Origin of the sequence: Streptomyces sp. NPDC097617 (genome assembly GCF_044761485.1) — a bacterium.
Taxonomy (GTDB): Bacteria; Actinomycetota; Actinomycetes; order Streptomycetales; family Streptomycetaceae; genus Streptomyces.
In genome coordinates this window covers 57672-111762 of record NZ_JBIWCL010000014.1, presented here as the reverse complement: position 1 = coordinate 111762, position 54091 = coordinate 57672, and the positions used below count along the sequence as shown (strand labels likewise).

General features: G+C 71.6%; 60 protein-coding genes (2 of these 60 only partly in view). 23 read left to right on the top strand and 37 right to left on the bottom strand.

What is annotated here, in order from left to right; translation table 11 throughout:
• The 3 genes in view from ACIQZO_RS22610 to ACIQZO_RS22600 are tightly spaced (at most 16 nt apart) and all read right to left on the bottom strand, a layout consistent with a single transcriptional unit that may run on beyond the window.
• Positions 1-509 carry the 5' end (the start) of an urease subunit alpha gene (locus ACIQZO_RS22610; protein WP_403628763.1) on the bottom strand. The gene continues 1213 nt to the left of window position 1, outside the view, so 509 of the gene's 1722 nt are visible here — the first part of the coding sequence; it begins with the start codon at positions 507-509; its stop codon lies beyond the left edge, outside the window.
• On the bottom strand, positions 502-813 hold the full coding sequence (locus tag ACIQZO_RS22605; protein WP_403628760.1) for an urease subunit beta: 312 nt from the start codon (positions 811-813) through the stop codon (positions 502-504). The genes ACIQZO_RS22610 and ACIQZO_RS22605 overlap by 8 nt, the downstream gene beginning before the upstream one ends.
• 16 nt (positions 814-829) lie before the next feature.
• Complete coding sequence (locus ACIQZO_RS22600) at positions 830-1132, bottom strand: urease subunit gamma (RefSeq protein ID WP_030011137.1); 303 nt, start codon at positions 1130-1132, stop codon at positions 830-832.
• 313 nt (positions 1133-1445) lie between these two features.
• Between ACIQZO_RS22600 and ACIQZO_RS22595 the strand changes: the two genes are divergently transcribed.
• Positions 1446-1838, top strand: coding sequence for a VOC family protein (locus ACIQZO_RS22595; RefSeq protein WP_403628758.1), 393 nt, complete (start codon positions 1446-1448; stop codon positions 1836-1838).
• A 68-nt stretch (positions 1839-1906) separates the two neighbouring features.
• On the opposite strand, the gene ACIQZO_RS22590 is transcribed toward ACIQZO_RS22595, so the two are convergent.
• Positions 1907-2356, bottom strand: coding sequence for an ATP-binding protein (locus ACIQZO_RS22590; protein WP_403628756.1), 450 nt, complete (start codon positions 2354-2356; stop codon positions 1907-1909).
• Between the two features lie 196 nt (positions 2357-2552).
• Between ACIQZO_RS22590 and ACIQZO_RS22585 the strand changes: the two genes are divergently transcribed.
• Positions 2553-3437 (top strand): helix-turn-helix domain-containing protein, encoded by an 885-nt coding sequence (locus ACIQZO_RS22585; protein WP_403628753.1) that lies wholly within the window; start codon positions 2553-2555, stop codon positions 3435-3437.
• Between the two features lie 12 nt (positions 3438-3449).
• Positions 3450-3671, top strand: coding sequence for a DUF397 domain-containing protein (locus ACIQZO_RS22580; RefSeq protein ID WP_403628750.1), 222 nt, complete (start codon positions 3450-3452; stop codon positions 3669-3671).
• A gap of 37 nt (positions 3672-3708) precedes the next feature.
• On the opposite strand, the gene ACIQZO_RS22575 is transcribed toward ACIQZO_RS22580, so the two are convergent.
• Positions 3709-4890, bottom strand: coding sequence for an 8-amino-7-oxononanoate synthase (locus tag ACIQZO_RS22575; RefSeq protein WP_403628747.1), 1182 nt, complete (start codon positions 4888-4890; stop codon positions 3709-3711).
• A gap of 157 nt (positions 4891-5047) precedes the next feature.
• Between ACIQZO_RS22575 and bioB the strand changes: the two genes are divergently transcribed.
• Genes bioB through bioD form a run of 3 tightly spaced genes read left to right on the top strand, consistent with a single transcriptional unit; the run spans position 5048 to position 8385 of the window.
• Positions 5048-6301, top strand: a complete 1254-nt coding sequence (gene bioB / locus ACIQZO_RS22570) for a biotin synthase BioB (RefSeq protein WP_403628745.1) — start codon at positions 5048-5050, stop codon at positions 6299-6301.
• On the top strand, positions 6294-7616 hold the full coding sequence (locus tag ACIQZO_RS22565) for an adenosylmethionine--8-amino-7-oxononanoate transaminase (RefSeq protein ID WP_403628742.1): 1323 nt from the start codon (positions 6294-6296) through the stop codon (positions 7614-7616). The genes bioB and ACIQZO_RS22565 overlap by 8 nt, the downstream gene beginning before the upstream one ends.
• 10 nt (positions 7617-7626) lie before the next feature.
• On the top strand, positions 7627-8385 hold the full coding sequence (bioD, locus tag ACIQZO_RS22560; protein ID WP_403629030.1) for a dethiobiotin synthase: 759 nt from the start codon (positions 7627-7629) through the stop codon (positions 8383-8385).
• Between the two features lie 31 nt (positions 8386-8416).
• Here the strand turns inward: bioD and ACIQZO_RS22555 are convergent, their stop codons facing one another.
• The gene (locus ACIQZO_RS22555) at positions 8417-8905 is read right to left on the bottom strand and encodes a GNAT family N-acetyltransferase (protein ID WP_403628740.1); all 489 of its coding nucleotides are present in this window, start codon (positions 8903-8905) and stop codon (positions 8417-8419) included.
• 206 nt (positions 8906-9111) lie between these two features.
• On the opposite strand from ACIQZO_RS22555, the gene ACIQZO_RS22550 reads away from it, so the two are divergent.
• From ACIQZO_RS22550 to ACIQZO_RS22540, 3 genes are all read left to right on the top strand, one after another.
• Entirely contained in the window at positions 9112-10446 is a 1335-nt protein-coding gene (locus ACIQZO_RS22550) for a hemolysin family protein (protein ID WP_403628737.1), read from the top strand.
• On the top strand, positions 10443-11468 hold the full coding sequence (locus ACIQZO_RS22545; RefSeq protein ID WP_403628735.1) for a hemolysin family protein: 1026 nt from the start codon (positions 10443-10445) through the stop codon (positions 11466-11468). Before ACIQZO_RS22550 ends, ACIQZO_RS22545 begins: the two co-directional genes overlap by 4 nt.
• Positions 11469-11533: 65 nt before the next feature.
• Entirely contained in the window at positions 11534-12316 is a 783-nt protein-coding gene (locus tag ACIQZO_RS22540; RefSeq protein ID WP_403629028.1) for an SGNH/GDSL hydrolase family protein, read from the top strand.
• 147 nt (positions 12317-12463) lie between these two features.
• Here ACIQZO_RS22540 and xerC read toward each other — a convergent pair whose 3' ends face one another.
• The 19 genes from xerC to ACIQZO_RS22445 all read right to left on the bottom strand — a co-directional run bounded on the left by xerC (position 12464) and on the right by ACIQZO_RS22445 (position 27029).
• Positions 12464-13654, bottom strand: coding sequence for a tyrosine recombinase XerC (xerC, locus tag ACIQZO_RS22535; protein WP_403628733.1), 1191 nt, complete (start codon positions 13652-13654; stop codon positions 12464-12466).
• Positions 13655-13748: 94 nt separating this feature from the next.
• Positions 13749-14042 carry an HNH endonuclease gene (locus tag ACIQZO_RS22530; protein ID WP_403628730.1) on the bottom strand — a complete coding sequence of 98 codons (294 nt, stop codon included), beginning with the start codon at positions 14040-14042 and terminating at the stop codon, positions 13749-13751.
• A 25-nt stretch (positions 14043-14067) separates the two neighbouring features.
• A complete protein-coding gene (locus tag ACIQZO_RS22525; protein ID WP_403629025.1) occupies positions 14068-15717 on the bottom strand; it encodes a terminase in 1650 nt (549 codons plus the stop codon).
• On the bottom strand, positions 15698-16180 hold the full coding sequence (locus ACIQZO_RS22520) for a hypothetical protein (RefSeq protein WP_403628728.1): 483 nt from the start codon (positions 16178-16180) through the stop codon (positions 15698-15700). Before ACIQZO_RS22520 ends, ACIQZO_RS22525 begins: the two co-directional genes overlap by 20 nt.
• Positions 16181-16438: 258 nt before the next feature.
• Positions 16439-17269, bottom strand: a complete 831-nt coding sequence (locus ACIQZO_RS22515; protein ID WP_403628725.1) for a hypothetical protein — start codon at positions 17267-17269, stop codon at positions 16439-16441.
• On the bottom strand, positions 17269-17844 hold the full coding sequence (locus tag ACIQZO_RS22510) for a hypothetical protein (protein ID WP_403628722.1): 576 nt from the start codon (positions 17842-17844) through the stop codon (positions 17269-17271). The genes ACIQZO_RS22515 and ACIQZO_RS22510 overlap by 1 nt, the downstream gene beginning before the upstream one ends.
• Positions 17841-18041 carry a hypothetical protein gene (locus tag ACIQZO_RS22505; protein WP_403628719.1) on the bottom strand — a complete coding sequence of 67 codons (201 nt, stop codon included), beginning with the start codon at positions 18039-18041 and terminating at the stop codon, positions 17841-17843. The genes ACIQZO_RS22510 and ACIQZO_RS22505 overlap by 4 nt, the downstream gene beginning before the upstream one ends.
• Entirely contained in the window at positions 18038-20353 is a 2316-nt protein-coding gene (locus ACIQZO_RS22500; protein ID WP_403628716.1) for a DUF3987 domain-containing protein, read from the bottom strand. The genes ACIQZO_RS22505 and ACIQZO_RS22500 overlap by 4 nt, the downstream gene beginning before the upstream one ends.
• A gap of 298 nt (positions 20354-20651) precedes the next feature.
• A complete protein-coding gene (locus ACIQZO_RS22495; protein WP_403628712.1) occupies positions 20652-20885 on the bottom strand; it encodes a helix-turn-helix transcriptional regulator in 234 nt (77 codons plus the stop codon).
• The gene (locus tag ACIQZO_RS22490; protein WP_403628710.1) at positions 20882-21082 is read right to left on the bottom strand and encodes a helix-turn-helix domain-containing protein; all 201 of its coding nucleotides are present in this window, start codon (positions 21080-21082) and stop codon (positions 20882-20884) included. Before ACIQZO_RS22490 ends, ACIQZO_RS22495 begins: the two co-directional genes overlap by 4 nt.
• Before the next feature lie 898 nt (positions 21083-21980).
• Positions 21981-24110 (bottom strand): cell division protein FtsK, encoded by a 2130-nt coding sequence (locus ACIQZO_RS22485; protein ID WP_403628707.1) that lies wholly within the window; start codon positions 24108-24110, stop codon positions 21981-21983.
• 58 nt (positions 24111-24168) lie between these two features.
• Positions 24169-24342, bottom strand: coding sequence for a DUF6257 family protein (locus ACIQZO_RS22480; protein ID WP_403628705.1), 174 nt, complete (start codon positions 24340-24342; stop codon positions 24169-24171).
• Positions 24342-25265, bottom strand: coding sequence for a hypothetical protein (locus ACIQZO_RS22475; RefSeq protein WP_403628702.1), 924 nt, complete (start codon positions 25263-25265; stop codon positions 24342-24344). Before ACIQZO_RS22475 ends, ACIQZO_RS22480 begins: the two co-directional genes overlap by 1 nt.
• Entirely contained in the window at positions 25262-25546 is a 285-nt protein-coding gene (locus ACIQZO_RS22470; protein WP_403628700.1) for a hypothetical protein, read from the bottom strand. Before ACIQZO_RS22470 ends, ACIQZO_RS22475 begins: the two co-directional genes overlap by 4 nt.
• On the bottom strand, positions 25543-25737 hold the full coding sequence (locus ACIQZO_RS22465) for a hypothetical protein (RefSeq protein WP_403628697.1): 195 nt from the start codon (positions 25735-25737) through the stop codon (positions 25543-25545). Before ACIQZO_RS22465 ends, ACIQZO_RS22470 begins: the two co-directional genes overlap by 4 nt.
• The gene (locus ACIQZO_RS22460) at positions 25734-25913 is read right to left on the bottom strand and encodes a hypothetical protein (protein WP_403628694.1); all 180 of its coding nucleotides are present in this window, start codon (positions 25911-25913) and stop codon (positions 25734-25736) included. Before ACIQZO_RS22460 ends, ACIQZO_RS22465 begins: the two co-directional genes overlap by 4 nt.
• Positions 25913-26287: a DUF6907 domain-containing protein gene (locus tag ACIQZO_RS22455; RefSeq protein ID WP_403628692.1), complete on the bottom strand. Its 375-nt coding sequence runs from the start codon at positions 26285-26287 to the stop codon at positions 25913-25915. The genes ACIQZO_RS22460 and ACIQZO_RS22455 overlap by 1 nt, the downstream gene beginning before the upstream one ends.
• Positions 26284-26799, bottom strand: coding sequence for a DUF6907 domain-containing protein (locus ACIQZO_RS22450; protein ID WP_403628689.1), 516 nt, complete (start codon positions 26797-26799; stop codon positions 26284-26286). The genes ACIQZO_RS22455 and ACIQZO_RS22450 overlap by 4 nt, the downstream gene beginning before the upstream one ends.
• Complete coding sequence (locus ACIQZO_RS22445) at positions 26796-27029, bottom strand: helix-turn-helix domain-containing protein (RefSeq protein WP_403628686.1); 234 nt, start codon at positions 27027-27029, stop codon at positions 26796-26798. Before ACIQZO_RS22445 ends, ACIQZO_RS22450 begins: the two co-directional genes overlap by 4 nt.
• A gap of 192 nt (positions 27030-27221) precedes the next feature.
• On the opposite strand from ACIQZO_RS22445, the gene ACIQZO_RS22440 reads away from it, so the two are divergent.
• The 3 genes from ACIQZO_RS22440 to mug all read left to right on the top strand — a co-directional run bounded on the left by ACIQZO_RS22440 (position 27222) and on the right by mug (position 30152).
• Positions 27222-27959: a GntR family transcriptional regulator gene (locus tag ACIQZO_RS22440; RefSeq protein WP_403628683.1), complete on the top strand. Its 738-nt coding sequence runs from the start codon at positions 27222-27224 to the stop codon at positions 27957-27959.
• Positions 27960-28176: 217 nt separating this feature from the next.
• The gene (purB, locus tag ACIQZO_RS22435) at positions 28177-29610 is read left to right on the top strand and encodes an adenylosuccinate lyase (protein ID WP_403628681.1); all 1434 of its coding nucleotides are present in this window, start codon (positions 28177-28179) and stop codon (positions 29608-29610) included.
• Positions 29607-30152 carry a G/U mismatch-specific DNA glycosylase gene (gene mug / locus ACIQZO_RS22430; protein WP_403629023.1) on the top strand — a complete coding sequence of 182 codons (546 nt, stop codon included), beginning with the start codon at positions 29607-29609 and terminating at the stop codon, positions 30150-30152. The genes purB and mug overlap by 4 nt, the downstream gene beginning before the upstream one ends.
• On the opposite strand, the gene ACIQZO_RS22425 is transcribed toward mug, so the two are convergent.
• The 3 genes from ACIQZO_RS22425 to ACIQZO_RS22415 are packed head-to-tail and all read right to left on the bottom strand — an operon-like array spanning position 30149 to position 32325.
• Complete coding sequence (locus tag ACIQZO_RS22425) at positions 30149-30586, bottom strand: hypothetical protein (protein ID WP_403628679.1); 438 nt, start codon at positions 30584-30586, stop codon at positions 30149-30151. The genes mug and ACIQZO_RS22425 overlap by 4 nt on opposite strands.
• Before the next feature lie 40 nt (positions 30587-30626).
• On the bottom strand, positions 30627-31376 hold the full coding sequence (locus tag ACIQZO_RS22420; protein ID WP_403628676.1) for an ABC transporter permease: 750 nt from the start codon (positions 31374-31376) through the stop codon (positions 30627-30629).
• 37 nt (positions 31377-31413) lie between these two features.
• Positions 31414-32325 (bottom strand): ABC transporter ATP-binding protein, encoded by a 912-nt coding sequence (locus ACIQZO_RS22415; RefSeq protein ID WP_403628673.1) that lies wholly within the window; start codon positions 32323-32325, stop codon positions 31414-31416.
• Positions 32326-32433: 108 nt separating this feature from the next.
• Between ACIQZO_RS22415 and ACIQZO_RS22410 the strand changes: the two genes are divergently transcribed.
• From ACIQZO_RS22410 to ACIQZO_RS22400, 3 genes are all read left to right on the top strand, one after another.
• Positions 32434-33606, top strand: coding sequence for a sensor histidine kinase (locus ACIQZO_RS22410; protein ID WP_403628671.1), 1173 nt, complete (start codon positions 32434-32436; stop codon positions 33604-33606).
• A 4-nt stretch (positions 33607-33610) separates the two neighbouring features.
• The gene (locus ACIQZO_RS22405; RefSeq protein WP_403628668.1) at positions 33611-34261 is read left to right on the top strand and encodes a response regulator; all 651 of its coding nucleotides are present in this window, start codon (positions 33611-33613) and stop codon (positions 34259-34261) included.
• 110 nt (positions 34262-34371) lie between these two features.
• Positions 34372-35526 carry an ROK family transcriptional regulator gene (locus ACIQZO_RS22400; RefSeq protein WP_403628665.1) on the top strand — a complete coding sequence of 385 codons (1155 nt, stop codon included), beginning with the start codon at positions 34372-34374 and terminating at the stop codon, positions 35524-35526.
• Positions 35527-35674: 148 nt separating this feature from the next.
• Here ACIQZO_RS22400 and ACIQZO_RS22395 read toward each other — a convergent pair whose 3' ends face one another.
• A complete protein-coding gene (locus ACIQZO_RS22395; RefSeq protein WP_403628663.1) occupies positions 35675-36445 on the bottom strand; it encodes a GntR family transcriptional regulator in 771 nt (256 codons plus the stop codon).
• 286 nt (positions 36446-36731) lie between these two features.
• Here ACIQZO_RS22395 and ACIQZO_RS22390 point away from each other — a divergent pair, with 286 nt between their 5' ends.
• The 4 genes from ACIQZO_RS22390 (at position 36732) to ACIQZO_RS22375 (ending at position 43000) form a co-directional block, all read left to right on the top strand.
• The gene (locus ACIQZO_RS22390; protein ID WP_403628660.1) at positions 36732-37583 is read left to right on the top strand and encodes an alpha/beta fold hydrolase; all 852 of its coding nucleotides are present in this window, start codon (positions 36732-36734) and stop codon (positions 37581-37583) included.
• 239 nt (positions 37584-37822) lie between these two features.
• Complete coding sequence (locus ACIQZO_RS22385) at positions 37823-39391, top strand: alkaline phosphatase D family protein (RefSeq protein ID WP_403628658.1); 1569 nt, start codon at positions 37823-37825, stop codon at positions 39389-39391.
• 129 nt (positions 39392-39520) lie between these two features.
• On the top strand, positions 39521-41002 hold the full coding sequence (locus ACIQZO_RS22380) for a GNAT family N-acetyltransferase (protein ID WP_403628655.1): 1482 nt from the start codon (positions 39521-39523) through the stop codon (positions 41000-41002).
• Between the two features lie 294 nt (positions 41003-41296).
• Positions 41297-43000, top strand: a complete 1704-nt coding sequence (locus ACIQZO_RS22375) for a DUF885 domain-containing protein (protein WP_403628652.1) — start codon at positions 41297-41299, stop codon at positions 42998-43000.
• Positions 43001-43089: 89 nt separating this feature from the next.
• On the opposite strand, the gene ACIQZO_RS22370 is transcribed toward ACIQZO_RS22375, so the two are convergent.
• Positions 43090-43605 (bottom strand): rhodanese-like domain-containing protein, encoded by a 516-nt coding sequence (locus tag ACIQZO_RS22370; RefSeq protein ID WP_403628650.1) that lies wholly within the window; start codon positions 43603-43605, stop codon positions 43090-43092.
• A gap of 94 nt (positions 43606-43699) precedes the next feature.
• On the opposite strand from ACIQZO_RS22370, the gene ACIQZO_RS22365 reads away from it, so the two are divergent.
• The gene (locus ACIQZO_RS22365) at positions 43700-44146 is read left to right on the top strand and encodes an Lrp/AsnC family transcriptional regulator (RefSeq protein WP_403628647.1); all 447 of its coding nucleotides are present in this window, start codon (positions 43700-43702) and stop codon (positions 44144-44146) included.
• On the opposite strand, the gene ACIQZO_RS22360 is transcribed toward ACIQZO_RS22365, so the two are convergent.
• From ACIQZO_RS22360 to ACIQZO_RS22350, 3 genes are all read right to left on the bottom strand, one after another.
• Entirely contained in the window at positions 44136-47147 is a 3012-nt protein-coding gene (locus tag ACIQZO_RS22360; protein ID WP_403628644.1) for an AAA family ATPase, read from the bottom strand. The two genes, ACIQZO_RS22365 and ACIQZO_RS22360, sit on opposite strands and share 11 nt — an antisense overlap.
• Positions 47144-48313 (bottom strand): exonuclease SbcCD subunit D, encoded by a 1170-nt coding sequence (locus ACIQZO_RS22355; protein WP_403628641.1) that lies wholly within the window; start codon positions 48311-48313, stop codon positions 47144-47146. The genes ACIQZO_RS22360 and ACIQZO_RS22355 overlap by 4 nt, the downstream gene beginning before the upstream one ends.
• Before the next feature lie 85 nt (positions 48314-48398).
• Positions 48399-49025, bottom strand: coding sequence for a YigZ family protein (locus tag ACIQZO_RS22350; protein ID WP_403628639.1), 627 nt, complete (start codon positions 49023-49025; stop codon positions 48399-48401).
• 438 nt (positions 49026-49463) lie between these two features.
• Between ACIQZO_RS22350 and ACIQZO_RS22345 the strand changes: the two genes are divergently transcribed.
• Entirely contained in the window at positions 49464-49868 is a 405-nt protein-coding gene (locus ACIQZO_RS22345) for a CoA-binding protein (protein ID WP_403628637.1), read from the top strand.
• On the opposite strand, the gene ACIQZO_RS22340 is transcribed toward ACIQZO_RS22345, so the two are convergent.
• The gene (locus tag ACIQZO_RS22340; protein WP_403629021.1) at positions 49865-50473 is read right to left on the bottom strand and encodes a helix-turn-helix domain-containing protein; all 609 of its coding nucleotides are present in this window, start codon (positions 50471-50473) and stop codon (positions 49865-49867) included. The genes ACIQZO_RS22345 and ACIQZO_RS22340 overlap by 4 nt on opposite strands.
• Positions 50474-50579: 106 nt before the next feature.
• Here ACIQZO_RS22340 and ACIQZO_RS22335 point away from each other — a divergent pair, with 106 nt between their 5' ends.
• Positions 50580-51446 (top strand): EamA family transporter, encoded by an 867-nt coding sequence (locus ACIQZO_RS22335; RefSeq protein WP_403628635.1) that lies wholly within the window; start codon positions 50580-50582, stop codon positions 51444-51446.
• A gap of 15 nt (positions 51447-51461) precedes the next feature.
• Here the strand turns inward: ACIQZO_RS22335 and ACIQZO_RS22330 are convergent, their stop codons facing one another.
• On the bottom strand, positions 51462-52208 hold the full coding sequence (locus ACIQZO_RS22330) for an acyltransferase (RefSeq protein WP_403628632.1): 747 nt from the start codon (positions 52206-52208) through the stop codon (positions 51462-51464).
• A gap of 144 nt (positions 52209-52352) precedes the next feature.
• Between ACIQZO_RS22330 and ACIQZO_RS22325 the strand changes: the two genes are divergently transcribed.
• Complete coding sequence (locus ACIQZO_RS22325) at positions 52353-52898, top strand: gamma carbonic anhydrase family protein (RefSeq protein WP_403628630.1); 546 nt, start codon at positions 52353-52355, stop codon at positions 52896-52898.
• Between the two features lie 137 nt (positions 52899-53035).
• On the opposite strand, the gene ACIQZO_RS22320 is transcribed toward ACIQZO_RS22325, so the two are convergent.
• Together ACIQZO_RS22320 and ACIQZO_RS22315 are read right to left on the bottom strand one after the other, a co-directional pair.
• A complete protein-coding gene (locus tag ACIQZO_RS22320) occupies positions 53036-53707 on the bottom strand; it encodes a DedA family protein (RefSeq protein WP_403628627.1) in 672 nt (223 codons plus the stop codon).
• Between the two features lie 58 nt (positions 53708-53765).
• A protein-coding gene (locus tag ACIQZO_RS22315; RefSeq protein WP_403628624.1) for a beta-glucosidase crosses the window boundary here: on the bottom strand, positions 53766-54091 show its 3' portion. 2185 nt of this gene lie beyond the right edge of the window; the window shows 326 of its 2511 coding nt (coding positions 2186-2511); its start codon lies off the right edge, out of view — the gene reads right to left on this strand; its stop codon occupies positions 53766-53768.

Genomic DNA, 54091 nt, shown 5'->3' with positions numbered 1-54091 from the left:
TCGGCCGGTCCGGTACCACCGCCGACCAGGGTGGTGATCCCGGATGCGAGCGCCTCCTCGATGACGGTCGGGGAGATGAAGTGCACGTGGGCGTCGATGGCGCCGGCGGTGACGATCTTCCCGTTGCCGGCGATGATCTCGGTCTCGGGACCGATGACGAGTGCGGGGTCGACCCCGTCCATGATGTCCGGGTTGCCCGCCTTGCCGATGCCGCAGATCCGGCCGTCCCGGATGCCGAGGTCGGCCTTGACGATGCCCCAGTGGTCGAGGACGACCACCCCGGTGATCACGGTGTCCGGGGCGCCCTCGGCCCGGGTGGTGCGGGCCTGCCCCATGGACTCGCGGATCACCTTGCCGCCGCCGAAGACCGCCTCGTCGCCGGCCCGACCGGGGCCGCCGCTGAGGTCCCGCTCGATCTCGACGAAGAGGTCGGTGTCGGCGAGCCTTATCCGGTCACCGGCCGTCGGCCCGAAGAGGTCGGCGTACACCTGCCGGGAGAGCTCAGCCATCGAGCGGCCCTCCGGTCTCGCCGCGCAGCCCGGGAACGACGCGCAGTCCGCCCAGCGGTACGAGTTCCACCGCGACCGGGATGCCCGGCTCGAAGCGGACGGCCGTGCCGGCGGCGATGTTGAGCCGCAGCCCGCGGGCCGCGGGGCGGTCGAAGTCGAGGCCGGGGTTGGCCTCGGCGAAGTGGTAGTGGGAGCCGACCTGGACCGGCCGATCGGCGGCGTTGAGCACGGTGAGGCGGGTGACGGGACGGCCCTCATTGAGGGGTACCGGGCCGTCCCCGTAGGCGATTTCGCCGGGGATCATGCGGGGGTACTCCGTTTCAGACGATCGGGTCGTGGACCGTGACGAGCTTGGTGCCGTCCGGGAAGGTCGCTTCGACCTGGACGTCGTGGATCATCTCGGGGATCCCCTCCATGACCTCCTCGCGGGTCAGGACGGTACGGCCCGAGGCCATCAGCTCGGCCACCGTCCGGCCGTCGCGGGCGCCCTCCAGGAGGTGCGATGTGATCAGCGCGATCGCCTCCGGATGGTTGAGGCGCACCCCGCGCGCCCTCCGCTTCTCGGCCACGTCGGCGGCCACGTGGATGAGCAGTCTCTCCTGCTCGTGCGGTGTCAGTTGCACGCGTATCACCAAGTCTCCTGGACAAGATCAACAAGGGGCGGGGCGACCCTACCGGCCTTCAACACTTTGTTGACCTGCGCATATCCGAACCAAGCGAGTCTTGCCCGGGGCCGGGAAAGACTTTCCGCCCCGACCACCGCCGCTTTACCGGATCATGGGTGATCATTGGCGGTCGAACGTGGCCGCCACGCTAAGCCCCCCGCTTTTCCGCTGCGTTAACCCACGTTTCGGGCAGGTACCCGGTTCGACTCCGGGGCCCCGCGCGCCCGATTCCGTATACGGCTCCGCGAACGGAGCCCCATCGAGGAGACAGATGTTCGTCAACCCCGTCCGGCACATCACCTTCGACGCCCTGGACCCCTACCGGATCGCCGAGTTCTGGTCCGCGGTGACCGGCTACACCTTCCACCCCGACGACGTCGAGGGGGACGACGAGGTCCTGCTGGAGCCCGGGCAGCCCGGCGTGCCCGGCCTGCTGTTCATCCGGGTCCCGGACACCAAGTCCGTCAAGAACCGCGTCCACTTGGACATCCAGCCGCCGAGCGGAACCCGGGAGGAGACGGTCGAGCGCCTGATCGGGCTCGGCGCCAAGCTCGTGGACGACCGCCGCGACGCGGACGGTGTCGCGGGCTGGGTCGTACTCGCCGACCCCGAGGGCAACGAGCTGTGCATCGAGCGCAGCGCGGGCGAACGCGGCCTCGTCTAGTTCGTCTCTGTCGGATCTTGTCGGCCAGGCCGGATCCGACGGGGACGACCCGGGTCGTCCCCGGCAGGTCAGCAGCCGAAGACGCTTCGCGCCGGAGCGCCGACGCTCCAGGGCAGGGCGATCCACACCGTCTTGCCGCCGTCGTCGGTCGGGGTGACCGAGAGCCGGCCGCCCGCCTCCACCGTCAGCCAGCGGATGATGACCATGCCCCGGCCGTTGTCCTGCTGGACAGCGGCCGGGAGTCGCTTGGGCCAGCGGGGGTGACTGTCGGTCACACCGACGCGCAGCCACTCCTGGCGCTCGAGCCGGATATCGACAGTGAAGGTCGGCGACTGGCCGAAGGTGTGCTGTACGGCGTTGGTGGCGAGTTCCGAGACGATCAGCCGAACGCTGTCGGCGGTGTCGGCGTCATCGGGAAGTCCCCATTCGCTCAGCACCTCCGCGACATAACGTCGGGCAGTGGCGACCGAGGCGGGATCGCTCGGCAGAGTGACGGATGCTTCCTGGTGATCTGCCATGGCGACCGTCCCTTTCCCACCGGGGCGAAAAGCCCCGGATCTGCGCTGGACGCCAGAGTGCCACCCATCGTGCCGTCACATCTGCCTTTCCCCCAAGATATGCATATATCTGTCGCTCGATGCGGTGAACTCTGCTACGGAAGAGCGTATTTGGACGGCAGACTGGTGCGAGCTGTGCCGGTGGAAGGAGGCGGGTGTGCAGCACGGTCCCGCGGTACGCCGACGCAAACTCGGCGAGGAACTGCGTGCTCTGCGCGACCGGTCCGGACTCACCAGTGGTGAGGCGGCCCGGATCGTGGGATGGCACCAGTCGAAAATCAGCCGCATCGAGACAGGCCGCAGTGGGGTCAAACCAGAGGATATCCGGCTGCTCCTCGACGCTTACGGGGAGATCGTCAGCCCGCAGCTGCGTGCCCTGCTGGAGGCGCTGTCGGCCTCGGCGACCGGCCCCGGTCCGGCGGGCGATACCGGCCGCGGCCGCCAGTGGTGGCACGACTACCGGGGGCTGCTGCCGCAGGAGTACCGGGACTTCATCAGCCTGGAGGCGGGGGCCCGGTCGGCCCGTACGGTGGAGCTTTCCGTGGTGCCGGGACTGCTGCAGACCCCCGGATACGCACGGGCCGTGACCCGGGCCGCGCTGGGCGGGCTGCCGGAGCCGAAGGTGGACGCGCTGGTCGACGTACGGCTGACCCGGCAGTCGGTGCTGCGGGCCGATCCCCCGCTGGAGCTGAGCGCCGTACTGGACGAGGCGGTGCTGCGCCGGCAGATCGGCGGGCCGGGGGTGATGGCCGAGCAGTTGCGGCACCTGGTGGAGGTGTCCCGGCTGCCTCAAGTGCGCCTGCAAGTACTGCCGTTCAGCGTCGGAGGGCATCTCGGCCTGACCGGACCGTTCGTTATTTTTTCGTTTCCGGACATCTCTGATCTGGATGTGGTGGTACTCGACCATTTGACGAGTAGCCTCTATCTGGAGCGGAAGGAAGACCTTGAGGCGTACGGCGCCGCGTTCCGCACCATCCAGGCGCACGCCCTCCCGCCCCAGGACTCGTCGGATCTCATCAGCTCACTCGCTGACGACGTGTAAGGAGGCACCCCCGTGTCCGCAACCCCCTTATCCAGCAGCGGACTTCTGATCAGTGCGCGGTGGCGGCGGAGCAGCCGCAGTACCGGAATGAACAACTGCGTGGAAACGGCCGCTCTTCGCGGCGGCCTGCTGGCCGTCCGTGACTCCAAGCGGACGGACGGCCCGGCCGTGCTCTTCACCGGGCCGGCCTGGGACGGCTTCCTCGCCTCCGTACAGCTCGACACGCAGGCGTAGCCCGCCCGCAGAAGCCCAGGACCCGGGCCGAAAGGCCCTACAGGCTCTGGCCGTCCGCGGCTCCGGCGGGCGCGGTCGCCAGGATCGTCGCGACCGCCCGATCGATCTCGTCCCCCGTGAGATCGGCGCGGGCGGTCAGCCGCAGCCGCGAGATGCCGTCCGGCACCGACGGCGGGCGGAAGCACCCCACGGACAGACCCGCCTCGCGGCAGTCTGCGGCCCAGCGCAGTGCCGCCGACGCCGACGGGGCCCGTACCGACACCACGGCCGCGTCCGGCCGGGCCGCGGTCAGGCCGGACGCGGTGAGTCGCCCGTACAGCTGGGCGGCCACCTCGCGGGCGCGGCCCGCGCGCTCCGGTTCCCGCTGGAGCAGGCGCAGGCTCGCCAGCGCCGCGCCTGCGGCGGCCGGGGCCAGCCCGGTGTCGAAGATGAAGGTGCGCGCGGTGTTGACCAGGTGCCTGATCACCCTGGCCGGGCCGAGCACGGCTCCGCCCTGGCTGCCCAGGGACTTCGAGAGAGTCAGGGTGGCGACCACGTCCGGCGCGCCCGCGAGCCCGGCTGCGTGCAGTGCGCCGCGGCCGCCCTCCCCCAGCACGCCCAGCCCGTGGGCGTCGTCGACGACCAGGGCGGCGCCCTCGTCCCGGCAGGCGGCGGCGTACCCGGCGAGCGGCGCGGCGTCCCCGTCCACGGAGAACACCGAGTCGCTGACGAGCAGCGCGCGGCCCTCGTGCGCGGCGAGCGTCTTGCGTGCGGCGTCCGGGTCGGCGTGCGGGACCACCGAGGTCTCGGCGCGCGACAGGCGGCAGCCGTCGACGATCGAGGCGTGGTTGCCCGCGTCGGAGACGACCAGGGTGCCCCGGCCGCTGAGCGCGGTGACGGCGGCGAGGTTGGCCGCGTACCCGGAGGACAGGACGAGCCCGGCCTCGAAACCGCAGAAGGCGGCGAGCTCCCGCTCCAGCTCCGTGTGGAGCTCGGTCGTACCCGTCACCAGACGCGAACCGGTGGCTCCGGCGCCCCAGCGCTCGGCAGCCTCCTGCGCGCCCCTGACGGTCTCGGGGTGCCGCGACAGGCCGAGGTAGTCGTTGCTCGCGAGGTCCAGCAGCGGCGAGACCGACGGCCGGGGGCGCAGCGTACGCACGAGGCCGGCCTCCGCCCGTGCGCGCTCCGCGTCATCGATCCACGCGAAGACGTCCGCCGGGTCGGGAGTGAGCTCGGGCATCGGCACGTCCTCGTGTTTTGTCGGCAGTCCACAGACCTGCCCCGACCCTAGCTCCCGCGACTGTTGCGTCAGGTGTGGTGATACACACACACCCATCCGGCCATGTTGTCCGATCTCTCCTTGGCCGGGAGCGGGGATGTGGTCCAGGATCGGGTGCATGGACCTGCTGAACACCCTGGTGGACAAGGGGCTGCGGCGAGAGCTGCCGACCCGCGAAGAAGCGCTCGCCGTTCTGGCGACTTCTGACGACGAACTGCTCGACGTGGTGGCTGCGGCCGGCAAGGTGCGCCGCCAGTGGTTCGGGCGTCGGGTCAAGCTGAACTACCTGGTCAACCTGAAGTCGGGCCTGTGCCCCGAGGACTGCTCCTACTGCTCCCAGCGCCTGGGGTCGACGGCCGGGATCCTCAAGTACACGTGGCTGAAGCCGGAGGAGGCCTCCCAGGCCGCCGCGGCCGGTGTCGCGGGCGGCGCGAAGCGGGTCTGCCTGGTGGCGAGCGGCCGCGGGCCGACGGACCGGGACGTGGATCGCGTCGGCAGGACGATCGCGGCGATCAAGGAGCAGAACGAGGACGTCGAGGTCTGCGCGTGTCTCGGCCTGCTCTCGGACGGCCAGGCGGAGCGGCTGCGGGACGCGGGCGCGGACGCCTACAACCACAACCTCAACACCTCCGAGGCCACGTACGGCCAGATCACCAAGACCCACACCTACGCGGACCGCGTCGACACGGTGCAGAAGGCGCACGGCGCCGGTCTGTCCGCGTGCTCCGGTCTGATCGCGGGCATGGGCGAGAGCGACGAGGACCTGGTCGACGTGGTCTTCTCGCTGCGCGAGCTGGACGCGGACTCGGTGCCGGTCAACTTCCTGATCCCGTTCGAGGGAACCCCGCTGGCCAAGGAGTGGAACCTCACCCCTCAGCGCTGCCTGCGGATCCTGGCAATGGCGCGCTTCGTCTGCCCCGACGTCGAGGTCCGCCTCGCGGGCGGGCGCGAGGTGCACCTGCGCTCGATGCAGCCGCTGGCCCTGCACGTGGTCAACTCGATCTTCCTCGGCGACTACCTGACCAGTGAGGGCCAGGCCGGTCAGGCTGACCTCGACATGATCGCGGACGCCGGTTTCGAGGTGGAGGGCGCCGGTACGTCGACCCTTCCCGCGCACCGCTCCGAGGTCGCGGCCGCCGCCACCGGCGGGGGCTGCGGTTCGAACGGCGGCGCCTCCCTGTGCGGTTCGGGCGCGCCCGCCGAGGGCGACGCCCAGGCCGCGGGCTGCGGCACGGCCTGCGGCGGCTGCTCCGGCCACGCTCCGGCGGCGGAGACTCCCGCACCGGTCCAGGCCGAGGCCGGCGGGGTCCGGCCGGAGCTGGTGGCGGTACGCCGCCGCGGCGCGGGGACGGACATCGCCCCCAATGCCTGATCGGCTCAACCGCTCGTCGGCCGGCGCGGAACTGCTCGCGCTGGACCGGCAGCACGTCTGGCACCCGTACGGCCCGATGCCCGGGCGGCAGGAGCCGCTGGTCATCGCCTCCGCCTCGGGTGTGCGGCTGCGGCTCGCCGACCCGTCCCAGGGGCACGGCCACACGGAGCTGGTGGACGGCATGTCCTCCTGGTGGTCGGCGATCCACGGCTACAACCACCCGGTGCTCAACGAGGCCGCGACCGCTCAGCTCGGTCTGATGTCGCACGTCATGTTCGGCGGGCTCACCCATGAGCCCGCCGTCCGGCTCGCCGCGAAGCTCGTGGAGATCACCCCGCCGGGGCTGGAGCACGTCTTCCTCTCCGACTCGGGCTCGGTGTCCGTCGAGGTCGCGGTCAAGATGTGCCTGCAGTACTGGCGTTCGCTGGGACGGACCGGCAAGACCCGGCTGCTGACCTGGCGCGGCGGATACCACGGGGACACCTGGCAGCCGATGTCCGTCTGCGACCCCGACGGCGGCATGCACGAGCTGTGGCAGGGTCACCTGCCCCGGCAGGTCTTCGCGGACGCGCCGCCCGGCGATTTCCACACCCCGGTCGACCCGGCGTACGCCGACCACCTGCGCTCCATGATCGCCGCGCACGCGGACGAGCTGGCCGCGGTCATCGTGGAGCCGGTGGTGCAGGGTGCGGGCGGCATGCGCTTCCACCACCCCGACCACCTGCGGGTGCTGCGCGAACTGTGCGACGAGTACGGGGTCCTGCTGATCCTGGACGAGATCGCGACGGGCTTCGGCCGTACGGGCGCGCTGTTCGCGGCCGACCACGCGGGGATCACGCCGGACGTGATGTGCCTGGGCAAGGCGCTGACAGGCGGCTACCTCACGCTGGCGGCCACCCTGTGCACGGAGCGGGTGGCGAACGGCATCTCCCGCGGCGAGGTCCCGGTGCTGGCGCACGGACCGACCTTCATGGGCAACCCGCTGGCCACGGCCGTGGCCCTGGCCTCCGTCGAGCTGCTGCTCGGCCAGGACTGGGCGACGGAGGTCAAGCGTATCGAGGCGGGGCTGCGGACGGGCCTGGCCGCCGCGGCCGACATCCCCGGGGTGAAGGACGTACGCGTCCTGGGCGCGATCGGCGTGGTGCAGCTCGACCACGAGGTCGACGTGGCCGCCGCCACCCGGGCGGCTGTGCGCGAGGGCGTGTGGCTGCGGCCGTTCCGGGACCTGATCTATGTGATGCCGCCGTTCGTGACCGGCGACGAGGACGTGAACCGCATCTGCCGCGCCGTGTGCGCGGCGGCGCAGGAAGGCTGAGATGGCTGAGATGCCCGTGCTGATGGTGACCGGGACGGGCACCGAGATCGGCAAGACGGTGGTCACGTCGGCGATCGCGGCGGCCGCGGTGGCGGCAGGCCGCTCGGTCGCGGTGCTCAAGCCGGCGCAGACGGGTGTCGGCCCGCTGGAGCCGGGGGACGCCGCGGAGGCCGTCCGGCTGGCCGGGCCCTCCGTCACGGCGCTGGAACTGGCCCGCTACCCGGAGCCCTTGGCCCCGGACACGGCGGCCCGCCGCTCGGGGCTGGCGACCCTCTCCCCGGCGCAGATCGCGGAGGCCGCGCGGAGGCTGTCGCTGGACCACGACCTGGTGCTGGTGGAGGGCGCGGGCGGGCTGCTCGTCCGCTTCGACGAGGCGGGCAACACGCTGGCCGACGCGGCCCGCCTCCTGGGCGCGCCGACGCTGATCGTCGCCCCGGCGGGCCTCGGCACGCTCAACTCCACCACCCTGACGGCGCAGGCCCTGCGGGCCCGCGACCTCACCCCGCTGGGCGTGGTGGTCGGTAGCTGGCCGCAGAACCCGGACCTGGCGGCCCGCTGCAATCTCGCGGACCTCACGAAGTCCTCCGGCCTGCCGCTGCTGGGCGCGGTCCCTGAGGGCTCGGGCACCCTCACGCCGGACCGCTTCCGGGCATCGGCCCCGTCCTGGCTGGCCCCGCCCCTGTCGGGCACGTGGTCGGCCCGGTCCTTCCTCACCACCTGGCCCCCACCCCCCTTCACCCCGGCCGACGCCAGCCCCGCCGGCGTTTGAGGCGTGGGGTCCGGGGCGGAGTCCCGCTCCTTCAGCCACTCCACCGGCCGAGGCGCGGGGCACGGTCCCGGCCGAGCACCGAGGCGCGGCCCGGCGGCTGTCCGAGCGGCTTGACCCACCGCGTCCACTGCTCCTGCGGCCGGTACCCCACCGCGCCCCACACCCGGTGCGCCCGCTCGTTCCGGTCGAGCACCATCGCGTCCCCGCGCCGCCCGCCGAGCTCCACGAAGCGCTCCTCGGCGGCGGCCAGCAGGGCGGCCCCGATGCCCTGCCTGCGGTGCCCGGGGTGCACGGCCAGCCGGTAGAGGTGACAGCGCCACCCGTCGAAGCCCGCGATCACCGTGCCGACGAGCTCGCCGTCGCACCGGGCGAGCAGCAGCGCCCGCGGGTCCCGCTCGTGCAGTCGCTCGACCCCGGCGAGATCGTCGCTGATACTCGTTCCCTCCGCGGCGGCCTTCCAGAAGTCCAGAACAGCGGCCAGGTCGGCGGCCGACGCGGGGCCGATATGAAGATCAGTCATCTCCGGATCCCATCATCCGGCCGCGCTCCCCCAAAAGAATGATCTGTTCCCTTTGCTCGTCCTTTACCATGTGGTGAAAGGTCCTCCTTGAGTGAAAGGTGTGAGCGTCCGCCCATGGGCGAGCCTCCCAGTCCCCGACATACCCGTTCGCGACATCGCGCGGTCCCCCGCTTCCTGGCCGATCATGGGACGGAGGTGATCGACCGATGACCGAAGTGCTCCTGCTGCTCGTGGCACTGCTGCTCTGCCTCATCTGCGGAGTCTTCGTCGCGGCCGAGTTCTCACTGACGACCGTCGAGCGCAGCGAACTCGAACGAGCCGTCGAGCGCGGCGAGCGCGGCGCCGACAGCGCCCTGGCCGCCGTCCGCACCCTGACGTTCCAGCTCTCCGGCGCCCAGCTCGGCATCACCGTCACCGGCCTGGTCATCGGCATGATCTCCAAGCCGTCGATCTCCGCCCTGCTCCAGGGCCCCTTCGAAGCCCTGGGCCTGTCGGCCGCCACCGCGTCCTCCGCCGCCCTGATCCTCGGCACCGTCCTGTCGACCGTCGTCCTGATGGTCGTCGGCGAGCTGGTGCCCAAGAACTGGGCGATCTCCTCCCCGCTCGCCCTCGCCAAGCGCGTGGCGACCATGCAGCGGGTCTTCAGCCGGGTTTTCAGGCCCCTGATCAGCCACCTCAACACCACCGCGAACCACATGGTGCGCCGCCTCGGCATGGAACCGGCCGAGGAACTGGCCTCCGCGCGCACCCCGCAGGAGCTGGTCGCCCTCGCGCGCCACTCCGCGAAGGCGGGCGCGCTGGAGAAGGACACGGCCGAGCTGTTCGTCCGGACGCTGAACCTCGCCGACCTGACCGCGGAGAACGTGATGACCCCGCGCGTCCAGGTCACCGCGCTCGACGTGCAGACCACCGCGGAGGACGTGGCGAACGCGACGCTGGCCACCGGCCTGTCCCGCTTCCCGGTCTACCGCGGCAGCCTCGACACCGTCGTCGGCACCGTCCACATCAAGGACGTACTGGCCCTGCCGGCTGCGGAACGCCGCCGCCGTCCCGTGTCGCAGCTGCTGCGCGAGCCCCTGCTCGTACCGGAGTCCCTCACCGTCGACCGGCTGCTGGACCGGCTGTCGGGCAAGCAGACGATGGCCGTGGTCATCGACGAGTACGGCGGCACGGCCGGAGTGGCCACGCTGGAGGACATCGTCGAGGAGGTCGTCGGCGAGGTCCGCGACGAGCACGATCCGCACGAGACCCCGGACCTCGCCACGGCCGGTACGGACGAGTCGGGGCGCCTGCTGTACTCCGCCGACGGCGCGGCGCGCACCGACCAGCTCCAGCGGATCGGCCTGCGCGTGCCGGACGGTCCGTACGAGACCCTGGCCGGTCTGATAGCGACCGAGCTGGGCCGGATCCCCGAGGTCGGCGACCGCATGGAACTGAACGGCTGGCGCCTGGACGTGGTGGACGCCGTCGGGCGCCGGGCCTCGCGCGTGCTGCTGCACGCCCCGGCCGGGACCGCCGAGGGGACGGAGGAGGGCCGATGACCGTCGTCCAGCTGCTGATCGGCCTGGCGACCCTGGTCGTCAACGCCTTCTTCGTCGGCGCGGAGTTCGCGCTGATCTCGGTCCGGCGCAGCCAGATCGAGCCGTACGCCGAGCAGGGCGACCGGCGGGGCCACGCCGTCCTGTGGGGCCTGGAGCACCTGTCGGCCCTGATGGCGGCGGCCCAGTTGGGCATCACGCTGTGCACCCTGGTGCTGGGTGTGGTGGCCGAACCGGCCATCGCGCATCTGCTGACCCCGCTGTTCGACCTCGTCGGCGTACCGGCCGGGCTCACCCACGTGATCTCCTTCGTGGTGGCGCTGACGCTGGCGACGTACCTGCACATGCTCTTCGGCGAGATGGTGCCGAAGAACGTCGCGCTGGCCGAGCCCGTGCGCACCGCGCTCCTGCTGGGGCCGCCGCTGGTGACCCTCACCCGGGCGCTGCGACCGATGATCTTCGCGATCAACGCCTTCGCCAACGCCCTGCTGCGCCTGCTGCGGGTGGAGGTCAAGGAGGAGGTCGCGGCGACCTTCACGGACGACGAGCTGGCCCGGATGGTCAAGGACTCCAGCGACGCGGGGCTCCTCGACTACCGGGCGAGCGAGCGCCTGCACGACGCCCTGGAACTGGGGCGTCGGCCCGTGACCGATGTCGTGCTGCCTGCGGACCGGGTGGTCACCGCCCGCGAGGGCATCAGCGCCGCCGGGCTGGAGCGGCTGTCGGGCGAGTCCGGGTACTCCCGGTTCCCGGTGGTGGACGCGCAGCACAAGATCCTGGGCTACCTGCACGTGAAGGACGCCCTGGACGTGGACGACGAGGACCGGGACGAGTCCTTCCCGGTGTCGGCGCTGCGGCCGATCGCCCAGGTACGGGCGGAGACCCCGCTGGACGACGTGCTGACCGCCATGCGGCGCAGCCGTACGCACCTGGCGGCGGTCCTCGGGACGGACGGCGCCATGACGGGCCTGGTGACGATGGAGGACGTACTGCGGGAGCTGTTCGGCAGGCCCGCCTCGGCATGATCCTTCGGGGCGTGCAGTCCCCGGCCCTGCGGGGCCGGGTACCGCGCGGTAACATCTTCTCCGCCATGGAGATGAATGCCTCTTACACCAGTTTCGTCGCGGTCGGCGACTCCTTCACCGAGGGAATGTCCGACCTGCTCCCAGACGGCTCCTACCGCGGCTGGGCCGATCTGCTGGCCGTCCGCCTCGCGGCGCGCGAGCCGGGCTTCCGCTACGCGAACCTCGCGGTCCGCGGCAAGCTGATCGGGCAGATCGCCGAGGACCAGGCCCCGGTGGCGGCGGCGATGGGCGCCGACGTGGTGACCCTGGTGGGCGGGCTGAACGACGCCCTGCGCCCGAAGGTGGACATGGGCCGGGTCCGCGACCACCTTGAGTCGGCCGTGGAACTCCTCGCCCCCTCCTGCAAGCGCCTCGTCCTGATGCGCTCCCCCGGGCGCAACGGTCCGGTGATGGAACGCTTCCGGCCGCGCATGGAGGAGCTCTTCGACACCATCGAGGAGCTCGCCGCACGGCACGGCGCCGTGGTGGTGGACCTGTACGGGGCCCCCGCGCTCGCGGACCCCCGGATGTGGGACGTCGACCGGCTGCACCTGACCGCCGAGGGGCACCGCCGGGTGGCTGAGGCCGTCTGGCAGGCACTGGGCCTGCCCGCGGAACTGGACTGGCGCACCGAACTGCCGGCCGAGGCTCCCCCCGGCTGGAGCGTGCGCCGGGCCCAGGACCTGAGCTTCGCCCGGCAGCACCTGCTCCCCTGGATCGGCCGCCGCCTGACGGGCCGCTCCTCCGGCGACGGCCGCCCGGCCAAGCGCCCCGACCTGCTGCCGTACGGGGACACCCCGCTCTCGTAGCAAGGCACAATCCCGGGCGGTGGCCCTACCTGCGTAAACACACAGCGGTGGCCCAAGTAGAATCCCTCCACTGTTCTACAGGGAGCCAGGTTCTCGCAGGTCAGGATCATTTCAGCGGCGACGTGAGAGATCGTTTCTCACAATCTCTCACACGAGCTCTTTTTGATCTCCGCCGTGGAAGACGTCGAGAGCTGCGGCGGCGCCCCTCATGTCCTCGGCTTCGATGGACACGTACTTGCGCTTGGTGAAGGCCGCGTTCGTGTGGCCGGCCCACGCCGCGAGGATGACGTCGGGCACGCCACTGAGGGCCAGCGCCTTCAGGACTGAGTGCCGCGCGTCGTACAGCCGCACCCGGCGAAGCTTCAGGTCCACCATCATCTGGTAGGCGTACTCCCGTAGCTGCCGCGTGTTCAGCGGGATGCCCAGCTCGTTCACGGCGACGTATCCCGCCTCGGTGTACGCCTCGCCCGCACGCTCCTTCTCCCGGGCCTGCTGCAGGCGCAGGGCACGCAGCGCTTCCCAAGGCCCGCGGGGCAGGGGAAGTACCCGCTCGCCGGATGCCGTCTTGGTGTCCTTCTCCAGCACGCGATGGTTGCCGATCATCGTGCGCGTCTGGTTGATGGACAGCAGACCGTCCTCGAGGTCTACGTCGATCCATCGCGCGCCGCACACTTCGGCCGGCCGAAGCCCCATCAGGGACAGCAGCAACGGCGCGAACAGGCGGTCCTCATGGATGCCGCGGATGAACGTCTGCACCTCGGCGACGGTCCACGGCTTGACCTGCTGACGCTCCCGCTTGTCCGTCTTCTTGTCGGCGAGCGAGGGCCGGACCTCGGCGGCCACGTTGACGGCTACCAGCTTTCGGACGACAGCACGGGACAGCGCACCCCGCAGCCGGGTCAGGACCCCCTCAACCGTGGACACCATCAGGCGCGTGCCCTTCTCCCCGCCCCTGCGGCGGCCGGCAGCCACCAGCTCGTCAACGAAGTCGCGCACGTCGTCCTCGGTGAGCTCCTGGAGGCGGATGTGCCCAAGCTGGTCGTAGACGTGCACCAAGGCCAGGCGGTACGTGCGGATCGTCGTCTCCTCGACGTCGCGCCGCTTGTACTCCAGCCACTGATCCAGCCACTCACCCAGCGAGATCTTGTTGGGGACGATGAGCGTGCCTGCCGCGCGGCCAGCCTGGATACGGGCCCGCTCCGCCAGGACTTCCTTCTGAGTGCTCCTGGTGATGGTGAGCTGAATCCGCTTGCCAGTCTCGTCGCGGCCAGCGTCGACGACCGTCCGCCACCGCACGGTGCCGTTCTGCAATGTGATCTTCTTGATGGGGTCCGGCATGCCGTGCTCCTTGGTCGTGAGCCACCCGAGCGGGCGCAGCTGCTCATGTGCGGGTGGTGGGTTGGACGTACATATGGGGCGGGCTCGGGTTGCGCTACAGCAGCCCGGGGTGGGCCTCGGGTGGCCGCCGGCGGCCGGGCTTCGGGGCGGCAGCGCGGGCTGCGGCGGCCTCGGCGGACGTCTTCACCCGGTGGCACGGCGCACAGACGCCCTGCAGGGCCTCCAGCTGGTGATCGTCGGTCATCGCCTCTATGTGGTCGGCGATCGTGCTCGGCCGTACTCCGCAGATCCGGCACAGGACGTCCCGGGCGAGCACCTGCGCCCGGATCTTCCGCCAGTCCTTCGGCAGGCGGCTCACCCGCGAGGACGTTCCCCAGTTGTGGGCCATGACGGCCCTCCCTTCACGTGGTTGGTCAGCGCAGGACGATGACGCGGCCCTTGCCGGGCAGTCCCGCCCTGGCCTTCTCCTTGCCGAGCCCCTTGGCCACGGCGTCGACCCGGCACTGCCAGGCGAGGACTGCGGCGACTGCGGCGTCGATCTTCCGTGGCGAGTCGGGGTGTTCCTTGGCTATCTGCGCCCCGACACGGGACTGCCGACGCCTCGAGTTGAGGACATGCCGCGTCAGCACGCTGGACCCGTCATGGGTGAGCTCGTTCTCGACGACCGACCCCCGGAACTTCTCCAGCGCCCGGACGATCAGATGGGCACGGCCGCCTGTCATCCACCATTCGATGGGATGCTGCGCCGTCGACTTCACCTTCAGCCGACGCCCGTGCTTGGCCTCCCACGCCGCTACGTGGGACTCCCACTTCGCGGGGTCGGCGTACATGCCCACCACCCGGTACCGCTTGAACGCGTCCTCGACCGTGGCCAGAACCTCGACCACGGGCACGTGCCAGTTCTCGCCCGCAAGCCCGTCCGGCTGTTCCCAGCATCCGATCAGGAACAGGTGGCCGTCCGAGACACGGCAGCCGACGAGGGCCGTGGCGTCCGTCACGCCGCGGGAACGGCTGCGGGATCCGTCGAAGCCCAGAACCACCGCCTCCTTGTCGCCGACCACCTTGTCGATGCCCGCGACTGCGGCCCACTCCGGCTGGGAAATCCAGGAGTCGGAGGCGTGGGTGATCTGGCCGAGGTAGAAGCGGCGGGCGTCCTGAGGGTCGGTGTCCGGGTCCCAGACTTCGGCCGCGATCCGCTCGAGGTTCACCCAGCCGCCGGCCTGCACTGCGGAGTCTCCGTAGGCGTGGCGCAGGCCTGCCATTAGAGAGTCCCGGTCGGCCATGTCTGTCTCCGGCGGCGCCTCCCGGTGGTCGTACAGCAGGCCCTCGTCGCGGGCGCGGCCCTCCCGGATCCGCTTGAAGTACTCGGCCGACGACTCCGCGACGGACCCGCCACCCGGGATATAGGCGTTCGGGGACTCCACGGACACGCCGCCGGTCTTGCCCAGGTTGCGCCGGAGCGTCGCGGCGAGCTTCACGCCGCCGTTCGACGGCCGCCACTCCTCCGTCTGGTCCAGGACGCACCAGACGGGCCGGTTGCCCTCCCGGGACGTGGCCGCCGACGTCACGAACTCGATGCGGCCCTTGGGGAGGTTCACGAACGTCTCGAGCGGCTCGATGCCCGGATACTCGTCCAGCGCCGGCCCTTCCCGCAGCATCTCCAGCAGCGGAGCCCACGCGTTCTTCGTCTGGTCCTCGGAGACGGCGGCCAGCTGGAGCCACGGCGTGCGCAGGGAGGCCCACGGACGGCCCGCCGGCTCCCCGTTGGCGTCCCAGCCGTCCGGGACGACGTCGGCCAGAGCCTCGGCGCACGTGAGGGCCGCCAGCAGAGGCGACTTGCCCCACCCCTTCGGCCGGGACAGGACCGCCCGCCGGTACCGGCGCTCACCCGTCCGCGGGTCAACTGCGTACAGGTTCAGGACGAACTGGGCCTGCTCGCGCGTCAGTCGGAACGGCACGTACTCGGAGCGGTCCGGGGCGGCCAGGTAGGTGTGCATCCAGTTGATGACCTGGTACCCCAGGGTGGGCAGCTCGCCCGCATATCTAGGCCCCCGCCACGGCATCCGCTCCACCCCCCGGCAGCACCTTCAGGTCGCCGAACTGCTCCTCGGCCGAGGAGCCGGCTGGCCGCTTGCTGTCGGCCTCGTCGGCCTGGGCGAACTGCATGCGGAGCCTCGCCCGGTCCTCGGGCGTCGCGCCGAACTTGGCCACCCGCAGGCGCAGCTCGGCGCCGGCCGTCGACTCCCCGTTCCAGTGCCGGGCGTGCACCAGGGCCGTGTCACGCAGGAACGACCAGTCGGTCGAGGTGAAGTGCTCGGCCTGCGGGGACGCCTTCCACATCTCCCACCACTCCAGGGTCGCCGCGGGCCACGGCACCTCGACCATCTCGTCGCCCTGGCGGGCGCGCAGCGGCGGCAGTTCGGGCGCCTCGGCCTGCTCGAACCGCAGGACTGCCTGTTGATGCCCGTCCTTGCGGTGGCCGGCGCGGCGCCGGGGGTCCTTCGGGGCGGGTCCACGACCAGCCATGGCGCTCCTCCTAGCTCAAGATCCAAAAGCCCCAGACGTGGGGCCACAGACGGCATGAACACGACTCCGATCCGGATAACCCCAGGTGGGGTGTATCCCCCCAGGTCAGAGGCGTGATCAATTGGGTGCCCCGGGCGGACCGTGTGGCCCGTCCGGGGCTGCGGCGCTGGTGCGGCTCGAGGTAGCCGGCTCCGCACCATCGGTTCGACGCTCGTCGAGAGATCACGATGTCGATGCCATTGACGCCGAGTTCATGGGTCACGCGCTGAGCACCTGCGTGACGTAGGTCGCGGCGGACCGAGGGGAGAGGGCCGACCGGTGGGCGTGGCCGGCGTCCCGCCACAGCGCTACCTGGGCGCTGCGTTCCCTGACTTCGCCGGGCGTTGCGAGGCTGAGCGTGAGCTGGTTCTGGCGCACGAGGTACACCCAGCGCGCGACGGGCTGCTGCCGTAGGTCTCGCCAGTCGTGCAGCACGGGCGCCATGTTCTGCCAGTCGCCATCCATGACGGCCTGCACGGTGGGCTGAGGGAAGTGGGCGACAGCGAACAGGGCGTTGTCCCTGCCTCCGTCGCCTCCCGCGACGCTCACGATGTCGGCTCGATCGTTGATGAGCTGTTCCAGCTGAGCTGCTGCTCCCTCGGCCTTGGTGTACGCGGCCGAGTGGACGGGGTTGTTCCAGTCCAGCCGTGACGCCTCGATGAGGGAGGGGTCGGCGGGCAGCTTGGCCGCGGCCTTGGCAACGACAGCCACCAGGGTGGTGAACTCCGTGACCAGGCCGGCGATCCACTTGGGCACGGCGTCTCTCGTGGCGGTGATGAAGCGCTGGTCGGCTTCCTCAGTGAACAGGTCGGCGGCCCGCCGGGTGACGTCGGCGAGGCGGAGCGCTTCGGCGTGCTGCTGAATGACGGCGGCGGCTTCGGCGGCGGTGGCGGGCAGAGCCGGACGCTCGGGGTCGGGGGTGCGGCCAGCGTCGAATACCGCGGCCTGCAGGCGCTTCGCCTCGTACACGTCCTCGGGGACGGGCAGCTTGCGCCGCTCGGCGGCACGGATGGCCCTGTCCGCGTCGGCGGTGGTGGCTGAGTTGAACATCAGGCTGCCTCCATGTCCTCGTCGGCCAGGGCGTGGGCCTGGGCGTCGGACAGCCGGTCGAGGCCGCCGGGCTTGGGCAGGAGGAACTGCATGGCGTGCTTGGTCTCCCAGAAGTCGTCTCCGGTGCCGGGCAGGCCGTTCCACTCCTGGGCGGCTTCGCCGAAGCCGGGGGTGTTGGCGGCGTGCTGGTCGACGACGTCGGTCCAGCCCCAGCCGTTGGCGTGGGCGGCGACGGCCTGGGCGAGGGTGTGGTCGCCGTCGCGGTTGGCGCGGGCGAGGGTCTCGGCTGCGATGCGCGGGTTGTCGATGGCTGCGGCCCGGTCGGCGGCGTCTCGGCGGGCGAGGACGGTGCCGGGGTCGGCGTTGCTGGTGCTGCCGAACATCTTCCGGTCGAGCTGCTCGCGTCGGCTGGCAAGGTCGGCGAGTTCTGCCTGGCGGACGTGCTCGAGCTGCTGGGAGGCCTGCGACCATGCCTTCGCGGCGAGGACCTGGCGGGCGTGGTCGCTGTAGGCGCGGTTGCTCTGGATGCGGTCGAGCTGCTGCTGGTAGCGCTCGCGGATCTGCTCGGCGTTCATGAGAGGTTCCCTTCGGTGGCTTCGGGGTGGGGCTGATAGTTGGGGCAGACGGGGGCGTGGGCGTCGGTGCAGGGGCTGCGGTAGTCGGTGTGGAGGCGGGCGCCGCAGCCGGTGGAACACAGCCGGTACCGGCCGCGGCGGACGGCAGTGCCGCAGGCCTCGCAGAGGAGTGGCACCCGCCGCCGTGGCCGACTCATGGCTTTTCCTTCGGGCTTGCGATGTACGGGTGAACGTCGAACCGCGGGGACGGCTTACGACCCCGCCGGCCGTTCTCCGGAGGCGGGATCAGGGCGAGCCAGCCGTATTCCTCGAGCTGCAGCAGGACGTCGTTCATGACGTCCATCTCCGTGGCCCACTCGCGGCCCTTCAAGGCCTGCCAGGCGTCACGGGCAGAGAAGGCGTCCCCGGGGCTGCTGCGGCCCCGGAGCCACCCGACGACGTCCCTGAGGGGCTTGACGGCGCCTTCCCGGTTCTTGCCCATGAGGTCAAACACGGCGCGGGCGTGCGCGATGAAGTACGGGGTCATGGCGAGGACGTCCGTGATGCGCTGGTGGTCGATCTCGCGGGCCCCGGGGTCCTCGTAGAGGGTGAGGCAGGCCGCGACCCGGATGAGCTGACCGCGCAGCTTGCCCGCCCAGTCGGCGAGGTCGTGCAGGTCCCCGCCGGGCTTCCGCCGCTTGGCGAACGCGTTATAGAACTCCCCGAACGCCTTCCGGGCCGGTTCCGTCAGCTCGATCGTCAGCACGTCGGGGCAGGCCCAGACGCGCTTAATGAGGTCACGGATCCGGTGGTCGTAGGCGCTGGCCAGGTGCGCGGGCACGGGCGGGGAGTCGAAGGTGTCCTCGTCCGTGGGCGCGGGCTTGGCGTACAGGAAGCGACCCAGGAGTCCGGACTGCCTAAACTCGGGGTTCTGCTTCTCCAGTCCGGAGATGATGCCGGGCTGCACGATCAGCCCCAGGGCCAGGAACGTGTGAGACATCCGCGAGGACGCCCGGCCGGTCCGGTCGATGGTGTACGGGCCGCCCGTGTACGCCTCGAGCAACAGGTCAGTGTTGGCCTTTCCGTTGTTGCCGTACAGGCCTGCCGCGACCTTGAACAGTCCGCCCTCAGAAGCCAGGGAGCCGATTCGGCCGCCCTGCTCGTACATGCGCTTGGCGAGCGCTTCGAGGGTGATGTCGCGGACCAGGAGCCGGGGCAGCTCCGGGGCGTCGCCCAGCTCGAGGAGCTTCACGCGGGCTGCCTCGGCGTCCGCCTCAGCCGACAGCCGCTTGTCACTGTCGGAGTTGGCGGCGTTCTGCTCGGCCTTCGTCATGCGGGCCGTGGTGATGCGGATCTCCTGGGCGGTCGCCTCGACGTCGGGGCGGGCCGCGTCCATCAGCTCCTCCTCGATCTCCCGGAGCGGGTTGGCGGCGGCGTTCAGGGCGGGGGTCTTCTTCTCCGAGGAGTCCGCCAGGGCCGCCAGGTACAGAGCCGTCGACTCCTGCCAATCGGACTTCACCTGCACTCGCCGCCGGCCACCGGTCGCCGTGGAGATGGTCGCCAGCGCGGCGAACGCCACCAGGTCGACGGGCACCTGAAGGGACTCGGCAGCCGCGGTGACGAACTCCCCGAGACTCCCCAGCGAGGCGATGGGGAACGGCGGTACCGGGGCCGCCGCCAGAGAGACCGGCTCATCCCAACCGCCATCGAGGATCTGCGTCCCAGAAATCCCAGAACTCGGATCCGGTCCCGCTCCTTGGGACGGCACCGCCATTGTGGGATTTGTGGGATGCGAATCTGGGGTGAGCAGATCCGGGTAGCCGAGCCCCGCCGCAAGGTGATCCGTGATGTCCTTACCTCGCGCCGGCTCCAGCACCCGGACCGGGATCCCGGCCTCCTGTACCGAGGCCACGACGGCCGCGGCGTGCTTGGCGCCCGGCTCGTCGCGATCACGGATGACGATGACCTCAGAGGCGCCGGCCAAGGCGCGGGTGTAGTCGGCGGTCCACTTCCCCGCTCCTCCCACGTTGCAGGTGGCGGTGGCACCGGTGGCCCGAAGGTTGTCGACGTCCTTCTCGCCCTCGACGACGAACACCGGACTGCCGGTCTTCACCGCCTCGAGGACTTCGGGGAGCCGGTAGAGCACCCGGCGGATGCCGGACACCCCGGCCGTGCCGTCGGGCCGGTACTGCCGGAACGTCTTGCGCTCCCCGTCGTAGCCCGGCTCGATACGCCGCACGACGTACAGCACCTGGCCGTGTTCGTCGACGTAGGGGTACTCGGCGACGACCTGGGGGCGCTCCCGCTTCTGCAGGGGCTCGTCGAACAGGTCCGCCATGGTCAAACCCAGGGCACTGACGACGTCCTCGGTCGCACAGCCGGCGTGGCAGTTGATGACCACGCCCTTGGCGCCGTTCGTGACCGACAGGGACGGGGCCCGGTCCTCGTGCGCCACGCACTGCCAGGCATTACCGCGGCCCTTGCTGCCGCGGAACTCCAGCGCCTCGATGACGCGTCCGTATGCGCTCATACGGCCACCGCCGGTGCCCGCAGAACGACGACGTAGACCGTGCTGCAGGGGCCCGTCTTGAGGACGGAGCGCACGAGAGGGAGTGGCACCCGGTGGAGGTGAGGATGGCCGCAGCCGGGGCACCGTTCGACCTTGACCTGCCGGTGCCACATCCCCGAACGGGACCTGTACGTGTCCACCCGACCCGCTACACGTGGGGCCTGGTCCTGTGAGAGGCTGGTGATAGTCGACCCGCCAGCCGCGGAGACTTTCGGATCCCGAGTACGTGCCCCGTACTCGGGATCCTGTGCGTTATGGGTCATGAGGCTTCTCGTTCCTCCCCGGACAGCAGGCGGATGAGGTCTGCGGTGATGACGACGTGCCGGCTGCCGAAGGGAATGGTCTTGACGGGGGACTGTCCCGCTTTGATCCGCTCGTGCAGGTGGCTCTTGCTGCAGCCGAGGGCTTCGGCTGCCTGGGGGATGCCGATGGTGGCGGGCCAGCTGCGGATGACGGCGAGGGTGGGCCGGCTCTTCGAGACGAGCTTGTTCACGCCGCGGCTCCGTTGTGCTCGGCATCCCACTGGTCGAGGCAGTCGGGGTCGTAGAGCCAGTTCTGCCCGCGCTTGACGGCGCCGGGGATGTACCCGCTGTAGCGCCAGCGTCGGACGGTGGCCGGTGCAACGCGGTAGCGGCGGGCCACTTCCGCGGTCGTCAGGTACTTATCGATGCGTCCCTGCAGGGCATTCATGGGTCCCTCTCTGGGGTGTCGATGACTGATTGGAACATCACGACACCCTCTGTTGTACATGGCCTGTCGTGATTGGTCAATCAGGGTGTCGCGATGGCGCATCCGCGTTGACTAGCGTCGGAATCGGGCATACCGTCGGGCTGTGATTACCGACGAGGACCTTCCTGCGCCGTGGCGAGTTGTCGCCTCTCCCATCGATCAGGAGCGGGCAGCTGCGCTTGACGCGACGGCTGGACTGCCGACTGGGGCCGACGATCTGGCCCTGGTCTCCTGGGACTTGCTCGAGAACGCCGAGACATCCCGGCGCGTCATGCTGCGGATGGGTAGTGGCGAATCGGGAGTCGAGATCACGGGCGTGTACGTTCCCGGTCCTGGTTCAGTCGGCATTGGGGAGTTGCGGAGTATCCCGCTCGCGGCCATCGAGGCGGCTGTCCGATCCCGTACCGCTCAGGCCACCGCCCGGGTCAGTGCCGCCCTGATGGCCGGTCCCGACGAGGACGGTCCGCTCGGGAATCCGACCGGGCCCAACGACACTCGCTTCTACGGCCGTCTCGCTCTGCGGTACCTCCGCCTAGCCGGCATCTCACACCGGCCAGCTACCGACTTGGCGAAGGAGGAGGGTGTCACGCCTCGTACCGCCCAACGGTGGATCTCCCGCGCTCGAGAGCTCGGGCTTCTCCCGCCTGGGAGGCCGGGGCGAGCCTCCTAATCCCCCCTTCCAGGGGCCCTGCGGCTACTAGCTGCAGGGCCCCTTTACCGTCGCTACCTTGCAGGTCAGGGGCCTCTACCTGCCCCGCTACCGGGGTAAAGAGGTCCCGCTACTTTGGGGCCCTTCGGGGACCGGCCCGGACCTGCGTTACACAGGCCCGGATCGGGGCCCAAGTAGCGCCCCTCCCCGCTACCCGGTGAAGGGGACGGCGCCCTCGATGTCGCGGCGTTGGTAGCCGGCGCCGTTCACGCCTTCGATCTTCACTTGCTTGCTGGTGCGCTTCACGCCTGCCTGGTCGAGCTCCTTGGCGAGGCGGTCGGCGTCGTAGTCGCCGTAGTTGTCCTCGTCGAGGTTGGCCAGCCGGTCGAGGAGATCCCTCGTGTACATGCGGGGGCTGTGCTTCATGACCTCGAGGACGTCGGAGATGATCGCGGGTACGCGCAGGCCCTGCTCTTCGGCCCCGGTGACGAGGTCGCCCGCGGCGTCGCCGGTGAGCTGGCCGATCTCCTTGCGCATCGTCCGGCCCTTGGCGCACATGGTGTTGAACTCGGCGGTGGTCAGCAGGTCGTTCTTGACGGTGGCGAACGACGCCGGGCCGGTCACCAGGACGACGACACCCATGTGGTCCTCCGACAGGACTGACGCGTCCGCGCCCATGCTGGCCTTGCCCTTGCCGAGGACCATGTCCGACGAGGTCTGGTCGGTGACCTGGGTGCACGCCCGAATGGTGATGATCTCTCGCAGCTTGGTCGGTACCGATTCGGCGTCGGGGCGCTGGCTGGCGTAGTTGGAGATGAACCCGGCGGCCGGGCCGCGGCGGGCGATGCGCGCCATGTCGTCGATGACGGCCTTGCGTTCCTTCTCGTCGCCGATCGCGATGAACGCTTCCTGCAGCTCATCCACGGTGAAGAAGATGAACGGCATCTTGTACTTCTCGACGATGTACGGGGTGAGCTTGCCCTCCGGGCAGACGGAGGTGGGGAGTTCCCGCAGGATCGCGAAGCGGCGTTCCATCTCCGCCAGGAGCTCCTGCAGCATCGCCTTGAAAGCCTCGATGGCGTCGTCCTCGGCGCCGAGGATCAGGCGGTGGGCGACCTGCCGCATCTGGATCCAGTCCTGCCCGCCCTTGAAGTCGGCGAGGTAGTGCCGCACCCACGGGTCGAGCAGGCCGGCCGCCGTCAGCAGGCGTTGGGTGAATGTCTTGCCGCGGCGGGGCAGGCCCCCGAAGAACATCGACTGCCACACCACCGGTACGGCAACCCGGTTGCCGCGGGCGTCCTGCCCGAACGGGATCGCATCCCAGACGGAGAACCGGTCGAGCTTGACCAGCGGCGACGGTGTCGGGTCGGCCAGGTACGGGTCGTCGTCGGCAACCCACATCGACACCCGCGACGCGTTGCCGCCCTGCGCCGCCCGGACGCGGGACATGACCACCTGGATTTCGTCTACGCCGAGCTCGGCGGCGAGGGTGGTCCGCTTGGCGAGGACGTCCGCAGCAGTCTTCCCGCCGCCCTTCGGCAGGTCGAAGACCACCGCCCAGCCGCGGCCGTCACGGACCGGGCCCATGACGCAGGCGACTTTCGGTCCGTCCTCGTCGCCCTTGCCGCTTTTCAGGAGGCCGGCGGCGCGCAGGGCGTCGTTCAACTGCTGGGCGCTCATGTCGACGCGCAGCGGCGGGGTGCCGTGGTCGAGGAGCTGTGTCTTGCCGCCGCGGCCGAGGTAGGCGAGGGGGGTGACGACGGCGCCGGTCATGCCGGTGAGCAGCAGCGGCGGCGCCAGGTAGAAGCCGATGGCCGCTGCGGCGACACCGACGGCGGCGGCGCCGAAGCGCCAACGCCGGGTCTGCGTGCGTGCGGCGTGAGCCATCTGCAGCCGGACCGCCAGGTCGACGTCCTCGGGCTTCAGCTTGGCCTGCGCCTTCAGGGCCTTGACGGCGGCCGTGTGGTCCTGCGCGGACAGGGTCGGCCACAGCCCGACGGTGGCCCGGTAGAAGCCACGAGAGGCCAGCCACACGGTCTTCACCGCGTACTTGGGGACGCGGATGCCGTGGAAGCGGGTGTGCCACCAGCACAGCCGGCCGAGCGCCGAGGCGTTGGCCTTGAGCAGGGCCGGAGTGCGGGCCCATGCGGGCAGGACGGGCACGTCGGGGACGGTCAGCCAGTCCGCGAGCGGGTTGTCGTCCCGGTCGACCGCCTCGACGGCGGCGGGGGCTTCTTCGGGGATCGCCGGAAAAGCCTGGTCGGGGGCGACGGTGTACTGCGGCTTGAGCAGGTTGACGATGGTGTGGCCGTTGACCGGCCCGACGATGGTGTCAGCCATGATGCTGTCTCCTTCTCGTGCAAGGGGGCGGCCGGTTGCCCGGCCGCCCCGTGGCCGGCTACTTCTTGCGCTGCTGCTCCTCGCGCTTACGGGCGCCCTCGATGACCTTCTCGACCTTCCGTTCCAAGTCGCCCTGGTAGACGGTCTGAGAGGCGATGCCCCGCTTGAGCATCCGGCCGGTCAGCCACGCGATCTTGGCCACCTCGCCTGCGGTGAACTTCGGATCGGCCATTACCGGTACCCCGCCCCGTCGAGCTTGTTCCGTTCCCGCCGGATGGTGGCCTCGACGGACGTCTGCTTCGCGTCGGGAACCCTGGCGAGGATCGCCTCGAGGGCCTCCTGCTTCGACGCTCCGGCGGTCAACTCGACGCGGGCCAGGTGGGCGATGTTCGGGGTCTGCTCGACCGGTTCGCGAACCGTGTTCGCCCTGTTCAGAGGGGCCGGAGAACCGTGCATAATATCCACGGTTTCGCCATGTTCGCGGACCTGTTCGGCCGTGATCTTCGCGGCAGCGGGAAGGTGATCAAGCCCTGCAATCTCGTTCAGGTCCCGCTCGGCGGCCAGTAGCTCGAGGCGTGCAGCGACTTCCGCTTTCGCGGCCTGCCGCCTCGCCCCGGCGATGGCGAGCTTGGCGCCGGCCTTCGACATCTCCGCCGCGACCCACGCGGCGTCGCCCGGGTTGAGCTCCTTCTCGATGTGCTTGAACACGGCCAGCCACAAGCACTTGGAGACGACCGACACGGCGGCACCGACCGCGGCCATCGGCCAGCTGCCCGCCTGCCAGCCGTGCAGGAAGATGGCGGCCGCGGCGACGAGGACGAGGAGCCATCCGACCTTGCGGGGGAACTGCCGCTTGTCCGGGTCGAACCGTGCCAGGTACTCCAGCACCAGCACGGCCAGCCATGCGATGTCGAAGACTGCACCGGCCGCGTACCCGACACCGCCGCCGAGCAGCTGCCCGATGGACACCGTCGACCACACGATCGCCACCAGCGTGAGCGCCAGGACCAGACCGGACACGCCGACCAGGGCGACGGCATCCTTGTCGCGGGGCAGCTTGGGCGTGCGGACCGTGTACGGCTCCGGCACCAGGTGGGTGGTGCCGTCGATGGTCCGGTCGACCATGCGGGTACGGACCTCTTCGAGGAACTTCATCGGGCGTCTCCGTTCGTGTCGCGGTCGCCGTGCTCCCAGATCCAGGACTCGCCCATGTGGGCGTCGGTCGGGTCGTCGGTGTGGCTGGCCCGGTGCTGGTCGGCGAGCGTGTGAAGGAAGTTGACGGTTTCGGGGGCGGTGTTCCGGAAGCGGATCGACCACGGGCAGGCCGGGCAGTCCAGGAGCTGCTCCGGCCGGCGGCGGGCCCACAGCTCGGGGACGAGGTGCCACAGCGCGGCGGCCAGGACGAGGACCGCGATCACGTTGAGTGCGGCGTTCATTCGGTGGCTCCTTCGGCTACGCGCACCACACGGTGAGCGGCCAGGTTGGCGCCGTGCCGGTCGTGGGCACGGTTCGCGACGATCAGGGCGGCCATCAGGGCCGGAACCTCGGGGAGGGGCCGGGCCGACCGGCCGAGGGAACGCAGCGCCGCGTTCTCCGTCGGCCGGCGGATCGGCCAGTGCGAGCTCACTGCTCCGTCAGTTCGTCGATGACCCGCAGCAGGGCCTCGACGGTGTACTCGAGGGCGCCGATGGTCCGGCAGAGGTCCACATCGGTGGCAGCCCCGATGCTCATGGCCTTCGATGCGGCCAGGGCCTCACGGGCCATCGCGATGTCGAAGTCGCGGCTGATCCTGTCCTCGGCCATCACAGCTCCTCCTGCAGGGACTGCAGGCGGGCCCTCAGCGGCAGCAGCGTGTACAGGGCGTGCGCGGTGAGCGTGGCCGCCAGGTCGCCGAGGCCGGCGGGGCCGAACTCGTAGTGCTCGCCCTCGATCTCGACCGCCACCCACACCCCGCGGTGACTGTGCTCCGAATACGGGTACTGCGACAGGAACGCCGTCAGCAGGGTCACGTCGCCGATCCCGGGGATGTGCAGGGTGGCGGGCTGCTCGACGCCCTGGTGGTGGATGTCCGACCGGTGGATGTCATCCCGGTGGGCGATGGCACACCAGGACGGCTCGGGCACCTCGACGACCCCGTGGTCGGTGGTCCGCACCGAAACGATCCGCGGGGCGCTCACAGCTCCACCCGGCCCTGCGCACGGAGGACGGTCAGCTGGGCGTGGACGTCACGGAACTTCGCAAGCTGGGCCTCGAGCGTCAGGATCACCGACGCCAGGCCGTCCGGGTCGAGACCCTCCATGAAGTGGTCATCGACGATCTCGACCTGGGCGTGCGGGACCCGCTCGGCCATGTGCCGCGAGAAGGGGATCTGCCGGATGAACGCCCCCAGCACCCGGAATTCCTCGACGTTGCGGCCGTCGTTGACCGGCAGGTACACGTTGCGGCCGTCGGTCTGGCACCAGACGTCGTGCGGGTGGGTCGGCGTCTCCCGGTCGTCCTCGTGGTCGTTCGTGCAGCCCGGCATGCAGGTGACTTCCTGCAGCTTGCCGGTCGTCCGGTCGATGAACGACCACGTGCGGCCGGCGGCGGGGAGGGTCTCGCGGGTGGCGGCCGTCGGCTGCGTCGGGACCGCGGCCAGCTTCGGCTCCGGCCGGAACATGCGAGGCAGGTCAGCAGGGATCGCGTTCACAGCGCCACCCCCAGGGCCTCGGCCGGGATGCCGCGCTCGTCTGCGTAGGCCTTGAGGGCGGAACGGGGGATGCGGTACGTGCCACGGCCGGCGCCGACCCGGTACGAGCCGATCAGGCCCGTCCGGACGGCGACGTACACGGTGGAGGTGTCGACGCCCAGGGCGACGGCAACGTCCTTGACTTTGAGGGCCGCTGCGCCAGGGCGCACGGGGGTAGAGTTCTCCTGCATCGGTTTCTCCAGATTCCAGATGCGTGGCCCTGACGGGCTCGGTGTTGGTAGCACCGAGACACCCCCGTCGGGGCCTTAGTCATGTCTGACTTGTCCCGCCCTGTCGTTCTGTCGGGCGTGCCACTAAGGTGTCTTAAGAGGCTCTGTCATGTCAAGAGGCTTCGTAAGGTGTCTTAAGAAGGGAGAGTTTGGATGGTTGGGGAAGGTAAGCGGCTACCGGTCTACCGGGAGGCGGCCAACGAGATCATCGAGCGCATCAAGAGCGGCGAGCTGCAGCCTGGCGGAGCTGCTCCGTCTGCACGCCAGCTCGTGGAAAGCACTGGAATGAGCAGCGCGACGGCGGCGCGGGTTCTCGGTGTGCTTCGCGACGAGGGGTGGATCGACACTGTCCCCGGGCGCGGCAGCTTCGTAAGGACGCCCGCCCCGCTGACAAGAGGAGCGGACCGACTGTCCATGCTCCGCGGCGGTGGGACCGGATTGGCCGATGGCGAGCGTGTCGAGATCCTGCTCGGCGTCACTGCGCCGGCCGAACAGGAGATCGCCGATGCCCTCGGCTTGAACGTGGGTGACCTGGTCGCCGTGCGCCGTCGGCGCTACGTCGACACCGCGGGGGTCTCTGCGGTGTCCTCCACGTGGATCGCGGGCGCCCTGGCACGCGAGCTGCCCGAGTTCACGCGGGCCGAGCCCCTCCCCACAATGACGTTCGGGCTCATCGAGGAGCGGACCGGCCGCCGGGCCACTCGACGCCGCGACGCAGTGTCCGTCCGCGCAGTGCCACAAAACATCGCCTCACTCCTCGGCGTGCAGGCCGGCCGCGACGTCCTCGTGGTGACCAACCGGTACTGGGACCAGCACGGCGAACCCACCGAGTACGCCATCGACTATCACGCCCCTGGCCGCGAGCTCATGTCTGAGTACGATCTCGACTGACGATGAGGTGGGGATGAGCGCAGCGCAGCACCACCCCTACGCAAAGAAGGCCCCGCCGGAAACCCGGCGGGGCCTTCGTCCTTTGCTACGACAGACGTCTCACACACGTCTCACAAACCCACGCGCTCACCGCTCCGTGATGGCCCCGTGACCTGCATTTTCCTGCAAGCCATGGACATGTGCGGTCCTCCATGGACGGGGGGTAAACTCCCTCCACGTGACTGCCAAGCCCCGCATCCCCAATGTCCTGGCCGGCCGCTACGCCTCCGCGGAGCTCGCCGTCCTGTGGTCCCCCGAGTACAAGGTGACGCTGGAGCGGCGGCTGTGGCTCGCCGTGCTGCGCGCCCAGAAGGACCTCGGTATCGAGGTCCCGGACGAGGCCCTCGCCGACTACGAGCGCGTCCTCGAGACCGTCGACCTCGCCTCCATCGCCGAGCGCGAGAAGGTCACCCGGCACGACGTGAAGGCCCGCATCGAGGAGTTCAACGCCCTCGCCGGTCACGAGCACGTCCACAAGGGCATGACCTCCCGCGACCTGACCGAGAACGTCGAGCAGCTGCAGATCCGGCTCTCGCTCGAACTCGCCCGGGACCGCACGGTCGCCGTCCTCGCCCGCCTCGGCAAGCTGGCCGGCGAGCACGCCGAGCTGGTCATGGCCGGCCGCTCCCACAACGTGGCCGCGCAGGCGACCACCCTGGGCAAGCGCTTCGCGACCGCGGCCGACGAGCTGCTCGTGGCCTACGCCCGCCTCGAGGACCTGCTGGGCCGCTACCCGCTGCGCGGCATCAAGGGCCCCGTCGGCACCGCCCAGGACATGCTCGACCTGCTCGGCGGCGACGCCGCCAAGCTCGCCGACCTGGAGCAGCGGATCGCCACGCACCTCGGCTTTGCCCAGGCCTTCACCTCGGTCGGCCAGGTCTACCCGCGCTCGCTCGACTATGACGTGGTCACCGCGCTGGTACAGCTGGCCGCCGCCCCGTCCTCGATCGCCAAGACGATCCGCCTGATGGCGGGCCACGAGCTGGTGACCGAGGGCTTCAAGCCCGGTCAGGTCGGCTCCTCCGCGATGCCGCACAAGATGAACACCCGCTCCTGCGAGCGCGTGAACGGCCTGATGGTCATCCTGCGCGGCTACGCCTCGATGACCGGCGAACTGGCCGGCGACCAGTGGAACGAGGGCGACGTCTCCTGCTCCGTGGTGCGCCGCGTGGCACTGCCGGACGCCTTCTTCGCCTTCGACGGCCTGCTGGAGACCTTCCTGACGGTTCTCGACGAGTTCGGCGCCTTCCCGGCGGTCGTCGCCCGCGAGCTGGACCGCTACCTGCCCTTCCTCGCGACCACCAAGGTCCTGATGGGCGCGGTGCGGGCCGGCGTGGGCCGCGAGGCCGCCCACGAGGTCATCAAGGAGCACGCGGTGGCCTCCGCCCTCGCCATGCGCGAGCAGGGCGCCGAGCGCAACGAGCTGCTCGACAAGCTGGCCGCCGACGAGCGGATGCCCCTGGACCGTGCCCAGCTCGACGCGCTGATGGCCGACAGGCTGTCCTTCACCGGCGCCGCGGGCGACCAGGTCGCGGTGGTGGTCTCCCGTATCGCGGCGATCGCCAAGGAGCACCCGGAGGCCGCAGGGTACGCGCCGGGGTCGATCCTCTGACCCCCGACGAGCTGAACGCCGCCCGCGACCGCGTCCTCCCGGACGTGGTCGCGGGCGGTCTGCGTGTGCTCTTCTGCGGTATCAACCCCGGACTCCTCTCCGCCGCGACGGGCCACCACTTCGCACGCCCCGGCAACCGGTTCTGGCCGGTCCTGCACCTCTCGGGCTTCACCCCGCGCCGGCTGGCCCCGGCGGAGCAGGAGGAGCTGCTGACCTACCGTCTCGGCATCACCAACGTCGTGGCCCGGGCCACGGCCCGCGCCGACGAGCTGAGCGCCGAGGAGTTCCGCGAGGGGGGCCGCATCCTGACGGCCAAGGTGGAGCTCCTGCGCCCCCAGTGGCTGGCGGTGGTCGGCGTGACCGCCTACCGCACCGCCTTCGGCGAGCCGAAGGCGAAGATCGGCCCCCAGGAGCGGACCATCGGCTCCACCCGCATCTGGGCCCTCCCCAACCCGAGCGGTCTCAACGCGCACTGGACCGCCGAGTCCATGGCCCAGGAGTACGCCCACCTGCGCACGGCCGCCGAGGCTTCCGAAGGCTAGGGCGGGTCGGTGACGGTGACCCCTGCCATCAGCAGGTAGGGGTCCTCGGAGTCCCACTGCGCCACATAGGCCACCAGCCACTGGTCCCCGACCCGCCACAGGTGCACGTGGTCGGTGCTGTTTCCCATCTCCCCCCATGGCTGCGGTATCTCCTCCCCGTCGAACCGGCGGTCCCTCAGCGTGCCCAGAGCGAAGACCTGCGGTTCGCCCCACCGGTCGGTCGCGGCCTGGGCGAGCGCCCCGTACTCGGCGCCCATCTGGTCGGCCGCCTCGATCCGGCCGGTGCCGTCGTCGTCCCAGAAGTCCTGTGTCCTGGCGAGCTGGACCAGGTGGAATCCCGGGCCGCTGCTGTTTCCTCCGGTCCGGACCGGCTCGGGCGGGAACTCCTTAGCCCTGAGCCGGTCGATCGTGTCGAGGTGCTCTGCCGTGGTCATACCGTCAGTATCCCGAGGGCCACTGACAACTGGCCCGGCGTCACGCGTCCCTGCGGCGCACCGCCAGCCAGCCTCCCAGCACCGCGGCTCCCGCCCACAGCGCCAGTACTCCCAGCCCGGCCCGCGGGCCGAGGTCGCCGTACGACTGACTGCGCATCATCGCCTGTCCGGCCCGGTCGGGCATGAACCGTCCGACCCCGCTGGCCGCCGAGCCGACGATGAAGGACACCATGACGACAAAGGGTATGAGGATGCTCAGGACTGCCACCCCCCTGCGCAGTACCGCCGTGAGTCCGGCCGCGAACAGCGTCATCAGCGTCAGGTAGAGCCCGCAGCCGACGACGGCCCGCACGGTGCCGGGGTCACCCAGTTCGAGGGCGTACTGCCCCATGAAGGCCTGGCCGGCCACGAAGGTCAGCAGTCCGGCCAACTGGCCGACGACGAGGGCGAGCGCGCCCAGCATCGAGATCTTGGACAGGTAGAAGCGGGTGCGGTCGGGCACGGCGGTGAGGCTGGTGCGCAGGGCTCCGTTGTGGAACTCGGCGGAGAAAGCGGTCGCGCCGAAGGCGATGGCCGCTATCTGGCCGAAGTTGAGTCCGTAGAAGGACGCGAGGAGCGGATCCTCCCCCATGCTTCCCTCCTCGGCCCGGCCCAGCGCCGCGGCCGTCAGCGCCTGGATGCCCACCGTGGCGATGAGGATGGATATCAGCGACCAGAAGGTGCCCCGGAGGGACCGGATCTTGATCCATTCCGAGTGCAGTACGGCGGTTGCGGGCAGAGCGGCGCTCATGGCGAAGCCTCCAGAGAGTGCGGGAGCGGGTGTGCGGTCAGTGGGTTGCGGTGAACTGCGCGTGATCGGCGGTGAGGTCGAGGTAGGCCTGCTCGAGTGAGGCACGCTCGTCGCAGAGTTCCAGCAGGGGAACCCCTTCACGGGCGGCCAGGCCGCCGAGCCGCTCGGCCTGTATGCCCTCGACGGTCCATCGCCCGCCGTCGGAGGTCACCAGCTCGAAGCCGTCGCGGGCCAGGGCGGCCCGCAGCCGGACCGGGTCGGAGGTGCGCAGGCGCACCCTCGGGGTGCTGCGGGCGTCGATGAACTCCTCCATCGAGGTGTCGGCCAGCAGCCGGCCGTTGCCGAGAACCACCAGGTGGTCGGCCAGCGCCGAGGTCTCCGACATCAGGTGGCTGGAGACCAGGACGGCGCGTCCTTCCGCGGCGAGGGAGCGCATCAGCTCTCGGATCCAGATGATGCCCTCGGGATCGAGGCCGTTGGTGGGCTCGTCCAGCAGGAGCACTCCTGGGTCGCCCAGCAGCGCGGCGGCGATGCCGAGGCGCTGGCGCATGCCGAGCGAGAAGGACTTGATCCGCTTCCTGGCGACGGAGGCTATGCCGGCCTGCTCCAGTACCTCGTCCACCCGGCTCAGGGGCACACGGCCGGCCGCGGCCAGGAGACGCAGATGGTCACGGGCGGTGCGCCCGCCGTGCGCCGCCTGGGCGTCCAGGAGGGCGCCGACCCGGTGCAGCGGGTCCGGGAGGTCCACGTAGTGCCGGCCGCCGATGGTGGCCGTGCCGGATGTGGGCCGGTCCAGGCCCAGGAGCAGGCGCATCGTGGTGGACTTCCCCGCGCCGTTGGGGCCCAGGAATCCGGTGACCCGCCCGGGCAGGACATCGAAGGTGAGGCCGTCCACCGCACGGTGGGTGCCGTATCGCTTGGTGAGTTCTCGGATCTCGATGCTGTTCATGGCTCAAGATTCGCCGCCGGCCCCACCCCCCTCCCTCCCCCATGCGAGGGTGCCGTCTCCCCCGCATGGGGGAGACGGCCCTGACCGGGTCACTGCCACCATGGAGTCATGTACAGACTGCTGCGGGCCCCGTTTCAACCAGTGACCTATTCACGCTGGTTGCATCTCTGCGTGCCTCTGCTGCTGCTGGCCATATGGATGTTCATCGTGCCCGAGTGGCCGTGGGGGCCCATGCTGCTCATCCTGCCCTTCGGACTGGTGCCCTGGGTGCGGCTGGCGGAGGGACTTCAGGCGCAGTTCCTGCTCACCCCGTACGACCGCGACCCCTCCGACAGCGCGATAAGCCTGGCTCCGTCGGCGCATTGGGGGGACCGCTGGCGCACGGTGCTGTGGCTGGAGACTCGGATGGTCACCGCTGTCGGTGCGGTCGGCGCCTCCGTCTGTCTGCCCACGATCGCCGTGGAGCTCATCGCGATCGCGGTCGGGCATCCGATGCGCGCCGACTTCCTTCCGTTCGTGCCCGCACGCTGGGCCGCCGCTCTGCTCGTCCCCGTGCCGCTGGTGCTCCTCATCGTCGTCGTGTCCCTGCTCGGCGAGTTGATCACCGCGGTCGCCACCCGCCTGCTCAGCCCGTCGGCGGCCGAGCGGCTGACCGCGCTGGAGGCGCGCACGGAGCAGCTGTTGGAACGCACCCGGATCGCGCGGGAGCTGCACGACTCCATCGGGCACGCGCTCACCGTCGCCGTCGTGCAGGCGGGCGCGGCGCGCGCCACGGGGGACCCCGTCTTCACGGAGCGGGCCCTGCGCGCGATCGAGGAGACCGGCCGCGCCGCGCTGGAGGATCTGGAGCGGGTGCTGGGGGTCCTGCGGGAGTCCGGACCGTCGCCGTCGCAATGGCCGACGCTCGCGGAGGCCGACCGGCTGCTGGAGTCGGCCCGGGCTTCGGGCTCCGCCGTCGACGCGCAACTGACGGGTGCCCTGGAGAAGTTGCCGGCATCGGTCACCCGGGAGGGGTACCGGATCCTGCAGGAGTCGCTGACCAACGTGCTGCGGCACTGCGGCCCGGTGCCGGTGCGCGTGCGGGTGGAGCTGACCGCGGCCGGGCTGGACCTGGAGGTGACCAATCCGCTGCCGGATCGGCCCGGGGTCACGCTCGGCGGCGGCAGCGGACTGCGTGGGATCCGTGAGCGTGCCGCGCTGCTCGGCGGGGAGGCCGAAACCGGTCTGTACGAAGGGGGTTGGAGGGTGCGCGCCCGGCTGCCGCTGGAGCGAATACGCTGACCGGATGCCGGTTACCGTACTGCTCGTCGACGACGAACCCCTGGTGCGCGCGGGTCTGCGCGCCGTCCTGGACGCCCAGCCCGACATCGAAGTGGTGGGTGAGGCGGCCGACGGCGCCTCCGTGATCCCGCTCGTCCGGCAGTTGCGGCCGGACGTGGTCGCCATGGACGTGCGGATGCCGCTCCTCGACGGGATCGAGGCGACCCGCGCGGTGCTGCGGACCGTGGACTCCCCACCGAAAATCCTCGTGGTGACCACCTTCGAGAACGACGAGTACGTCTACCAGGCACTGCGGGCGGGAGCGGACGGCTTCCTGCTGAAGCGAGCCCGGCCTTCGGAGATCGTGCACGCGGTACGGCTGGTGGCGGAGGGCGAGACGCTGCTCTTCCCGGCGGCCGTACGGGCCCTGGCCGCGGAGTACGGGAACCGGCAGGCCCGGGCGACGCTGGAGCGGGCCGCCCTGACCGAGCGGGAAGAGGCCGTTCTGCGGCTGATGGCGCGCGGACTCACCAACGTGGAAATCGCCGCCGAACTGATCATCGGCACGGAGACGGTCAAGTCCCACGTCAGCGCCATCCTGGCGAAGCTGGGGGCGCGGGACCGGACACAGGCGGTGATCACGGCGTACGAGTCGGGCTTCGTCTCGCCCGCCTGATCCCCTCCGGGGGAAGGGCTGCTTCCGGCCGATGGGGGGCTGCTTCTCGCCGACACAGCGGGCGGGCAGTACGATCCGGCTGACAGGCTCGCCAGCTGGGAGGACACACGTTGGGGCAGCTGACCGGCGGGGACCCCTCTCTGCTCCGGCGCATCAATTCCGCCGTGGTGCTGCGCGCACTGCGGACGGCCGGATCGCCGACCCTCACCGACCTCACGCGGCTGACCGGGCTCTCCCGGCCGACCGTCGAGGGCGTGGTGGAGGGGCTGATCGCGACCGGGCTCGTCGTCGAGGCGGACGCGGAGGAGGGCGCGCGGCGCCAAGGCCGCCCTGCGAGGCGCTTCCGCTTCCGGACCGAGGCGGGGCATCTGCTCGGCATCGAGATCGGCTCGCACCGGATCGCGGTGCTGCTGTCCGGGCTGGACGGCCGTGTCATCGGGGCCGGTACCAAGGACGTCGCGGAGAGCGCGTCGGCCGATGAGCGGCTGGAGCGGGTGCGGGCGGCCGTCGCCGATCTGCTGCGCCGTGCCGGGGTGCCGCGGGACTCGCTGCGGGCGGTCGGGGTCGGCAGCCCCGGGATCGTGGAGGCGGACGGCACGGTCCGCCTCGGCACCGCGCTGCCCGGCTGGACCGGCCTGCCGCTCGGGGAACGGCTGCGGCGCTCGTTCCGCTGCCCCGTCCAGGTGGAGAACGACGCCAATGCGGCGGCGGTCGCCGAGCACTGGAAGGGCGCCGCTCGGGACACCGGCGACATGGTGTTCGTGATGGCGGGGCTCAGCCCCGGCGCGGGCTCCCTGATCGGCGGCCGGCTGCACCGTGGCTTCGGCGGCGCGGCCGGCGAGATCGGCGCCCTGCACCTGCTGGGCCGCGAGGCCACGCCCGAGCGCCTGCTGTCGACGACCGGTGAGCCCCTGCATCCGCTGGACGAGCCTGCCGTCGCCGAGGTCTTCGCCATGGCCCAACGGGGCGACGAGCGGGCGGTGGCCGCCGTGGAGCGGTTCCTGCAGCGGCTGGTGCACGACGTGGCGGCTCTGGTCCTGGCGATGGATCCGGAGCTGGTGGTCGTGGGCGGCTGGGCGGCCGGCCTGGACGGGGTGCTGGAGCCGCTCCGCCAGGAGCTGGAGCGCTACTGCCTGCGCCCGCCGCGGGTGGCCCAGTCCATGCTCGGCGAGGCCGCGGTGGCAACCGGCGCCCTCCGCCTCGCGCTGGACCATGTCGAGGAGGAGCTCTTCGCGGTGGAGAAGACGGTCACCGCCCGCCGCTGACCGCATCCCGCGCACCCGGCGCACCCCGTACGACGCGGAACGGCCCGGCCCCCACAGCAACGGGGGCCGGGCCGTTTCGCGTCGTCAGGACGCGACGTCGTCAGGACGCGACGTCGTCAGGACGCGACGTCGTCAGGACGCGACGTCGTCAGGACGCGACGCGCGGCTCGTGGGTGATCTCGACGTTGCCCGAGTCGCCGAAGGTGAGGCGGCAGGTGTCCGCGCGGTAGGTGGCCACCGAGACGGCCGCAGTGCCCGCGGCGGTGAAGTAGCGCGTGGTGACCAGGAGCACCGGGGCGCCGGGCAGGCGGTCCAGTTCCCTGGCGTCGTCGGCACGGGCGGAGCCGAGCTCCACGGAGCGGTCCTGGCCGTCGAGTACCAGCCGCTGCAGCTCGCGCAGGACGGCGCGGGCACGGGCCGGGCCGGCCGGGGCCTCGATGGCGGGCAGTCCCGGCACCGAGGCGGCCGGGACGTAGAGCAGCTCGGCGGCGACGGCCTGGCCGTGCGTGGCCCGGGTCCGGCGCACCGTGTGCACCGGCTGGTCGGCGGCGAAGGCGCCACCGGTGCCGAGGAGTTTGAGCACGGCGGGCGTCGGCAGCGTCTCGGCCGCGTCCAGCGGCTCCCAGCCGTCGACGCTCTCGCCGGGCCAGCTGTGCTGCGCACTGCCGACGGCCACGCCGACGCGCGGCGGGGCGACGGTGGTGCCGACGCCACGGCGACGCTGCAGCCGGCCTTCGAGTTCCAGCTGCTCCAGCGCCTGGCGCAGGGTCGCGCGGGCGACGCCGAAGCGGGCCGCGAGATCACGCTCGTTGGGCAGCACCTCGCCGACGGCGAAGTCCTGGTCGAGCGCCTCGCTGAGGACGGTCTTGAGGTGCCAGTACTTCGGCTCCGGCGCCGTTTCGAGCTGCGTGGTCCCCACCCTGACTCCTCCTGCCATCGCTGCACTCGCCGTGTGTTTCAGCGGCAGTTCCGCGCCTTTGTTTATTAAAGGTTCCTGCACTATCCCTGCGACGATAGGACGGCACACCCCCTTGGTCAAGACCAATGCTCATACCTTTGCCGGGCAGAACGGGCATACGTATCAAGCCGTTCATAGGATGTTCCCGTCGGTACAGAAGGCTTGTAGTCAAGGGCTACCGGACGGTAATCATGGCGGTAGGCATTACTGACATCCTGTCTCGCACGCGCCAACGACGAGGAGCAGCATGACCGCCACGGTCTCCTTCACGATCGATTCGCCGCTCGGCCCCCGCACCTCCACCGTCGCCTACGAGCGCAAGGGCACGGGCGAACCGCTCCTCCTGCTGCACGGCATCGGCCACCACCGCCAGGCCTGGCACCCGGTCATCGACATCCTGGCCGCCGAGCACGACGTGATCGCCGTGGACCTGCCCGGCTTTGGCGCCTCCGAGCCCCTGCCCAAGGGCGTTCCGTACTCCCTCGGGACCGTGGCTCCGGCCCTCGGGGCGCTCTGCACGGCGCTCGGCGTCGAACGCCCGCACGTCGCGGGCAATTCGCTCGGCGGCCTGCTCGCCCTCGAAATGGGCCGGAGCAACCTCGTCCGCTCCATCACCGCACTCTCCCCCGCCGGGTTCTGGACCGAGGGCGAGCGCCGCTACGCCTTCGCCGCGCTCCTCGCCATGCGCGCCGGCGCCAAGGCGCTCCCCCTCCCCGCCGTGCGGAGGCTCTCGCGCACGGCCGCCGGCCGCGCCGCACTCACCGGCACCATCTACGCCCGCCCGTCCCGCCGCCCGGCCGAGGCGGTCGTCGCCGAGACCCTCGCCCTGCGCGACGCCACCGGATTCGAGGACACCCTGGCCGCGGGTGGGTCCGTACGGTTCACCGACGACGTGCCCGGTCTGCCGGTCACCATCGCCTGGGGCACCCGCGACCGGCTGCTGCTGCGCCGCCAGGGCGTCCGCGCCAAGCAGACCGTCCCCGGCGCTCGCCTGATCCGGCTCCCCGGCTGCGGTCACGTCCCGATGAACGACGATCCGGCACTCGTCTCCCGGGTGGTGCTGGACACGGCCCGCAGCGCACGGCTCGCGGTCGCCTGACCACCCGAACCGGCCGAACCGACTGACCGACCGTAGCGGCTGAACCAACCGGCCGGCCGAACCGACTGACCGGCCATCCAAGGTGCCCGAACCGGCCGAGGCGGCCGAAATGCCAGTACAGAGGGACGAATGAGCGGCTGACGGCTGTTCATCCGCGGTTCGCGTGGGCGACGCGGCCGGGCCGGTGTGCGACGGCACGCTGGTCCGACCCGTCCTCGCCGGCCCCAGGAGACGTACCGATGGCATCGATCCCGCACACCCGACGGTCCCTCATCGGCGGATCCCTCGCCCTGTCCTCCGCGCTGATCGCCGCGCCCGCCCTCGCGGCCCCGGCCTTCGCCCGCTCCGGCCGGCCGAATGCGCTCTGGGGCGTCCAGTCCGGCGAGATCACCGCGCACTCGGCCACCGTGTGGACCCGCTCCGACCGCCTGGCGCGGATGTACGTCGAAACCTCCCCGAGCGAGGCGTTCCGCTACGCCGTACGCCGCCACCGCGGCCCGCTGCTGGGCCCGTCGAGCGACTTCACCGGGACCACCGTCCTGCGCGACCTGCCGCCCGGCCAGCAGATCCACTACCGGGTCGTCCTGACCGACCCCGACGACCCCCGCCGCAGCTCCCCGCCGGTCCACGGCACCTTCCGCACCACCCCCGTCTCCCGCCGCCACGACGTGCGCTTCCTGTGGTCCGGCGACCTGGCCGGCCAGGGCTGGGGCATCAACCCCGACCTCGGCGGCTACCGCGTCTTCGAGGAGATGCGGCTGCGCAACCCCGACTTCTTCCTCTTCAGCGGGGACACCATCTACGCCGACGGGCCGATCAGCGCCACCGCTCCCCTGCGCGACGGCAGCCTCTGGCGCAACGTCACCACCGAGGAGAAGGCGAAGGTCGCCGAGACGCTCGCCGAGTTCCGCGGGAACTTCCGCTACAACCTGCTCGATCGCAGCCTGATCGGCTTCAACGCCCAGGTCCCCGTCCTCGCCCAGTGGGACGACCACGAGGTGCGCAACAACTGGTACCCCGGCCAGCTGATCGACGACCCCCGCTACACCGTCAAGGAGGCCGACACCCTCGCCGCCCGCGCCCGCCAGGCCTTCGGGGAGTACTTCCCCGTCACCGACCTGCGCGGCGGCCGCGCCGAGGGCCGGATGTACCGCGTGATGCGGTACGGCCCGCTGCTCGACGTCTTCGTGCTCGACATGCGCACCTACCGCAACGCCAACTCCCCCGGCACCCAGGCGGAAGACCCCGTCGGCATCCTCGGCGCCGAACAGCTCGCCTGGGTCAAGCGCGAGCTCTCCCGCTCCCGCGCGACCTGGAAGGTGATCGCCGCCGATATGCCGCTCGGCATCGTCGTCCCCGACGGCGCCGCGAACTTCGAGGCCGTCGCCCAGGGCGACCCGGGAGCTCCGCTGGGCCGCGAGCTCCAGATCGCCGAACTCCTGCGGCACATCAAGCACCGGCGCATCACGGGCACCGTCTGGGTCACGGCCGACGTGCACTACACCGCGGCGAACCACTACGCGCCCGAGCGGGCGGCCTTCACCGACTTCGCGCCGTTCTGGGAGTTCGTGTCCGGCCCGATCGGTGCCGGCGCCTTCCCGGCCGGGCGGCTCGATGCCACCTTCGGCCCGCAGACGGCCTATGTGCAGTCGGCTTCCTTCGCCAACATGTCGCCCTCGGAAAACCCTCCGTACTACGGGGAGGTCGACATCGACGGCGGCAGCGGGGAGCTCACCGTCCGGTTGCGCCGCCAGGGCGGGGACGTGCTCTTCAGGCGGACCCTCCAGCCCGGGCGCGTGGGCCAGTAGCGCCCGAGGCGCGGCAGTGCCCAGGACGCGCATCCCGGAAAACTGGATGAAATCGGCCAGATGGACACTTAACCAGTCGGTCACAGATCGTTCGTGATCACGCAACACCCCTGCGCCACAGTGGTGTGCATGACTGACCGTAACCTCGCCTCCGCCCACCGTCCCCACCGCCACCACTGGCGCCGCGACATCGTCGAACTCGCCGCACTGTTCTGCGCGGTCGCGGTCGCCGACGGCATCGCCAACCTCGTCGTGCACGGCCCACGGGGCCCGATCATGCTCATCGCCTCGGCCGTCGCGCTCCTGGTGACGGCGGCCTTCCACACCTGGTGGGCGCGGCGCCACAGCCATGCACCGCCGCCGCCGCCGACCACGGTGTCCGGCGATCCGGAGCCGCTCACGCCGACCACCTCCGACACGAGCGCGACGTCGACCTCGCGCTCGACCGCGACCTCGGACTCGGACTCGGACTCGGCCTCGACCGCCAGCAGCACCGCCCTCTGGCGGATGCGCACGACCGTACGGGACGAGCCGGGCTCCCTCGCCGCCCTCTGCACCGCCCTCGCCCGTAACAGCGTGGACATCCTGACCCTCCAGGCTCACCCGCTCCCCGAGGGCGGCACGGTCGACGAGTTCCTACTACGCGCCCCGCAGCAACTGCCGTCCGCCGACCTCGCCCGCGCCATCTCCCGGGCCGGCGGTCACAGCACCTGGATCGAGCGCGCCGACGCCCACGACCTCGTCGACACCCCGACCCGGGTCCTGGGTCTGGCCACCCGCACCGCCCTGGACGCCGCCGAACTCCCCCTCGCCCTGCGCCAGCTGCTCGGCCGCTGCACGATCCACTCGATCCCGGCGACCACCCTCTCCGGCCGCCCCAACGCCGGTGCGGACGCCCCGGTCGAGGGGGTCCTGGAGGCCACCGTCATGCGGCTGCGCGACCCCTCCGGCGGTGCGATCACCGTGGAGCGGCCGTACCTCCCGTTCACCCCGACCGAGTTCGCCAGGGCCCGCGCGCTCGTCGAGCTCGACGCCCGGCTCGGCCCCCGCGTCCCTCGCAGCCAGGACGTGCTGACCCTGCCCGAGGGCAACGAGATCACCGTGCGCCGCGCCGACGGCTCCGACCTGGTGGCGGCCCGCGCCATGCACGACCGCTGCTCCGAGCGCACCCTGTCGCTGCGCTACCACGGGCCCGTCGCCGACGCCGACCGCTACCTCGGCCACCTGCTGAGCCCCCGCTTCGGCCGCACGCTCGCCGCGACCACCGCCTCCGGGAAGCTCGTGGCCCTCGGCCACCTGCTGTGGGACGGCGACGAGACCGAGGTGGCGCTGCTCATCGAGGACGACTGGCAGCGCCGCGGCATCGGGTCCGAGCTGCTGCGCCGCATCATCTCGATGGCCGTCGAGGCCGGGTGCGACAGCGTGTACGCCGTCACCCAGGCCTCCAACACCGGCATGGTCGCCGCCATGCGCGGCCTCGGCCTCCCCCTCGACTACCAGATCGAGGAGGGCACCCTGGTGATCACGGCCCGATTGGACGCCACACCCGTCAGCTCCCGGCTGCCCCACGAGCTCCCGTACGAGCAGCCGGCTCCCCCGCGCCGCCACTGAACGATCGGCCCGGACCGGGACCCTCCACGGGTACCGGCTCCGGGCGGGATCCGGCCGCACCCCGTGGGCTCCCGGGGAATCCCGCGGAATCCCGCCGGGTCCGCGGACAGCTGGATCCGGCCAAACTGCGCGTGCCCACCCCCGGCGAATTCTGCCCCGGAGCCACGAAGTCGCTTACACACGGGGCTGGTTGACCGATCCCCGCACATACGGCCGCACCCGCTCCGGCCCCCGTCAGCAGGCCGACGGCAATGGGTGATGACGGGAACACGTCCCACATACGAAGATGGCCGCATGTCAGAGATCCTCCACAACGGCAGCGCACCCCGGCTGCCCCGCCAGGTGGCCGACGCGTACGTCGACGACCTCATCGCCCTCGACCCGATCACGGGCACCTACCTCGGTGTCGCCGCGAGTTCGGGCAAGCTCCCGGACTTCTCCCCGGCCGGCCGCGCGGCCGTCGCCGAGCTCTCCCGAGAGACCCTCGCGCGACTCGACGCCGCCGAGTCAGTGCCCGGCGCCGACAGCGACGCCGAACGCCGGTGCGCCCGGCTGCTGCGCGAGCGCCTCACCGCCGAGCTCGCCGTCCTCGAGGCCGACGAGGACCTGTCCGCGGTCAGCAACATCCACAGCCCCGCGCACTACGTCCGCGAGGTGTTCTCCCTGACCCCCGCCGACACCGACGAGGACTGGGCGGCGATCGCCGAGCGCCTGCGCGCCGTACCGGCCGCCTTCGACGGCTATCGCGAGAGCCTCGGACTCGGCCTGGAGCGCGGCCTGTACGGCGGGCCCCGCGCCACCACCACCATGATCGGCCAGCTCACCACCTGGGCCGGCCAGGACGGTTCCGAGGCGCCCTTTTTCGAGGGCTTCGTCGCCTCCGGTCCGCAGTCCCTGCGCGCCGAGCTGGATGCCGCGGCCGCGGGTGCGACCGCCGCCGTCGTCGACCTGCGCGACTGGATGACCTCCGTCTACGCGCCCGCCGTCGAGGGCCGGCCGGACACCGTGGGCCGCGAGCGGTACGCCCGCTGGGCCCGCTTCTTCAACGGTACGGACCTGGATCTGGACGAGGCGTACGCCTACGGCTGGTCGGAGTACCACCGGCTGCTCGCCGAAATGAAGACCGAGGCGGCCAAGATCCTCCCGGGCGCCGGCCCCTGGGAGGTGCTCAAGCACCTGGACGAGCACGGCGCCCACATCGAGGGCGTGGACGAGGTCCGGGCCTGGCTCCAGGGCCTGATGGACGAGGTCATCGAGAACCTCGACGGCACCCACTTCGAACTCGCCGAGCGCGTCCGCAAGGTGGAGTCCCGCATCGCCCCGCCGGGCGGTCCCGCGGCCCCGTACTACACCTCCCCGTCGGAGGACTTCTCCCGCCCGGGCCGCACCTGGCTGCCCACCATGGGTCTGACCCGCTTCCCCGTGTACGACCTGGTGTCGACCTGGTACCACGAGGGCGTACCGGGCCACCACCTGCAGCTCGCGCAGTGGACGCACGTGGCGGACCAGCTCTCGCGGTACCAGGCCACCGTCGGCGTGGTCAGCGCCAACGCCGAGGGCTGGGCGCTGTACGCGGAGCGGCTGATGGACGAGCTGGGCTACCTCAAGGACGCCGAGCAGCGCCTGGGTTACCTCGACTGCCAGATGATGCGCGCGGCGCGGGTCATCGTGGACATCGGTATGCACGTGGGCCTGGAGATCCCGGCGGACTCGCCGTTCCACCCGGGCGAGACGTGGACGGTGGACCTGGCGCAGGAGTTCTTCGGCCTGCACAGCGGCCGCCCGGCGGACTTCGTCGAGAGCGAGCTGACCCGCTACCTGTCCATGCCGGGGCAGGCGATCGGCTACAAGCTGGGCGAGCGCGCCTGGCTGCTGGGCCGGGACAACGCGCGGGCCGCCCGCGGCGATTCCTTCGACCTGAAGGCCTGGCACATGGCGGCGCTGTCGCAGGGCTCGCTGGGTCTGGACGACCTGGTGGACGAGCTGTCGAAGCTCTGACGGCCCCGGTCCGCCCCGCGGCGGACGGCGTACGACGGGCGGGCCGCTCATCCCCCGGGGGTGAGCGGCCCGTCCGCGTGACGGGCGGCTCAGCAGCCGCAGTCGTCCGAGTCGGTCGGCGCGGTGAGCGGGTCGGCCCCGGCGCGCTGCTGGGCGCCCTGCCAGGTCTCGACCTCGAAGCCCTCGCGGATCCAGTACTCGATGCCGCCGAGCATCTCCTTGACCTGGAAGCCGAGTTCGGCCAGAGCAAGGGCGGAGCGGGCGCCTCCGTTGCAGCCGGGGCCCCAGCAGTACGTCACCACGGGGATGTCCTTGTCCAGCAGCCGCTCGGCCTGCTCGGGGACGAGGGCGGTGGGCAGGTGGACGGCGCCGGGCACGTGGGCCTGGTCCCAGGACGGGGTGGAGCGGGAGTCGACGAGCTGGAAGCCGAGCTCGGCGCCCTGCTCGCGGTGGGCCCGGAAGGCGGCGGCAACGTCCGACACGTCCGCGTGGAAGGCCAGGCTCGCGGCGAAGTACGCGGCTGCCGCGGCCGGGGAGGCCGGGGGCACGCGGAGTACGGGGTTGGTGGAGGCGGGGGCGGAGGAGGCGTTCTGCGTCGTCGTCATGGCCTGAAATCTATGATCCGTTGATCACCGCCGGAAGTGGATTTCCCCGGCCTTTTTCTTGTCCGGCCGGGGAATCCCCTGCTAGACCTGAACCATGACCGACTATTCCCCTGACGCCACCGACTGGCGGATCCTCGAGGCCCTCCAGCGGGACGGGCGCGCCAGTTTCACCGAGCTGGCCCGCGCCGTGTCCATGTCCGCGAGCGCCGTCACCGAGCGCGTCCGCCGGCTGGAGGAGAGCGGGATCATCACCGGCTACACGGCGGTGGTGGATCCGGAGAAGCTCGGCAAGGCGATCCTCGCGCTGGTGCGGCTGCGCTACCCGCACGGCAACTACAAGCCCTTCCACGACTTCCTGGAGTCCACCTCCGAGATCCTGGAGGCCCATCACGTCACCGGCGACGACTGCTTCGTCCTCAAGGTCGCGGCCCGCTCGATGGCGCACCTGGAGGAGGTCACGGGCCGGATCTCGGGCCTCGGACCGGTGACGACGAGCGTCGTCTACTCCTCTCCCCTGCCCCGCAGGCCGCTCAGTCCGTGAGCGCCGCCGTCCGGTGGCGCACCACCGAGCCGCCGCGCTGCTTGACGATCTCCAGCTGGGCCTGGACCCGGGTCCGCAGGTCGGCGACGTGGCTGACGATGCCGACACTGCGGTCCCGCTCGCGCAGCGAGTCCAGGACGTCGAGCACCTCGTCCAGGGCCTGGTCGTCGAGGCTGCCGAAGCCCTCGTCGATGAAGAGGGTGTCGAGGCGCATGCCGCCCGCCTCGTCGGTGACCACGTCCGCGAGGCCGAGGGCCAGGGCGAGCGAGGCGAAGAAGGTCTCCCCGCCCGACAGGGTGGCGGTGTCCCGCTCGCTGCCGGTCCAGGCGTCGACCACGTGCAGTCCGAGGCCGGAGCGCCCGCGTCCACTCGCCCGCACGTCGGAGTGCACGAGGGTGTAGCGGCCGCCGGACATGCGCAGCAGCCGTACCGTCGCGGCGGCGGCCACCTGCTCCAGCCGGGCGGCCAGCACGTAGGCCTCCAGGCGCATCTTGCGCTCGTTGTCGGCGGAGGTGCCCGCGGTGAGTCCGGCCAGCCTGGCCACCCGGCCGTAGGCCTCGCGCAGCGGGCCGAGCGCGCGCAGTTCCTGCTCGGCCTGCCGGGAGAGCCGGTCCAGTTCCGTACAGCGCACCCGGGCCGCGTCGGCGGCCGACCCCGCAGTACGAAGCTTCGCCGCGGCCGAGGCCGCATACGCCTCGGCCGCGTCCGGTGCGGCCGGGGGCAGGGCTGCCGCTTGGGCGGCGCCGCTCTCGCCGCGGCGGTCCACCAGCAGGGTCTCCTCCGTCTGCCAGGCGTCCAGCCGGTGTTGGAGCGAGGTGCGTTCGTACTCGGGGAGCACCGCGTCGGCGGCGGCCTCGATGGTGTCGAAGCCGGCCTTGAAGGCGGCGTCGGCGAGCTGGTCGTCGGCCTCCTTCAGCCGGGCGGCGGTGCTCTCGGCGCGGCGCAGCGAGGTGGCCGCGCCGGAGACCATCCGGACCCGGTCCTCCAGGGTGCGGGCGCGGGCCGCGACGGTGGGCGCGCCGTCCCGTACGAGGGCGAGTTCGGCCTCCAGCCCGGCCTGTTCGCGGTCGAGGGCCTCGCGCCGGGAGGCCCTGGCGGCGGCGCGGGTCTCGGCGCCCTGCCGGTCGGCGCTGCGCGCGGCGTGCTCCCGCTCGGCCCGGGCGAGCTGCTCACGGGCGGTGTGCAATGCGGCGGCCGAGGTGTGGGCGGCGCCGTGGCGGGCACTCAGGTCGGCGGTCAGGTCGAGGAGTTCGGCGGTGGTGGCCTCCCCGGCGGCGGCCGCGGCCTCGGCGCGGGCCTCCTGCGCGGCGGCGAGCCTGCGCTCCACGGCGGCCCGGGCCTGCTCGGCCCGTTCGAAGAGGGCGTGGGCGGCGTCCTCGGCCGCACGGTCCACGTGGCCGGGGGCCGGGCGGGCCGGAGCGGGGTGCTCCGCCGATCCGCACACGGTGCAGGCCTCTCCCGCCACCAGTGCCTCGGCGAGCTCGGCGGCGATACCGCGCAGCCGGGCCTCCTTGAGCTCCAGCCAGCGCTCCCGGGCGGCGGCCGACTCCTCGCGCACCGTCAGCAGCTCACGCCCGGCGCGCTCCGCACTCGCGTCGAGCTCGTCCCGTCGGCGTGCGGAGTTCAGCTGCATGCGGGCGGGCTCCAGCCGGCCCGCGAGCTGCTCGGCCAGGGTCGCGGCCTGCTGGGCGGCGTCGGCGCGTTCCTGCAGGGCGGTCCGGGTCGCCTCCCAGCCCTCCAGCCACTCGGCGGACTCCTGGTGCTGCTCCTCGGCAGCCCGGGACTCCCGTTCCAGGTCCGCGCGTTCGCGGCCGATCTCGGCGCTGCGCTGCTCGGCCCGCTGGGCCGCGCCGAGCGCGCCGAGGGCCTCGCGCAGCCGCTGCTCGACGTCACCCAGCTGCTCGGCGCCCGCCTCCTTCAGCGTGGGCGGCAGCTGCGCCCGGGCGGAGGCCTCGGCGTGCGCGGCGGCGAGGTGGGCGGCCGAGGCGGCGCCGCGCAACTCCAGGGCGGGGGCCACCAGGGCGCCCCGCCGGGCCCGGTCCAGCAGGCCGCGCACCCGGTCCCGTTCGAGTGCGGAATCGGCAAGCAGGGCGGCCCGGCGGACGGTCTCGGCATGCCGGCGCTGCAGCCGGTCGAGCTCCCGCGCGTCCTCGGCGGCCAGCCGGGCGGCGGCGTGCCGGCTCTCGACGGCGGCCAGGGCGTACGCGGCGACGTCGAGGCGCTCGCGGGCCGCGCACCGGGCGACGGCGGCCCAGGCCCGGACGGCTTCGGCGAGACCGGGATCGCCCGGCTGGTGTCCGGGCATGGGCCAGGCCCGCAGGTCGGCGCTGTCCCCGGCGGCCTGGGCGAGCCTCTGCGCGGTGTGCAGCACCTTCTCGTCGCCGGCCCGGACCTTCGTCTCGGCGGCCCGGCGGCGTTCGCCGAGCAGGGCTTCGACGGCGGCGAAGCGGCGGGTGTCGAAGAGCCGGCCGAGCAAGCGGCCGCGGGCCGCCTCGTCGGCGCGCAGGAACCGTGCGAACTCCCCCTGCGGCAGGAGTACGACCTGGCAGAACTGCTCGCGGCTCATGCCGAGCAGCTGCTCGATCTCCTCGCCGATCTCCTGGTGGGAGCGGCTGAGCGGCTCCCAGCCCTCGCCGGTGTGCTCGCGCAGTCGGCTCTGGGCCTTGTCCTTGGTGGTGCCCGTACCGCGCTTCTTCGGGCGCTCCTGTTCGGGGCGGCGGGTGATCTCCAGGCGGCGGCCGCCGGCGGTGAGTTCGAGGGTGACCTCGGTCGGCGTGCGGTCGGCGGCGTGGTCGCTGCGCAGGCTGGTGCCGGGGGCCTGGCGGGGGCCGGGCACGGAACCGTAGAGCGCGTAGCAGACGGCGTCGAGCACGGAGGTCTTCCCGGCGCCGGTGGGTCCGTGCAGCAGGAAGATCCCGGCGCCGGACAGCGCGTCGAAGTCGATCTCCTGGGGATCGGCGAACGGTCCGAAGGCGGTGACGGCCAGCCGGTGGAGCCTCATCGGTGGGTCTCCCGGTGGCTGTCGTCGGCGCGTACGTCGTCGAAGGCGCCCTGGAGGACGGCTCGTTCGGCCTCGTCCACGGGGCTTGCACCGCGCACGTGGGCGACGAAGTCCTCGGCGATCTCCTGGTCGGTGCGGCCGCGCAGCCGCTGGGCGTAGGAGGCGCCGGTGTCCTCCTGGCGGCCCTCGGGGTCGAAAGCGAGGGTGAGGGTGTGCGGGAAGCGGGCGGCGAGCCGGGCCATGGGGTCGTCGGGTCGGACCGGGTCGGTGAGGGTGGCTTCGACCCAGGCGTCCTCGTGCGCGTGGTGCGCCGGGTCCTCCAGCAGGTCCTCCAGCCGCCCGCGCAACCGGGCGAGGGCGCGCGGTACGGGGGCATCCACGCGCTCGGCGCGGGCGATCTCGCCCCGCGCGCCCAGCTCGATCAGCCACATGGTCTTGCGGTGGTCGGCCTCGGAGAAGGAGTAGGCGAGCGGGGAACCGGAGTAGCGGACCCGTTCGCCGATGGTCTGGCAGCCGTGGAGGTGGCCGAGGGCGGCGTAGTCCACCCCGGCGAAGACGGAGGCGGGCACGGCCTCGACGCCGCCGACGGTGATGTCGCGCTCGCTGTCGCTGGCCTGCCCACCCGTGACGAAGGCGTGCGCGAGGACGATCGAGCGGGTGCCGGGCGGGCGGGCGGCGAGGTCGGCGCGGATGCGGTCCATGGCGACGCCGAGCACTGCTTCGTGGCTCACCTTCTCCGCGCCGAGCTGGTCCTTGACCAGGGCCGGCTCCAGATACGGCAGGCCGTACAGCGCCACATCACCGTGTACGTCGGTCAGTACGACGGGGTCGGCGCAGCCGGCCGGATCGGTCCGCAGGTGGATCCCGGCCCGGTCGATCAGCCCGGCGCCGACCCCGAGGCGGCGCGCGGAGTCGTGGTTCCCGGAGATCATCACGGTGGGCACGCCGAGGTCGGCGAGGCGGTGCAGGGCCCGGTCGAACAGATCCACGGCGGGCAGCGGGGGCACGGCCCGGTCGTAGACGTCGCCTGCGACGAGGACGGCGTCGACCTCGTGCGCGCGCACGGTCTCGATCAGGTGGTCGATGAAGACCGCCTGGGCTCCGAGCAGATTGACCCGGTGGAAGGCCCGACCGAGGTGCCAGTCGGAGGTGTGCAGGAACTTCACTCGCCGGCCCCGCCGCACATGCCGTCTCCCCCTGGTCGTCTCCCGCTCGCCGAACCCCTCTACGCTAACCCGTCCCCGGGGGCGCTCAGGGCGCGTACGTCTCCCCGCCGAGGGTGAGACCGGCGCTGCCGGCCGTGCTGTCGGCGAGCCAGGCCTCGAAGGCGGGCAGGTCGGCCTCGGGGAGGGCCACCTCTATCTCCACCGCGGCCCCGTAGCGCAGGTCCACGACGGTCCGGCCGGTGGAGCGCAGATCGTTCTGGGTCTTGCCGGCGCGCTGGTGGTCGACGGTCACGGTGGCGAGCCGGTAGCGGCGCCGGGTGACGGTGCCGAGCTCGTCCAGTGCCTCGCCGACGACCCCGCCGTAGGCTCTGATCAGGCCGCCGGCGCCGAGTTTCACACCGCCGTAGTAGCGGGTGACGACGGCCGCCGCGTAGCGGATGTCCCGGCGCATGAGCATCTGCAACATGGGCACCCCGGCGGTGCCGCCGGGCTCGCCGTCGTCGCTGGCCTTCTGGATCGAGGCGTCGGCGCCGACGACGTAGGCGAAGCAGTTGTGCGTGGCGGTGGGGTGCTCCTTGCGGATGCGCGCGACGAAGTCCTGCGCCTCCTGCTCGGTCGCGGCGGGCGCGAGCGAGCACAGGAAGCGCGAGCGGTTGATCTCGGACTCGTGCACGCCCTCACGGGCCACCGTCACGTACTGGTCTGCCTTCACCTCACCACCCTAAGCGCTGGTGGAGGGCTGGGTTGGCGGTCATGAACCGGCGGGGGCGGAGCTACCGGTACGTGGGCCCGGATGGGCCGAGGGAACTGATCCGGCCGTCTGCGCGGGCGGTGGCCCGGTGCTGAGCGCCGGGTGGGCGGCCCAGCGCGGCTACGTCCCGGCGGTATCGGTGATGCCCACTTCACGCGGCCGCAGTTCCGGGAAGCCCTGCAGCGCGCGCACGCTCGGCGCCGCCGGGCAGGGCGCGGCCTCGGCTGTGTCCTCGGGCACCGGCCGGGTACCGGCACCGGTACCGGCACCGGTACCGGCACCGGTACCGGGGAATCGCGCGCGGCTCTTCGCGGTTGATGCCGCTGAGCGCCGGTCCGACGCGCTGGATGAGCAGCGGACAGGGTCGGCGGGGACGAGAAGCACCAGGAGGCGGCACACGTGTACGGCGACCCGGCAACCATCCGCAAGATCCTCACCGAGCTCGGCGACACCTGGGCCGTGGTGGGCCTCTCGAACAACCAGGACCGCGCGGCCTACGGGGTGGCCCGCGTACTCCAGCGTTTCGGCAAGCGCGTGATCCCCGTGCACCCCAAGGCGGAGACCGTGCACGGCGAGCCCGGGTACGCCTCGCTGGCGGACATCCCGTTCAAGGTGGACGTGGTGGACGTCTTCGTGAACAGCGAGCTGGCCGGGCCGGTGGCCGACCAGGCCGTCGCCGTCGGCGCCGAGGCCGTCTGGTTCCAGCTCGGCGTGATCGACGAGGACGCCTGCGCCCGCACCCGCGAGGCAGGGCTGGCCATGGTCATGGACCGCTGCCCCGCGATCGAGATCCCCGCGCTCTAGCCCGCGGCCGGGCCCGCGTGCGCGGGCAGCGGCGCCGAGACCGGTGGGACCGACACCGCGAGGGTCATCTCCATCGGTACGGAGCCGTCGTTGCGGTAGGAGTGCGGAAGGTTGGCCTCGAAGGTGGCCGCGGCCCCGGCCGGGACGCGGAACTCCTCCTCGCCGACCACCAGGGTCAGCTCCCCGGCCGTGACGTGCAGCATCTCGATGGTGCCGGACGGGTGCGGGACGGAGTCCGTACCCTCGCCCGGCACCAGGTGCCAGGTCCACAGCTCCATCGGCCCGCGCTCGTCGGTGCCGATCAGCATCGTCGTCGAACTGCCCGCCTCGCTGGACCAGATCCGGACGACCTGGTCCGGCGGGACGATGCGGACCTGCGGGCCCCGGTCGTGGTCGAGGAGCGCGGAGATGCTGACGCCCAGCGCGTCGGCCAGCCTGACCGTGGTGCCCACGCTGGGGTTCGTACGGGCCTGCTCGATCTGGATGATCATCCCGCGGCTCACTCCCGCGCGTGCCGCCAGGGAGTCCAGGGTGAAGCCGCGCTCCCCGCGCCACCGCTTGAGGTTCCGGGCGAGCGCCTGGGTGAGCTGTTCGAGATCCGACACCATTCCGTCCAATATTTTGGATGACACAGTCCAACAGAGTGCACTAACGTGTTTTGCATTCGATGCTGCACTCCAGCGTTCACCGCACTGTACTGCGAGGCCCCCCATGACCGCCCTCTTCGCTCTGGCCACAGCCGTGCTGTGGGGGCTCGCCGACTTCGGCGGCGGGCTGCTGACCCGCCGGATTCCGGCGCTCACCGTGGTCGTCGTCTCGCAGGTCGTCGCCGTCGTCGTGCTCGGCGCGGTGGTCCTGGGCACCGGCGCCTGGCGGGAGGCCGGTCCGCAACTGTGGTTCGCGGTCGGCGCGGGTCTGGTCGGACCGGTCGCCATGCTCAGCTTCTACAAGGCGCTGGCACTCGGCCCGATGGGCGTGGTCTCGCCGCTGGGCTCCCTCGGCGTGGTCGTGCCCGTCACCGCGGGGCTCATGCTGGGCGAGCGGCCCGGCCTCGGCCAGTTCGCGGGAATCGCCGTGGCCGTCATGGGCATCGTCCTCGCCGGCGGCCCGGAGCTGCGCGGCGCGCCCGTCCAGCGGCAGGCCGTCATCCTCACCCTCGTCGCGGCCTTCGGCTTCGGCGCGGTGATGGCCCTGATCTCGCAGGCGTCCACCACCGTGACCGGGCTGTTCCTCGCGCTCTTCGTGCAGCGGGTCACCAATGTCACCGTCGGCGGCGCCGCCCTGTGGGCGCAGACCCGGCGCGGCATACCCGCACTCCCGGCGGGCACCGGCCCGCGGGTCCTGTGGGCACTGCTGCCCGCCCTGGCCTTCGTCGGCCTCGCGGACGTCGCGGCGAACGGCACGTACTCCATAGCCGCCCAGAACGGCCCGGTCACCATGGCAGCCGTCCTGTCCTCGCTCTACCCGGTGATCACCGCGCTGGCCGCCTTCGCCGTACTGAAGGAACGGCTGCGTACCGTCCAGGCGGCGGGCGCGGGTCTGGCCCTCGCCGGAACGGTGCTCCTGGCCGCCGGCTGACCCGCACCGCACCCGCTACGCGTGCTCGGCCTCCGCGAGTTCGGCCAGGCCCCGCAGCTGCTCCGGGGTCATGCCGTCCGGGATCGGCACCGGCGCCGGCGTGCGCAGCGGTGGCTGCCAGCCCGTCTCCGGCTCCCAGCGCCGCACGATGCGCGCCGGCGCTCCCGCCACCACGGCGTGGTCCGGCACCTCACCGCGTACGACGGCACCCGCGGCCACCACGACATTGCGGCCGAGCCGCGCGCCCGGCAGGATCACCGCGCCGGTGCCGAGCCAGCACCCCGGGCCGATCTCCACGGGTTCGCTGCGCGGCCACTGGCGGCCGACGGGCTCGTGCGGATCGTCGTAACTGTGGTTGGTGGAGGTGATGTAGACCCCGGGACCGCAGAAGGTGTTCGAATCGATGGTGATCCGGGCGTCGGCGATGACATGGCTGTTGCGGCCGATGACCACCCCGTCACCGAGCACCAGCATCGGCTCCGAACCCAGGTCGAGGTCGGGCATCATCCCGGCGGTGAGGGTGACCTGCTCGCCGATGATGCAGTGTGCGCCGATCCGGATCCAGCGCTCGCCGAAGACCGTGCCCTGCGGGAAGGCGAGCCGGGTGCCGTCCCCGATCGCACCGAACCTGAGCCGCCCCGGCGTCTGGGCGGTGACCGCGCCGGCCTGCTGCATCCAGCGCCAGCCAGTGTGGACCACGCGGCTCGCCAGCCGGCGGCGCGCGGCCGTCAGAGATGAGAACGTGTTCTGTTTCTTCGGCACCCGGCCACGGTAGTGCGCCGGGCCCCGGTCGCCCCGACCACACTCCTGTGATCTTCACCCCATCGCCGGTACGGCCGGACGCGTGGCCTACGGTGCCGTTAGCGCGGCAGCGGTAACCGGACGACGGACGCAGAGGAAGAGAACATGACGCACCAGGTGGCCCAGGCACTCGTGGCGGGTGTCGGCGGCAAGAACCCGGACATCGACCCGACGGCCTTCACGGCTCCGACCTCGGTCGTGGTCGGCGATGTCACCCTCGCCGCCGGCGCGAGCATCTGGTATTCGGCGGTGCTGCGCGCCGACTGCGGCCCGATCACGCTCGGCGCCGACAGCAACGTGCAGGACAACTGCACGGTCCACGTCGACCCCGGCTTCCCGGTCTCGATCGGCGAGCGCGTCTCCATCGGCCACAACGCCGTCGTGCACGGCTGCACCGTCGAGGACGACTGCCTGATCGGCATGGGCGCGACCGTGCTGAACGGTGCGGTGATCGGCGCCGGTTCACTGGTGGCGGCGCAGGCGCTGGTCCCCCAGGGCATGATCGTCCCGCCCGGCTCGCTGGTCGCCGGCGTGCCCGCCAAGGTGCGCCGCGAACTGTCCGACGAGGAGCGCGAGGGCATCAAGGTCAACGCCCTGATGTACGTCGAGCTGGCCAAGCAGCACCGCGCGTCAGTTACCCCGGACTCCTAGGCCGTCTCCGGGCGGGAGCCCCACGCGGCCCGGAGCACGGTGCGGACGGCCTCGTGGTCCGGGCGGCGTGTACCGGGGGATGCAGCCGTCGGACCGGCCTTCGTCGGACCGGTCCGGCTCCGGTCGCTCCGCTGCCGTCACTCGCCGACCGGGGCCGGGGCCGCCTGCTGTGCGGGGATGTCCGCTTCGGCGGTCCCGACGGCCGCCGCCGCCTTCTTCATCCGGCTGCGCACCACCAGCGTCACCGCGAGCCCGAACAGCACGGCGAGGCCCAGGGCCAGCCAGGAGAACCGCTTCAGCCACGGCTCGGCGACGATGCCGACCGAGTAGATGACGGCCGTCGTGCCGCCCGCCCAGAGGATGCCGCCGAAGACGTTGGCGATCAGGAAGCGCCAGTACGGCATGTGCAGCACGCCCGCCAGTGGTCCGGCGAAGATCCTCAGAAGCGCCACGAACCGTCCGAAGAAGACGGCCCACATGCCCCACTTCTCGAAGGAGCGCTCGGCCAGCGCCACCTGCTGGGGTCCGAAGTGCTTGGGGAAGCGCCGGCCCAGCCGGTCCAGCAGCGGCTTGCCGCCCCGGCGACCGATCGCGTAGCCGATCGAGTCGCCCACGATCGCCCCGGTGACCGCGCAGAGCCCGAGGATCACGGGGTCGATGTCCCCGTGCTGTGAGGCCAGCAGCGCCGAGCTGACGAGGATGATCTCGCCCGGCAGCGGGATGCCGAGGCTCTCCAGCCCGATGACCAGACCCACCAGGAGATAGATGCTGACCGCCGGAATCGTCTCCAGCCATTCCTGGATGTGCACCGGTACGTCCTCCCGTGTCGTGGCCGGCGCGCCCCCTGTGACACACCGAACGGGCAGCCTATCGGCTCGTCACGACCGCCTTGGACCTCAGTGGCAGTTCGCGCGACGAACGGCCCGCGAACACCTCTCGGCGGCCGGAACCCAGCACCCAGGCGTGCCGCTCCGGGTCCCATGACGACAGCGCCCGCGCGCCGATGTCGACGGTGACCCGCTGCGCCTCGCCGGGCGCCAGGACGAGCCGCCGGTAGCCGGCCAGCGCGCGCACCGGCTGGTCGAGCTCCAGCTCCCGGGACGGTCCCACGTACACCTGGGCCACCTCGGTGCCCTTGCGGCGGCCGGTGTTGCGGACGGTGAACTCCACGCGCAGCCCGCCGCGCTGCGGCC

Bases quoted from the DNA above. Each gene is read 5' to 3' on its own strand.
- ACIQZO_RS22605 (WP_403628760.1), bottom strand. From the start codon at position 813: ATGATCCCCGGCGAAATCGCCTACGGGGACGGCCCGGTACCCCTCAAT.
- ACIQZO_RS22595 (WP_403628758.1), top strand. From the start codon at position 1,446: ATGTTCGTCAACCCCGTCCGGCACATCACCTTCGACGCCCTGGACCCC.
- ACIQZO_RS22590 (WP_403628756.1), bottom strand. From the start codon at position 2,356: ATGGCAGATCACCAGGAAGCATCCGTCACTCTGCCGAGCGATCCCGCC.
- ACIQZO_RS22575 (WP_403628747.1), bottom strand. From the start codon at position 4,890: ATGCCCGAGCTCACTCCCGACCCGGCGGACGTCTTCGCGTGGATCGAT.
- bioB (WP_403628745.1), top strand. From the start codon at position 5,048: ATGGACCTGCTGAACACCCTGGTGGACAAGGGGCTGCGGCGAGAGCTG.
- ACIQZO_RS22565 (WP_403628742.1), top strand. From the start codon at position 6,294: ATGCCTGATCGGCTCAACCGCTCGTCGGCCGGCGCGGAACTGCTCGCG.
- bioD (WP_403629030.1), top strand. From the start codon at position 7,627: ATGCCCGTGCTGATGGTGACCGGGACGGGCACCGAGATCGGCAAGACG.
- ACIQZO_RS22555 (WP_403628740.1), bottom strand. From the start codon at position 8,905: ATGACTGATCTTCATATCGGCCCCGCGTCGGCCGCCGACCTGGCCGCT.
- ACIQZO_RS22550 (WP_403628737.1), top strand. From the start codon at position 9,112: ATGACCGAAGTGCTCCTGCTGCTCGTGGCACTGCTGCTCTGCCTCATC.
- ACIQZO_RS22545 (WP_403628735.1), top strand. From the start codon at position 10,443: ATGACCGTCGTCCAGCTGCTGATCGGCCTGGCGACCCTGGTCGTCAAC.
- ACIQZO_RS22540 (WP_403629028.1), top strand. From the start codon at position 11,534: ATGGAGATGAATGCCTCTTACACCAGTTTCGTCGCGGTCGGCGACTCC.
- xerC (WP_403628733.1), bottom strand. From the start codon at position 13,654: ATGCCGGACCCCATCAAGAAGATCACATTGCAGAACGGCACCGTGCGG.
- ACIQZO_RS22530 (WP_403628730.1), bottom strand. From the start codon at position 14,042: ATGGCCCACAACTGGGGAACGTCCTCGCGGGTGAGCCGCCTGCCGAAG.
- ACIQZO_RS22525 (WP_403629025.1), bottom strand. From the start codon at position 15,717: ATGCCGTGGCGGGGGCCTAGATATGCGGGCGAGCTGCCCACCCTGGGG.
- ACIQZO_RS22520 (WP_403628728.1), bottom strand. From the start codon at position 16,180: ATGGCTGGTCGTGGACCCGCCCCGAAGGACCCCCGGCGCCGCGCCGGC.
- ACIQZO_RS22515 (WP_403628725.1), bottom strand. From the start codon at position 17,269: ATGTTCAACTCAGCCACCACCGCCGACGCGGACAGGGCCATCCGTGCC.
- ACIQZO_RS22510 (WP_403628722.1), bottom strand. From the start codon at position 17,844: ATGAACGCCGAGCAGATCCGCGAGCGCTACCAGCAGCAGCTCGACCGC.
- ACIQZO_RS22505 (WP_403628719.1), bottom strand. From the start codon at position 18,041: ATGAGTCGGCCACGGCGGCGGGTGCCACTCCTCTGCGAGGCCTGCGGC.
- ACIQZO_RS22500 (WP_403628716.1), bottom strand. From the start codon at position 20,353: ATGAGCGCATACGGACGCGTCATCGAGGCGCTGGAGTTCCGCGGCAGC.
- ACIQZO_RS22490 (WP_403628710.1), bottom strand. From the start codon at position 21,082: ATGAATGCCCTGCAGGGACGCATCGATAAGTACCTGACGACCGCGGAA.
- ACIQZO_RS22485 (WP_403628707.1), bottom strand. From the start codon at position 24,110: ATGGCTGACACCATCGTCGGGCCGGTCAACGGCCACACCATCGTCAAC.
- ACIQZO_RS22480 (WP_403628705.1), bottom strand. From the start codon at position 24,342: ATGGCCGATCCGAAGTTCACCGCAGGCGAGGTGGCCAAGATCGCGTGG.
- ACIQZO_RS22475 (WP_403628702.1), bottom strand. From the start codon at position 25,265: ATGAAGTTCCTCGAAGAGGTCCGTACCCGCATGGTCGACCGGACCATC.
- ACIQZO_RS22470 (WP_403628700.1), bottom strand. From the start codon at position 25,546: ATGAACGCCGCACTCAACGTGATCGCGGTCCTCGTCCTGGCCGCCGCG.
- ACIQZO_RS22460 (WP_403628694.1), bottom strand. From the start codon at position 25,913: ATGGCCGAGGACAGGATCAGCCGCGACTTCGACATCGCGATGGCCCGT.
- ACIQZO_RS22445 (WP_403628686.1), bottom strand. From the start codon at position 27,029: ATGCAGGAGAACTCTACCCCCGTGCGCCCTGGCGCAGCGGCCCTCAAA.
- ACIQZO_RS22440 (WP_403628683.1), top strand. From the start codon at position 27,222: ATGGTTGGGGAAGGTAAGCGGCTACCGGTCTACCGGGAGGCGGCCAAC.
- ACIQZO_RS22425 (WP_403628679.1), bottom strand. From the start codon at position 30,586: ATGACCACGGCAGAGCACCTCGACACGATCGACCGGCTCAGGGCTAAG.
- ACIQZO_RS22420 (WP_403628676.1), bottom strand. From the start codon at position 31,376: ATGAGCGCCGCTCTGCCCGCAACCGCCGTACTGCACTCGGAATGGATC.
- ACIQZO_RS22415 (WP_403628673.1), bottom strand. From the start codon at position 32,325: ATGAACAGCATCGAGATCCGAGAACTCACCAAGCGATACGGCACCCAC.
- ACIQZO_RS22410 (WP_403628671.1), top strand. From the start codon at position 32,434: ATGTACAGACTGCTGCGGGCCCCGTTTCAACCAGTGACCTATTCACGC.
- ACIQZO_RS22405 (WP_403628668.1), top strand. From the start codon at position 33,611: ATGCCGGTTACCGTACTGCTCGTCGACGACGAACCCCTGGTGCGCGCG.
- ACIQZO_RS22390 (WP_403628660.1), top strand. From the start codon at position 36,732: ATGACCGCCACGGTCTCCTTCACGATCGATTCGCCGCTCGGCCCCCGC.
- ACIQZO_RS22385 (WP_403628658.1), top strand. From the start codon at position 37,823: ATGGCATCGATCCCGCACACCCGACGGTCCCTCATCGGCGGATCCCTC.
- ACIQZO_RS22380 (WP_403628655.1), top strand. From the start codon at position 39,521: ATGACTGACCGTAACCTCGCCTCCGCCCACCGTCCCCACCGCCACCAC.
- ACIQZO_RS22375 (WP_403628652.1), top strand. From the start codon at position 41,297: ATGTCAGAGATCCTCCACAACGGCAGCGCACCCCGGCTGCCCCGCCAG.
- ACIQZO_RS22370 (WP_403628650.1), bottom strand. From the start codon at position 43,605: ATGACGACGACGCAGAACGCCTCCTCCGCCCCCGCCTCCACCAACCCC.
- ACIQZO_RS22365 (WP_403628647.1), top strand. From the start codon at position 43,700: ATGACCGACTATTCCCCTGACGCCACCGACTGGCGGATCCTCGAGGCC.
- ACIQZO_RS22360 (WP_403628644.1), bottom strand. From the start codon at position 47,147: ATGAGGCTCCACCGGCTGGCCGTCACCGCCTTCGGACCGTTCGCCGAT.
- ACIQZO_RS22335 (WP_403628635.1), top strand. From the start codon at position 50,580: ATGACCGCCCTCTTCGCTCTGGCCACAGCCGTGCTGTGGGGGCTCGCC.
- ACIQZO_RS22325 (WP_403628630.1), top strand. From the start codon at position 52,353: ATGACGCACCAGGTGGCCCAGGCACTCGTGGCGGGTGTCGGCGGCAAG.